Annotated in this window: 55 protein-coding genes (2 of these 55 cut by a window edge); 33 read left to right on the top strand and 22 right to left on the bottom strand. The window is 70.7% G+C overall.

Going from position 1 to position 56,508, the window contains the following annotated elements; all coding sequences use genetic code 11:
• The 4 genes in view from GVL03_RS04070 to GVL03_RS04055 are tightly spaced (at most 4 nt apart) and all read left to right on the top strand, a layout consistent with a single transcriptional unit that may run on beyond the window.
• Positions 1-2,974: the 3' portion of a serine hydrolase gene (locus GVL03_RS04070; RefSeq protein WP_159499704.1), read on the top strand. Its footprint begins 413 nt before the window's first position; only the last 2,974 of its 3,387 coding nucleotides appear in the window; the start codon falls outside the window, past its left edge; it ends in the stop codon at positions 2,972-2,974.
• Entirely contained in the window at positions 2,971-4,461 is a 1,491-nt protein-coding gene (locus GVL03_RS04065; RefSeq protein WP_200847054.1) for an amidohydrolase family protein, read from the top strand. The genes GVL03_RS04070 and GVL03_RS04065 overlap by 4 nt, the downstream gene beginning before the upstream one ends.
• Entirely contained in the window at positions 4,458-5,657 is a 1,200-nt protein-coding gene (locus tag GVL03_RS04060; protein ID WP_235038009.1) for a M20 family metallopeptidase, read from the top strand. The genes GVL03_RS04065 and GVL03_RS04060 overlap by 4 nt, the downstream gene beginning before the upstream one ends.
• 4 nt (positions 5,658-5,661) lie before the next feature.
• Positions 5,662-5,952 carry a hypothetical protein gene (locus GVL03_RS04055; protein ID WP_159499703.1) on the top strand — a complete coding sequence of 97 codons (291 nt, stop codon included), beginning with the start codon at positions 5,662-5,664 and terminating at the stop codon, positions 5,950-5,952.
• Here the strand turns inward: GVL03_RS04055 and GVL03_RS04050 are convergent.
• The gene (locus GVL03_RS04050) at positions 5,913-6,377 is read right to left on the bottom strand and encodes an Lrp/AsnC family transcriptional regulator (RefSeq protein WP_200847053.1); all 465 of its coding nucleotides are present in this window, start codon (positions 6,375-6,377) and stop codon (positions 5,913-5,915) included. The genes GVL03_RS04055 and GVL03_RS04050 overlap by 40 nt on opposite strands.
• Before the next feature lie 94 nt (positions 6,378-6,471).
• Here GVL03_RS04050 and GVL03_RS04045 point away from each other — a divergent pair, with 94 nt between their 5' ends.
• Both GVL03_RS04045 and GVL03_RS22250 read left to right on the top strand, forming a co-directional pair.
• A complete protein-coding gene (locus tag GVL03_RS04045; protein WP_159499702.1) occupies positions 6,472-8,208 on the top strand; it encodes an alpha-keto acid decarboxylase family protein in 1,737 nt (578 codons plus the stop codon).
• A 15-nt stretch (positions 8,209-8,223) separates the two neighbouring features.
• On the top strand, positions 8,224-8,637 hold the full coding sequence (locus tag GVL03_RS22250; RefSeq protein ID WP_235038008.1) for an NAD(P)-binding protein: 414 nt from the start codon (positions 8,224-8,226) through the stop codon (positions 8,635-8,637).
• 63 nt (positions 8,638-8,700) lie between these two features.
• Here the strand turns inward: GVL03_RS22250 and GVL03_RS04035 are convergent, their stop codons facing one another.
• The 3 genes from GVL03_RS04035 to GVL03_RS04025 all read right to left on the bottom strand — a co-directional run bounded on the left by GVL03_RS04035 (position 8,701) and on the right by GVL03_RS04025 (position 11,688).
• The gene (locus GVL03_RS04035; RefSeq protein ID WP_159499701.1) at positions 8,701-9,585 is read right to left on the bottom strand and encodes an ATP-binding cassette domain-containing protein; all 885 of its coding nucleotides are present in this window, start codon (positions 9,583-9,585) and stop codon (positions 8,701-8,703) included.
• Positions 9,582-10,628, bottom strand: coding sequence for an ABC transporter permease (locus tag GVL03_RS04030; RefSeq protein ID WP_159499700.1), 1,047 nt, complete (start codon positions 10,626-10,628; stop codon positions 9,582-9,584). The genes GVL03_RS04035 and GVL03_RS04030 overlap by 4 nt, the downstream gene beginning before the upstream one ends.
• Before the next feature lie 73 nt (positions 10,629-10,701).
• Entirely contained in the window at positions 10,702-11,688 is a 987-nt protein-coding gene (locus GVL03_RS04025; protein WP_159499699.1) for a sugar ABC transporter substrate-binding protein, read from the bottom strand.
• Positions 11,689-11,847: 159 nt separating this feature from the next.
• Between GVL03_RS04025 and GVL03_RS04020 the strand changes: the two genes are divergently transcribed.
• Positions 11,848-13,032 carry a Gfo/Idh/MocA family protein gene (locus GVL03_RS04020; RefSeq protein ID WP_159499698.1) on the top strand — a complete coding sequence of 395 codons (1,185 nt, stop codon included), beginning with the start codon at positions 11,848-11,850 and terminating at the stop codon, positions 13,030-13,032.
• 45 nt (positions 13,033-13,077) lie between these two features.
• On the opposite strand, the gene GVL03_RS04015 is transcribed toward GVL03_RS04020, so the two are convergent.
• The 8 genes from GVL03_RS04015 to iolC all read right to left on the bottom strand — a co-directional run bounded on the left by GVL03_RS04015 (position 13,078) and on the right by iolC (position 22,208).
• Complete coding sequence (locus GVL03_RS04015) at positions 13,078-13,866, bottom strand: TIM barrel protein (protein ID WP_159499697.1); 789 nt, start codon at positions 13,864-13,866, stop codon at positions 13,078-13,080.
• A 13-nt stretch (positions 13,867-13,879) separates the two neighbouring features.
• Positions 13,880-14,890, bottom strand: a complete 1,011-nt coding sequence (iolG, locus tag GVL03_RS04010; RefSeq protein ID WP_159499696.1) for an inositol 2-dehydrogenase — start codon at positions 14,888-14,890, stop codon at positions 13,880-13,882.
• Positions 14,891-14,923: 33 nt separating this feature from the next.
• Positions 14,924-15,841 (bottom strand): sugar phosphate isomerase/epimerase, encoded by a 918-nt coding sequence (locus tag GVL03_RS04005; protein WP_159499695.1) that lies wholly within the window; start codon positions 15,839-15,841, stop codon positions 14,924-14,926.
• A complete protein-coding gene (gene iolD, locus GVL03_RS04000) occupies positions 15,838-17,766 on the bottom strand; it encodes a 3D-(3,5/4)-trihydroxycyclohexane-1,2-dione acylhydrolase (decyclizing) (protein WP_159499694.1) in 1,929 nt (642 codons plus the stop codon). Before iolD ends, GVL03_RS04005 begins: the two co-directional genes overlap by 4 nt.
• Positions 17,763-18,692, bottom strand: a complete 930-nt coding sequence (gene iolB / locus GVL03_RS03995) for a 5-deoxy-glucuronate isomerase (RefSeq protein ID WP_159499693.1) — start codon at positions 18,690-18,692, stop codon at positions 17,763-17,765. Before iolB ends, iolD begins: the two co-directional genes overlap by 4 nt.
• A 71-nt stretch (positions 18,693-18,763) precedes the next feature.
• Positions 18,764-20,332 (bottom strand): CoA-acylating methylmalonate-semialdehyde dehydrogenase, encoded by a 1,569-nt coding sequence (locus tag GVL03_RS03990; RefSeq protein ID WP_159499692.1) that lies wholly within the window; start codon positions 20,330-20,332, stop codon positions 18,764-18,766.
• Positions 20,333-20,350: 18 nt separating this feature from the next.
• A complete protein-coding gene (locus tag GVL03_RS03985) occupies positions 20,351-21,250 on the bottom strand; it encodes a class I fructose-bisphosphate aldolase (RefSeq protein ID WP_200847051.1) in 900 nt (299 codons plus the stop codon).
• A 1-nt stretch (position 21,251) separates the two neighbouring features.
• Positions 21,252-22,208: a 5-dehydro-2-deoxygluconokinase gene (iolC, locus tag GVL03_RS03980; protein ID WP_159499691.1), complete on the bottom strand. Its 957-nt coding sequence runs from the start codon at positions 22,206-22,208 to the stop codon at positions 21,252-21,254.
• 163 nt (positions 22,209-22,371) lie between these two features.
• Between iolC and GVL03_RS03975 the strand changes: the two genes are divergently transcribed.
• The 5 genes from GVL03_RS03975 (at position 22,372) to GVL03_RS03955 (ending at position 27,131) form a co-directional block, all read left to right on the top strand.
• Positions 22,372-23,133 carry a GntR family transcriptional regulator gene (locus GVL03_RS03975; RefSeq protein WP_159499690.1) on the top strand — a complete coding sequence of 254 codons (762 nt, stop codon included), beginning with the start codon at positions 22,372-22,374 and terminating at the stop codon, positions 23,131-23,133.
• 234 nt (positions 23,134-23,367) lie between these two features.
• A complete protein-coding gene (locus GVL03_RS03970) occupies positions 23,368-24,681 on the top strand; it encodes an MFS transporter (RefSeq protein WP_159499689.1) in 1,314 nt (437 codons plus the stop codon).
• A complete protein-coding gene (locus GVL03_RS03965; RefSeq protein WP_159499688.1) occupies positions 24,678-25,922 on the top strand; it encodes an amidohydrolase family protein in 1,245 nt (414 codons plus the stop codon). The genes GVL03_RS03970 and GVL03_RS03965 overlap by 4 nt, the downstream gene beginning before the upstream one ends.
• 2 nt (positions 25,923-25,924) lie before the next feature.
• Entirely contained in the window at positions 25,925-26,302 is a 378-nt protein-coding gene (locus GVL03_RS03960; RefSeq protein WP_159499687.1) for an antibiotic biosynthesis monooxygenase, read from the top strand.
• A 133-nt stretch (positions 26,303-26,435) separates the two neighbouring features.
• Positions 26,436-27,131: a GntR family transcriptional regulator gene (locus GVL03_RS03955; protein WP_159499686.1), complete on the top strand. Its 696-nt coding sequence runs from the start codon at positions 26,436-26,438 to the stop codon at positions 27,129-27,131.
• A gap of 4 nt (positions 27,132-27,135) precedes the next feature.
• Here the strand turns inward: GVL03_RS03955 and GVL03_RS03950 are convergent, their stop codons facing one another.
• The 3 genes from GVL03_RS03950 to GVL03_RS03940 all read right to left on the bottom strand — a co-directional run bounded on the left by GVL03_RS03950 (position 27,136) and on the right by GVL03_RS03940 (position 30,170).
• On the bottom strand, positions 27,136-28,125 hold the full coding sequence (locus tag GVL03_RS03950; protein ID WP_159499685.1) for a proline racemase family protein: 990 nt from the start codon (positions 28,123-28,125) through the stop codon (positions 27,136-27,138).
• Entirely contained in the window at positions 28,122-29,069 is a 948-nt protein-coding gene (locus GVL03_RS03945; protein ID WP_159499684.1) for an ornithine cyclodeaminase family protein, read from the bottom strand. Before GVL03_RS03945 ends, GVL03_RS03950 begins: the two co-directional genes overlap by 4 nt.
• Positions 29,070-29,135: 66 nt before the next feature.
• The gene (locus tag GVL03_RS03940; RefSeq protein ID WP_159499683.1) at positions 29,136-30,170 is read right to left on the bottom strand and encodes a zinc-binding dehydrogenase; all 1,035 of its coding nucleotides are present in this window, start codon (positions 30,168-30,170) and stop codon (positions 29,136-29,138) included.
• A 132-nt stretch (positions 30,171-30,302) separates the two neighbouring features.
• Between GVL03_RS03940 and GVL03_RS03935 the strand changes: the two genes are divergently transcribed.
• From GVL03_RS03935 to GVL03_RS03915, 5 genes are all read left to right on the top strand, one after another.
• A complete protein-coding gene (locus GVL03_RS03935; RefSeq protein ID WP_200847050.1) occupies positions 30,303-30,851 on the top strand; it encodes a TetR family transcriptional regulator in 549 nt (182 codons plus the stop codon).
• A 133-nt stretch (positions 30,852-30,984) separates the two neighbouring features.
• Entirely contained in the window at positions 30,985-31,719 is a 735-nt protein-coding gene (locus tag GVL03_RS03930; RefSeq protein ID WP_159499682.1) for an ABC transporter ATP-binding protein, read from the top strand.
• Positions 31,716-33,011, top strand: coding sequence for an ABC transporter permease (locus tag GVL03_RS03925; RefSeq protein WP_159499681.1), 1,296 nt, complete (start codon positions 31,716-31,718; stop codon positions 33,009-33,011). Before GVL03_RS03930 ends, GVL03_RS03925 begins: the two co-directional genes overlap by 4 nt.
• Positions 33,004-33,645 (top strand): TetR/AcrR family transcriptional regulator, encoded by a 642-nt coding sequence (locus GVL03_RS03920; protein WP_159499680.1) that lies wholly within the window; start codon positions 33,004-33,006, stop codon positions 33,643-33,645. The genes GVL03_RS03925 and GVL03_RS03920 overlap by 8 nt, the downstream gene beginning before the upstream one ends.
• Positions 33,646-33,758: 113 nt before the next feature.
• Positions 33,759-34,469 (top strand): GTP pyrophosphokinase family protein, encoded by a 711-nt coding sequence (locus GVL03_RS03915; protein WP_159499679.1) that lies wholly within the window; start codon positions 33,759-33,761, stop codon positions 34,467-34,469.
• Between the two features lie 257 nt (positions 34,470-34,726).
• On the opposite strand, the gene GVL03_RS03910 is transcribed toward GVL03_RS03915, so the two are convergent.
• On the bottom strand, positions 34,727-35,068 hold the full coding sequence (locus tag GVL03_RS03910; RefSeq protein ID WP_159499678.1) for a hypothetical protein: 342 nt from the start codon (positions 35,066-35,068) through the stop codon (positions 34,727-34,729).
• Positions 35,061-36,305 carry a cation:proton antiporter gene (locus tag GVL03_RS03905; RefSeq protein WP_159499677.1) on the bottom strand — a complete coding sequence of 415 codons (1,245 nt, stop codon included), beginning with the start codon at positions 36,303-36,305 and terminating at the stop codon, positions 35,061-35,063. Before GVL03_RS03905 ends, GVL03_RS03910 begins: the two co-directional genes overlap by 8 nt.
• A gap of 83 nt (positions 36,306-36,388) precedes the next feature.
• Here GVL03_RS03905 and GVL03_RS03900 point away from each other — a divergent pair, with 83 nt between their 5' ends.
• Entirely contained in the window at positions 36,389-36,844 is a 456-nt protein-coding gene (locus tag GVL03_RS03900; protein WP_159499676.1) for a MarR family transcriptional regulator, read from the top strand.
• Between the two features lie 73 nt (positions 36,845-36,917).
• Complete coding sequence (locus GVL03_RS03895) at positions 36,918-37,502, top strand: hypothetical protein (protein ID WP_159499675.1); 585 nt, start codon at positions 36,918-36,920, stop codon at positions 37,500-37,502.
• A gap of 151 nt (positions 37,503-37,653) precedes the next feature.
• On the opposite strand, the gene GVL03_RS03890 is transcribed toward GVL03_RS03895, so the two are convergent.
• The gene (locus tag GVL03_RS03890; protein ID WP_159499674.1) at positions 37,654-39,396 is read right to left on the bottom strand and encodes a DEAD/DEAH box helicase; all 1,743 of its coding nucleotides are present in this window, start codon (positions 39,394-39,396) and stop codon (positions 37,654-37,656) included.
• 182 nt (positions 39,397-39,578) lie between these two features.
• Between GVL03_RS03890 and GVL03_RS03885 the strand changes: the two genes are divergently transcribed.
• The 7 genes from GVL03_RS03885 (at position 39,579) to GVL03_RS03855 (ending at position 45,968) form a co-directional block, all read left to right on the top strand.
• On the top strand, positions 39,579-40,568 hold the full coding sequence (locus GVL03_RS03885; protein WP_159499673.1) for an aldo/keto reductase: 990 nt from the start codon (positions 39,579-39,581) through the stop codon (positions 40,566-40,568).
• Positions 40,565-40,972, top strand: coding sequence for a DUF2809 domain-containing protein (locus GVL03_RS03880; protein WP_159499672.1), 408 nt, complete (start codon positions 40,565-40,567; stop codon positions 40,970-40,972). The genes GVL03_RS03885 and GVL03_RS03880 overlap by 4 nt, the downstream gene beginning before the upstream one ends.
• A 111-nt stretch (positions 40,973-41,083) precedes the next feature.
• Positions 41,084-41,989, top strand: coding sequence for a L,D-transpeptidase family protein (locus tag GVL03_RS03875; protein ID WP_159499671.1), 906 nt, complete (start codon positions 41,084-41,086; stop codon positions 41,987-41,989).
• Positions 41,990-42,047: 58 nt separating this feature from the next.
• Positions 42,048-43,619 (top strand): cellulase family glycosylhydrolase, encoded by a 1,572-nt coding sequence (locus tag GVL03_RS22570; RefSeq protein WP_159499670.1) that lies wholly within the window; start codon positions 42,048-42,050, stop codon positions 43,617-43,619.
• 432 nt (positions 43,620-44,051) lie between these two features.
• Positions 44,052-44,351 carry a DUF1905 domain-containing protein gene (locus tag GVL03_RS03865; RefSeq protein ID WP_159499669.1) on the top strand — a complete coding sequence of 100 codons (300 nt, stop codon included), beginning with the start codon at positions 44,052-44,054 and terminating at the stop codon, positions 44,349-44,351.
• A gap of 4 nt (positions 44,352-44,355) precedes the next feature.
• Complete coding sequence (locus GVL03_RS03860; RefSeq protein ID WP_235038007.1) at positions 44,356-44,859, top strand: A24 family peptidase; 504 nt, start codon at positions 44,356-44,358, stop codon at positions 44,857-44,859.
• 62 nt (positions 44,860-44,921) lie between these two features.
• Positions 44,922-45,968, top strand: a complete 1,047-nt coding sequence (locus GVL03_RS03855; protein ID WP_159499668.1) for a YhjD/YihY/BrkB family envelope integrity protein — start codon at positions 44,922-44,924, stop codon at positions 45,966-45,968.
• A gap of 6 nt (positions 45,969-45,974) precedes the next feature.
• Here the strand turns inward: GVL03_RS03855 and GVL03_RS03850 are convergent, their stop codons facing one another.
• Positions 45,975-46,706, bottom strand: coding sequence for a glutamine amidotransferase (locus GVL03_RS03850; protein WP_159499667.1), 732 nt, complete (start codon positions 46,704-46,706; stop codon positions 45,975-45,977).
• 113 nt (positions 46,707-46,819) lie between these two features.
• Here GVL03_RS03850 and GVL03_RS03845 point away from each other — a divergent pair, with 113 nt between their 5' ends.
• Together GVL03_RS03845 and GVL03_RS03840 are read left to right on the top strand one after the other, a co-directional pair.
• Positions 46,820-47,047: a response regulator gene (locus GVL03_RS03845; protein WP_159499666.1), complete on the top strand. Its 228-nt coding sequence runs from the start codon at positions 46,820-46,822 to the stop codon at positions 47,045-47,047.
• A 3-nt stretch (positions 47,048-47,050) separates the two neighbouring features.
• A complete protein-coding gene (locus GVL03_RS03840) occupies positions 47,051-47,671 on the top strand; it encodes a CYTH domain-containing protein (protein WP_159499665.1) in 621 nt (206 codons plus the stop codon).
• 278 nt (positions 47,672-47,949) lie between these two features.
• Here the strand turns inward: GVL03_RS03840 and lpdA are convergent, their stop codons facing one another.
• Both lpdA and GVL03_RS03830 read right to left on the bottom strand, forming a co-directional pair.
• A complete protein-coding gene (gene lpdA, locus GVL03_RS03835) occupies positions 47,950-49,350 on the bottom strand; it encodes a dihydrolipoyl dehydrogenase (protein WP_159499664.1) in 1,401 nt (466 codons plus the stop codon).
• A gap of 9 nt (positions 49,351-49,359) precedes the next feature.
• The gene (locus tag GVL03_RS03830) at positions 49,360-50,025 is read right to left on the bottom strand and encodes a copper resistance CopC family protein (protein ID WP_159499663.1); all 666 of its coding nucleotides are present in this window, start codon (positions 50,023-50,025) and stop codon (positions 49,360-49,362) included.
• 126 nt (positions 50,026-50,151) lie between these two features.
• Between GVL03_RS03830 and GVL03_RS03825 the strand changes: the two genes are divergently transcribed.
• The 3 genes from GVL03_RS03825 to GVL03_RS03815 all read left to right on the top strand — a co-directional run bounded on the left by GVL03_RS03825 (position 50,152) and on the right by GVL03_RS03815 (position 51,979).
• Positions 50,152-50,643: an FHA domain-containing protein gene (locus GVL03_RS03825; protein WP_159499662.1), complete on the top strand. Its 492-nt coding sequence runs from the start codon at positions 50,152-50,154 to the stop codon at positions 50,641-50,643.
• Entirely contained in the window at positions 50,643-51,335 is a 693-nt protein-coding gene (locus tag GVL03_RS03820; RefSeq protein ID WP_159499661.1) for a MerR family transcriptional regulator, read from the top strand. Before GVL03_RS03825 ends, GVL03_RS03820 begins: the two co-directional genes overlap by 1 nt.
• Positions 51,336-51,433: 98 nt before the next feature.
• The gene (locus GVL03_RS03815; RefSeq protein WP_159499660.1) at positions 51,434-51,979 is read left to right on the top strand and encodes a MerR family transcriptional regulator; all 546 of its coding nucleotides are present in this window, start codon (positions 51,434-51,436) and stop codon (positions 51,977-51,979) included.
• A 123-nt stretch (positions 51,980-52,102) separates the two neighbouring features.
• Here the strand turns inward: GVL03_RS03815 and GVL03_RS03810 are convergent, their stop codons facing one another.
• Positions 52,103-52,915 (bottom strand): ParA family protein, encoded by an 813-nt coding sequence (locus GVL03_RS03810; protein ID WP_159499659.1) that lies wholly within the window; start codon positions 52,913-52,915, stop codon positions 52,103-52,105.
• 102 nt (positions 52,916-53,017) lie between these two features.
• Between GVL03_RS03810 and GVL03_RS03805 the strand changes: the two genes are divergently transcribed.
• Entirely contained in the window at positions 53,018-56,425 is a 3,408-nt protein-coding gene (locus tag GVL03_RS03805; protein ID WP_159499658.1) for a pyruvate carboxylase, read from the top strand.
• 49 nt (positions 56,426-56,474) lie between these two features.
• Positions 56,475-56,508, top strand: the beginning of a protein-coding gene (locus GVL03_RS03800; protein ID WP_159499657.1) for a MinD/ParA family protein. It continues 1,514 nt past the right edge of the window; 34 of the gene's 1,548 nt are visible here — the first part of the coding sequence; its start codon is at positions 56,475-56,477; its stop codon lies beyond the right edge, outside the window.

The raw sequence follows: 56,508 nt of genomic DNA, 5'->3' as shown, positions 1-56,508 counted from the left end.
CATCGCCGGGACCCGCACGGCGAACGAACCGTACGTGACGCGCCGCACGGACTACCTCCTCGACGGCGGGGACTTCCTCGGAACCGTGCGCACGCATGTCCACGTCGTGGAGGCGGCCACCGGCCGGGTGCGTCGTGTCACCGGGGGCGACGCCCACGCCGGCATGCCCGCGTGGTCGCCGGACGGTGCGACGCTCGCGTTCCCGTGGCATGTCGGACCCGGAAACGACCTGACCTTCCGGACACCCGTGGCCACCGTCGACGTCGAGGACGAGCGCGCGCGAGTACACGTGGTCGGACTCGCCGAGGGGTCCGCCTCCGCCGTGGCGTGGATCCCCTCCGGGGACGAGCTCGTCGTCGCGGGCATCGCCTCGGGAGGACTGGCGAGCCACACGCGGCTGTACCGGCTGTCGCTCGCCGACGGCTCAGCGGTCGAGCTCGACCCGGGCCTCGACCGCAACGTCATGGTCGGCGGTCCCGGCTACCCCGGGGCAGAGCCCACGATCGTCGGCGACGACGTGTTCTTCGCCATCCGCGACGGCGGGTGCACGCATCTCTACGCCGCGCCGATCGCCGGCGGGAGCGCGCGAGCGGTGATCACCGGCGCGGGCCGAGTCGTCTCCGGCCTGTCGATCAGCGCGGGCATGGCCGTCGTGACACTCGCGACACCCGCCTCCTACGGCGAGATCGCCCGCGTCGACCTCGACGAGGGATCGCCGGAGGCCGGCGCGACCGACCTCACCGCGCACGGGCGCGGGCACCTCACGCCGTTCCCACGGATCGCCCGCCGCTTCACGATCGGCGACGGCACCGTCGTCGAGGGATGGCTCCTGCGCGACCCGGACGCCGAAGGCGCCGCTCCGCTGCTCCTCGACGTGCATGGCGGCCCGCACAACGCGTGGAACGGTGCGGCCGACGACGTGCACCTCTACCATCAGGAGCTCGTCGCCCGCGGCTGGACGGTGCTGCTGCTCAACCCCCGCGGCAGCGACGGGTACGGCGAGGCCTTCTACACCGCGGTCGCGGGCGGATGGGGGGTCAGCGACCGCGCCGACCTCCTCGAGCCGATCGACGAGCTCGTGGCGGAGGGCATCGCCGATCCGGAGCGGCTGGCGATCACCGGCTACTCCTACGGCGGCTTCGCCACCTGTTACCTCACCGGTCGCGACCGGCGGTTCGCGGCCGCCGTCGCCGGCGGCGCGGTCGCCGACCTGACCTCGCTCGCGGGCACCTCCGACAGTGGGCCGCTGCTCGCCCGGTGGGAGCTGGAGCACGCGCCGTGGCGGGACGCCGTCGCCGTGTCGCCGCAGAATCCCTGGACCGGCATCGGCGACGTGGAGACGCCGACGCTCCTGCTGCACGGGGCGCAGGACCAGACCTGCCCGGCCGGGCAGGCGCAACAGTGGTTCACCGCCCTGCGCGAGCGGGAGATCCCCACCGAGCTCGTGCTCTACCCCGGCGCCGGACACCTCTTCGTCCTCGACGGGCCGCCCTCCCAGCGCATCGACTACAACCGCCGGGTCGTCGATTGGGTCGAGCGCTTCGCGGGCACCGCCGGACTCGTGCGCCGGCCGGCGATCGACGACGAGCACTGGCAGCGCCGTCTGTCCGAGCTCGCCGCCAAGCACGGCGTGCCGGGCGCGCAGCTCGGCATTCTCCGCGTCGGCGGGGCCGGGCTCGGCAACGGCCCACGCGACGAGCGTGCGGTCGCCGTGCACGGCTTTCTCAACGCGCCCGCGAAGCTCCCGGCGTCGCGGGAGTCGGTGTTCCAGATCGGCTCCATCTCGAAGGTGTGGACGGCCACGCTGGTCATGCAGCTGGTCGACGAGGGGGTCGTCGGCCTCGACACGCCGATCATCGAGGTGCTGCCAGACTTCGTGCTGGCCGACATGGATGCCGCACGTCAGGTGACGCTTCGCCACCTCCTCGTGCACACGAGCGGCATCGACGGCGACGTGTTCACCGACACCGGACGCGGCGACGACAACATCGAGAAGTACGTCGCCCTCCTGCGCGACCAGACGCAGAACCACCCGATCGGTGCGACCTGGTCGTACTGCAACGCCGGATTCACGCTCGCGGGCCGGGTGATCGAGGTCCTCACCGGCATGACGTGGGACCAGGCGCTCCGCGAACGCCTGGTCACCCCGCTCGGGCTGACGGCGACCGTCACGCTGCCGGAGGAGGCCCTTCTCCATCCGGCCGCCGTCGGGCACGTCGACGGGCCCGACGGACCGGCGGTGGCGCCGGTCTGGGGCCTGCCGCGACCGCTCGGACCGGCCGGGCTCATCACCTGCACGGCGGACGACCTGCTCTCGTTCGCGCGGATGCATCTCGTGGGCGGTGTGGCGGAGGACGGCATGCGCGTGCTCTCCGCCGACGCGGCCGCCGAGATGGCCTCGCTGCAGGCCGAGCTGCCCGACGTGCACTCGCTCGGCGACTCGTGGGGCGTCGGGTGGATCCGGTACGGCTGGGACGGCCATCGCCTCCTCGGCCACGACGGCAACACCATCGGACAGGCCGGATTCCTGCGTCTGCTCCCCGAGCAGGGGCTCATCGTGTCGCTGCTGACCAACGGAGGTCACGCCCGCGACCTCTACGAGGACCTCTACCGCGAGATCTTCGCCGACCTCGCCGGCGTCGAGATGCAGCATCCGCTCGTGCCCCCTGCGGACGCCGACGCCGACGTGACGCCCTATCTCGGCACCTACGAGCGGGCATCGGTGCGGATGGAGGTGCTGCCGCCCGCGTCCGAGGGGGCGCGTGCGGTGCTGCGCACGACCGCGACCGGGATCATCGCCGACATGGTGGAGGACCCGATCGAGGAGTACGAGCTGCACCCCGTCTCGGAGGGGCTCTTCGCGACCCGCGCCCCCGGGACCGAGACGTGGATGGCCGCCACCTTCTACCGGCTGGAAACGGGGGAGGAGTACGTGCACTTCGGCGCGCGCGCCACCCCCAAGAAGGCCTCGTGACCGCCGTGCGGACCGTGCTGCTCGCCGGAGGCCGGGTCATCGATCCCGGGACGGGGCACGACGGCGTCGCCGACGTGCTGATCCGCGGCGATCGCATCGCCAAGGTGCGCCAGGCCGGCTCGGCCGCTCCCGACGGCGCACTGGTCATCGACGCGACCGGTCGCATCGTCGGCCCCGGCTTCGTCGATCTGCACAGCCACGTGCACTCCATCGCGGGTCAGCGGCTGCAGGCGCTCGACGGGGTGACCACCGCCCTCGACCTGGAGTCGGGACTGCTCCCGATCGAGCGGGCCTATGAGCGGGCGGCGGCCGAGGGACGCCCGCTCAACTACGGCTTCTCGGCGTCCTGGACCATGGCGCGGGGTGAGACGCTGTCCGGTCGCGTCTTCGACGGCGATCCGTTCGGCTCCCTCGACCTTCTCGGCGATCCGGCGTGGCAGGCGGACTCCTCTGCGACGCAGCTGCGCTCATGGCTCGGCAGGCTCGAGACGGAGCTGGCCGGGGGAGCGCTCGGCATCGGCGTGCTGATGGGCTACGCGCCCCGCACGGATCCCGCCGAGTACCGTGCCGTCGCCCGGCTCGCGGCCGCGGCGGGCGCGCCGACCTTCACGCACGTGCGCGAGATCATCGAGTCCGACCCCACGACCCCCGTCGACGGCACCGTCGAGGTGGCTCAGGCGGCGATGGACTTCGGCGGACGAGTCCACCACTGCCACGTCAACAGCAGCTCCCGGCGGCACGTCGACCGCACCCTCGCGACGATCGAGCGGGCACGTGCGGGCGGCGCCGCCATCACGGTGGAGGCGTACCCGTACGGTGCCGGCAGCACGGCCGTCGGGGCGGCGTTCCTCGCCCCCGAGGCACTGCCGGCGTGGGACCTCCGGCCAGGGAACATCGTGCTCGTCGCCACGGGGGAGCGTCTGCGCGACGACGCGCATCTGCGCCAGGTGCGCCGTGCCGATCCGGGTGCACTGTGCATCGTGGAGTTCCTCGACGAGCGCGACGAGTCCGACGCCGCCCTCCTGCGGCGCCCCCTCGCGCACCCCGACGGGATCGTCGCCTCCGACGCGATGCACATCGAATGGCCGGACGGCCGCGTGGACACCCGCCAGTGGCCGCTGCCGCCCGGCGGACGCACACATCCGCGCACGGCGGGGACGTTCGCCCGTTCGTTGCGGGTCATGGTGCGCGAGCGTGCACTGTGGACGTGGTCCGAGGCGTTCCGCCGCTGCAGCTGGCTGCCCGCGCGCGTTCTCGACGACATCGCGCCGGCGGCGAGCCGCAAAGGCCATCTGGCGCCGGGATCCGACGCGGACGTCGTCGTCATCGACCCGGGACGTGTCACGGATCAGGCGACCTATCTCGACCCCACCCGGCCGTCGTCGGGCGTCGAGCAGCTGCTCGTGAGCGGTCAGCTCGTCGTCCGCGACGGCGAGATCGTCGCGGACGCCTACCCGGGTCGGGGTCTGCGAGGAGAGGCCGGATGACGATGCCGTCCCGGCCCGGCGACGCCCTCCTGACGTGGTCCGAGTCGATCCTCCCCGCGATGATCGACGACATCCGCACGCTCGTCGAGTGCGAGTCGCCCTCCTCCGACCTCGCAGCGGTCGCACGGTCGGCCGACGCGGTCGCGGCGGTCGGCGCCCACCGGCTGGGGATCGCGCCCGAGCGCATCGTGATCGATGGCTGCACGCATCTGCGGTGGCGTGTCGGATCCCCCTCGACCGGTACTCGATTGCTGCTCCTGGCCCACCACGACACCGTCTGGCCGGTCGGATCGCTCGTGACCCGCCCCTTCCGCCTCGAGGCGGATGTGCTGCGCGGGCCGGGATGCTTCGACATGATCACCGGTCTCGTCATGGGCGTCCATGCGCTCTCGACCGTCGATCCCCTCGGCGAGGCGTCGGTCACCCTGCTGGTGACCGGCGACGAGGAGATCGGCTCGCCCTCCTCGCGCGCGTTGATCGAGAGGGAGGCCCGCGGGTGCGCGGCCGCGTTCGTGCTCGAGGCCGCCGCCGACGGCGGCGCGCTGAAGCTCGAGAGGAAGGGTGTCTCCCGCTACCGTGTGGAGGTCACCGGCCGCGCCGCCCATGCCGGGCTGGAACCGGAACGGGGCATCAACGCCACCGTCGAGATGGCCAGGCAGATCGAGGCCGTGTCGGCGTTCGCGGATCCCGCCGTGGGCACGACGGTGACACCGACGATCGCGCGGGCGGGGACGAGCGAGAACACGGTCGCCGCGAGCGCGAGCGTCGCCGTCGACGTGCGGGCGCGCACGGTCGCCGAACAGAGCCGCGTCGACGCCGCGATCCGTGGCCTGACCCCCACCACGGGTGCGGAGATCGTCGTGCACGGCGGGATCAACCGGCTCCCGCTGGAGCGCGTGGCCTCCGCGGCGCTCTGGCGGATCGCAGGCGCAGAGGCGAGCGGCCTCGGAATCGGTCCGCTCCACGGCGTGGCCGTCGGCGGCGCATCCGACGGGAACTTCACCGCCGGCGCCGGCGTGCCGACCCTCGACGGTCTCGGCGCGGTCGGCGGAGGCGCCCACGCCGACGACGAGCACGTCGTCGTCTCGCAGATCCCGCCCCGCACGGCGCTGTTGGTCGCGCTCCTGCGGGCGGGGGGAGCAGGCGTGTCCGTCCCGCGGGCAGACGGGTGCCCCGCCCCCGCCCGGACCCGGTGAGGAGGTGGACGGGCGTCGGGCCGTCGCGAGACTGCGGCTGATCGTCGATGGCGACGACGGGATCGGCCGCGTCTTCACCGTCCTGCGTCAGCGTCGCGTCCGGCTGATCAGCGCCCGCCTCCACGGAGTAGACCGCGCCGGGTCACATCGACTCGAGGTCCGCATAGAACTGACCGCCCCGGGACCACTCACGGTCGACACGGTGATCGAGGCCCTCGACCGCATCGTCTCGGTGCGCCGGATCGCCGCGCGCGTTCAGCGAATGCCGCTCTCGATGAGGGGTCGCGTGCGGTAGGGGACGAGATCGCGCAGCAGCAGGTTGGTGGCCGTGCGTCGAATGCCGGGGCACGCCAGAATCCGCTGGCCCACCTCGTACAGGCCGTCCGCGTCGGGGGCGGCCACCTCGCACAACAGGTCCCAGTCGCCGGCGACGCCCGCCACCTGCAGCACCTGTGGGATGGCCGCGAGCGCCCGTACCGTGCTGTCGAGCTGTGACTGGTGCACCTCGGCGTTCACAACGGCGCGCAACGGCTGACCCAATGCCCGCGGGGCGACGCGAGTCGAGTTCGGTGCGTACACCTCCGTCTCGAGACGGGCGAGTCGCAGCTGCACCGTGCGCCGTGCGAGTCGCAGCTTCTCCGCGATCGCCGCGGTCGGCAGCCGCGGATCGGAATCCAACGCCAAGAGCAGCCGGGCGTCCACGGCGTCGATGGTGTCCAATGTGTGACCTTTCCTCGGGGGCGAACAGCGCTGTCGGATCAGAATGATAATCATCATGGTGATGTGCTTGCCTGATTGTTCGTAACAGTGTCGCATGAGTGTCGTGATTGAGAACTTTCCCTCGCCCTCTGCTGCGTCCACGGTGACCGTCGGGGAGTACCTGGCGATCAGACTTCGCCAGTGCGGCGTCGAGCACCTGTTCGGACTGCCGGGAGACTTCAACCTCGCCCTGCTCGATGAGCTGCTCGCCGGAGCCGATCTCACCTGGGTCAACTCCACCAACGAGCTCAACGCCGCCTATGCCGCCGACGGCTACGCCCGCGCGCGGGGGTTCGGGGCTCTGGTGACCACGTACGGGGTGGGCGAACTGTCCGCGGTGAACGGCATCGCCGGCGCGGCGGCGGAGCGCGTGCCCGTGCTGCAGATCACGGGCGCCCCGGCGACGCCGGTCGCCGAAGCGGGCATGGCGACGCACCACACGCTCGCCGACGGCGACTTCGACCGATTCGGACGCATGTACAGCGAGGTGACCGTCGCCGCCGCCACGGTGACGGGTGCGGGCGCCGGGGCGACGATCGACCGGGTGATCACCGCGATGCTGACCGCACGACGCCCCGGGTATCTCCGCATCCCGACCGACGCCGTGGGGCAGGAGGTGTCGGCCGAGCCGCTGTCGACGCCGCTCACCGCCGAGCCTCGAAGCGACGCCGCCCGGCGATCCCGCTTCGCGACCGTGCTCCGTGAGTCCCTGCAGGAGGAGGAGCCCGTCATCCTGCTCGGCCACCTCGCCGACCGATTCGGGCTCGCCGGTGACATGCGTCGGCTCGCCGACACCGGCCGGGTTCGCATCGTGACGTTCGTCGACGCGAAAGGGCTGGTGCCGGAGACGCATCCGGCCCACGCGGGGGTCTACGTGGGCGCGTTCACCCCCGATCCCCGGACGCGGAGCCTCGTGGAGAACGCCTCCCTCGTCATCACCGTGGGGGTGGTCCTCGGCGACCTCCTCACCGGGATGTACAGCCACCGGCTCGGCTCGGGCTCCCTCATCACGCTCGGCCCCGACGCGGCCACGGTCGACGGCGAGATCCTCGACGGCGTCTCCATCGCAGACAGCGTCGGCGAGCTGCTCGAGCAGGTGGAGGCGGCTCCGCGCCGCGTCGTCGAGGCGCGTCCCGCGGTGCTCCGAGGGACCGCGCCGACGCCCGACGCCTGGTCGGGCGATCCCGTCACGCAGGAGTCGTTCTGGTCGGGCGTCGAGCGATGGCTTCCGGCGGGCACACCGGTCTTCGCCGAAGCCGGCACCGCGTTCTACGGGGCCGCCGCGATCCGATTCCCGGACGGGGCGCGCCTCATCGGACAGCCCATCTGGTCATCGATCGGCTACACCCTGCCCGCAGCCGTGGCGCACGGCTTCGCCTGTGACGACCGCCCGGTGCTGTTCATCGGCGACGGAGCCGCCCAGTTGTCCATCCAGGACCTCGCGACTGCGCGACTGTCCCCGGTGCAGCCGATCGTCTTCCTCCTCGACAACGGCGGATACTCCGTCGAGCGAGCCATTCGCAGTCCCGACGCGGTCTACCAGGACATCACGCGCTGGGATTGGCGGACGGTCGTTCGCGGACTCCTGCCGGACTCGGCGGTGAGCACCTGGCGGGTCCGCAACGAAGGAGAGCTTCGCGACGCGATGGCGGGGGCAGAGGCGACCGCCGACTCCGCTCTCGCCTTCATCGAGGTGGTTCTCGAACCCGGCGACGTCCCTCCGCTGCTGCACGCCATCGCGAACGGACTCGGGTCCGCGGCTGCGCACGAGCTCATGGGGCAGGGAGGCTGATCAGGCGGTGTCGTCGTGACCGAGCCTCTGCAACTCGCGGCTGATCGCGCGCATCCCCCTCTCCAGGGCCTCGAGCTCTTCGATGGCGAGCCCCTGAAGGATCCGAAGGCCGACGGTGTCGAGGTGCTCGTGATCGGGGCCGGCTTCGGCGGTCTCCTGACCGCGGCGTTCCTCCGTGACGCGGGCGTCGACTCGCTGCGGCTGATGGACGAGGCGGGCGATGTGGGCGGCACGTGGTACTGGAACCGCTATCCGGGCATCCACTGCGACATCGAGTCCTACGTCTACATGCCGCTCCTCGAGGAGACCGGTGTGGAGTTCCACCGGCTTCTGCGGGAATGGCGCGGTGGCGACATGAGCGATGTGCTCGTGCTCGACGAGGACGACGTCGCACGACGGCAGATCGCGCTCGCCGGAACGATGTCGTGAAGCGCGCGCCGATGAGCTCGTCGAGGTGTCGTCGCACCGGTCGCACCGTGACGCGCGCGTCGACTACGTCGGCTTCGCGGTCTCGTCGCGGAGCACCTCGACCAGCTCGTCGGCGTCGTGCTCCATCTCCTTGACGATGGACGAGTCCATGCCCAGCGACTGCTCCAGCTCGTGAGCGAGCGAGTCGAGCTCCGCTCCTCCCGCCATGAGGCTCGTCAACTCGGCGAGTGAGATATCGGCCTTCTCGTAGTCTCCGAGGCTCGTGCCGCGGTTGAGCAGCAGGAACCGGTCGCCGACGGGATAGGCGTGGTGGGGGTTGTGCGTGATGAAGACGACACCGAGTCCCTTGTCCCTCGACCGGGCGATGTACTTGAGCACCACGCCCGACTGCTTGACGCCGAGCGCGGCGGTCGGCTCGTCGAGGATCAACACCCGTGCGCCGAAGTACACGGCACGGGCGATCGCGACGCACTGGCGTTCACCGCCCGAGAGCGTCCCGATGGGCTGGTCGACGTCGCGCAGATCGATGCCCATGTTCGCCAGCTCGAGGTAGGTGATCTCCTTCATCCGCTTGACGTCGAGGCGCCGGAGGGGCCCGCGTCCCTTGGTGAGCTCGGACCCGAGGAAGAAGTTGCGCCAGACCGGCATCAGCGGAACCACGGCGAGGTCCTGATAGACCGTCGCGATCCCTGCGTCGAGAGCCGCACGCGGCGAGGAGAACGTCACCGGCTTGCCGTCGAGGAGCAGCTCGCCCTCGCTCGGCGAGTGGGCCCCGGCCAGCATCTTGATGAAGGTGGACTTCCCGGCGCCGTTGTCGCCCAGGACGCAGGTGACCCGTCCGGCGCTCACGGTCGTCGAGACGCCGGACAGCGCGTTGATCGCCCCGTAGCTCTTGCCGATGTTCCTCACCTCGACGATCGGCGCCGTGGTTCCCGTCGTGGAGCTCATTTCTTGCTTCCTCCCGCTCGCAGCCGCACCCAGTGGTTCAGGAACACCGCGAGCAGCAGCATCGCACCAAGGAAGGTGCGCAGCCAGTTCGTGTCCCACTGCGCGAAGGTGATGCCCTGGAACACCATGCCGTAGATCAGCGCGCCGAGCGCGGCGCCGATCGCCGAGCCGAACCCGCCCGTCATCAGGCAGCCTCCGACGACCGCGCAGATGATGTAGATGAACTCCTGGCCGACGCCCGTGTTCGCCTGGACGGTCGAGGTGCGAAAGAGCGAGATCATGCCGACCAGCCACGCCGCACCGGCCGTCGTCATGAACAGGCCCAGCTTGGTCTTGATGATGGGGACGCCGACCTGGCGCGAGGAGTTCAGCGCCCCGCCCACCGCGAAGATCCAGTTGCCGGCGCGGGTGCGCAGGAGGATCCAGGTCGCTGCCGCCGTGACGAGGAACCACCACAGCACCGAGACGTAGAACGTTCCGCCGCCGATCTGGACGGAGGACCCGAAAAGGGGCTGGATGCTGTCGTAGAACGGGACCTTCGTCATGCCCTGGATGGCGACCTGTCCGGTGATGAGCTTGGTGACGGCGAGGTCGATCCCCGCGAGGACGAAGAACGTCCCGAGCGTGATGATGAAGCTCGGAAGCCCGGTCTTCATCACGAGGATGCCGTTGAGCGCGCCGACCGACAGGGCGAGCGCCAGCGAGACGAGCACCGCGACCCAGATGTTCAGCCCGTAGTGCGTGGTGAGGACACCCACCACCAGCGCCGTGAACCCGGTGAGCACGCCGGCGGAGAGGTCGAACTCGCCGCCGATCATCAGCAGCGCCACGGCGACCGCCATGATGCCGAACGTGGACGCCGACTCCAGCCAGACGCCGGCGCCGGCGAGCGTCATGAAGTTCTGCGTGTACACGGAGAAGAAGATCATGACCGCGAGGGCGGCGACGAGCGCGCCCATCTCGGGTCTCGCGAGAAGGCGGCGGATCGGCTGACGCTCCAGCCGCGGCCTCGTCGCGATCGTCACAATGTCCGTCGTGGTCACGGCGGTCCCTTTCTGTGGAGCGGGTCTCTGGAGTGGGGGGCCGGGTGGATGTCCACCCGGCCCCATCGGTTCGCTAGCGCGTGCCGTTCTTCGCGAACTCCGCAACCGCGGCCGCGTTGTCCAGGGTGACGAACGCCGGACCGGAGTAGACCGGCTGACCTCCGCCGATGTCGTTGCCGTTGGTGCTCTTGAGGTAGAGCGCCGTGATGCCGAGGAAGCCCTGCACGTACGGCTGCTGGTCGACCGCGAACAGGATCTGTCCGGCCTCGATCGCACTCACCACGTCCTCGGAGAGGTCGAACGTCGCGACCTTCGCCGAGCTGCCGGACTCCTCCACGGCGCCGACGGCGTCGATCGCGTACTGGCCGCCCAGCGTGAGAACGGCGTCGATCGAGGAGTCGGCCTGGAGCTTGGACTTGATCGTGGCCTTGACCTCGGCGTCGTTCGTGCCGTCGACCTGGAGGTTCTCCATCGACCCGCCGAACGCGCCCGCGGCCGCCTTGCAGCGCTCTTCGAGGCCGACGTTCCCGGCCTCCTGGATCACGCAGAGCGCCTTGGTGAGACCTTCCTCGCCGAGGCGCTCGCCGACGGCGGCACCGGCGATGGACTCGCTCTGGCCGATGTGGGTGATGGCACCGAACTCCTTGAAGCGCTCGAGGCCGGAGTTGATCGTGACGACGGGGATGCCGGCTGCGACGGCGCGCTCGACGCTCGCCTGCACGCCGTCGGGGTTGGCCATCGACACCACGATGCCGTCGACCCCCTGCGCGACCGCGTTGTCGATCAGCTGGGACTGCTTGGCCGGGTCGGGGTCCGAATTGTACGTGACGGCGGCTCCGTAGTCCGCTCCGGCCTGTTCGGCGCCGGACTTGACGCGATCCCAGAAGGCGTCGCCGGGGGAGGAGTGGGTGACGACGGCGTAGGTGAGGTCCTTCGACGCGGTGGTGCTGCCGCTGTCCCCTCCGTCATCCGTCGAGTCCTGTCCGGTCCCGGAGCAAGCGCTGAGCAGCAGTGCGGCCGCTGCGGCAAGGGCGAGGCCGCCGAGGATGCGCTTCTTCATGTGAGTTCCCTTTCGGTGAGGACGCTGTCGACATCGAGCTATCGCGTCCATCTGACGTCGGTGTCGGGATCGAGTGTGACATCGGGCTCAATCTTTGTCAATACATTCTGTCAACGCACCTAAGATGGGGCACACGTACGACCGCCGAAGGGAATCGTCATGAGCAGCAGAGCGCACATCGGTGTGGGCCTGGTCTCCGTGGGATGGATGGGGCGACTGCACTCCCGGGCCTACCTCGCCGCCCCCGTGCACTACCCGGATCTGCCGGCGACCGCGGAACTGGTCATCGCCGCCGATCCGGATGCGGCAGGCCGGTCCCACGCGGCCGAGACCCTGGGCTACCGCGAGACGACTGCCGACTACCGGGACGTGCTCTCGCACCCGGCGGTCGACGTCGTGTCGATCTGCTCGCCGAACTTCCTCCATCACGAGATCGCGATGGCGGCCGTCGCGGCCGGCAAGCCGTTCTGGATCGAGAAGCCCATGGGCCGAAGCGTCTCCGAGTCGAGCGAGATCGCGCGGAGCGCCGAGGCGGCCGGACTCATGACGTCGGTGGGGTTCAACTACCGTCACGCCCCGGCCGTGGCACACGCACGCCGGCTGGTGCGCGAGGGCGCCCTCGGGACGATCACGAACGTGCGCGTCGCCCTGCTGGCCGACTACTCGGCCGATCCCGAGGGGGCGCTGACGTGGCGGTTCAGCCGGGATCGCGCGGGAACCGGGGTCCTCGGCGACCTGCTCTCGCACGGCGCCGACCTCGCGCAGTACGTCGTCGGCCGGATCGGGTCGGTCAGCGGACTGACCGAGACCTTCATCCGGACCCGGCCGTTGCCGTCGGGCGACTCGACGAGCCACTTCAGCAAGGGCGCCCGCGGCGGCCCGACCGGGCACGTCGAGAACGAGGACTACGCCGCCGTCCTTGCCAGATTCGACTCCGGTGCCGTCGGGGTGCTCGAGTCCAGTCGCGTCGCGATCGGCCCGCGCGCCGAGTACCGCCTCGAGGTGTACGGTACCGGGGGCTCGCTGCGGTGGGACTTCCAGCGTCTGAACGAGCTGCAGCTGGCCGATGACACCGCGGGCTACCGCACGATCATGGTCGGCCCCGGGCACGGGGACTTCGCCCGGTTCCAGCCCGGCGCGGGCACGAGCATGGGATTCGACGACCTGAAGACGATCGAGGCCTCGTTGTTCCTGCGCTCGGTGGTCGAGGGCCGCCAGCTCGCCCCTTCGGCCGCGGACGCCTGGTCGGCCGCGGAGATCGTGGCGGCATCGTTGCGCAGCGCCGGGTCCGGGGTGTGGACCTCCGTTCCCGCCATCGAGGGCGGCACGACCTACGACGCCTGAGCAGGACGAGAGGGGGCCGACCGGGAATCGGCACCCTCTCGCCGTTCAGCCGGCGAAGGCGGTCCGGAAAGCGTCGAGCGCAGCGTCGGAGTCGGTCTTCGCCCACGACTCGAGCCCGACGACCCCGTCGTACCCGAGCTCGCCCAGTGCGGCTGCGATCGCCTCGTAGCGGATCTCGCCGGTGCCCGGCTCGCAGCGGCCGGGGACGTCGGCGACCTGGATCTCGCCGATCCACGGCATCGCCCGACCGACGAGGTCGGTCAGGTTCCCCTCGCCGATCTGCGCGTGATACAGATCGAGGTTCAGCCGGAGCCCCGGTGAATCGACCGTCTGCACGAGCGCGAGGGTGTCGGCGGCGCGCGCGAACGGCGTGCCCGGGTGATCCACCGCGGTGTTGAGGTTCTCGAGCGTGAAGACGCGTCCCGACCTCTCGCCGAGATCCGCGAGTCTGCTCAAGGTGTCGGCCGCAATGAGCCAGTCGCCGCTGCTGACGTCGTGACGAGGCCGCACGGGCAGCCCGTCGGCGTCGAGCCCGGTTCCGTGCAGGTTCAGCCGCGGTGAGTCGATCACATCGGCCATCCGCAACGACTCCGCCGCGGTGGACAGCAGCTCGGCGATTCCGTCGTCGGTGGTCAGGTCGCCGCGGAGGTACCCGGTCATCGAGGAGAAGGTCGCACCGGTCGCGGCGAGCTCCGGGAGGTCCTTCGAGCTCCAGTCCCAGATCTCGACCTCGAAGCCGCGCTCGTGGATGCGCTGGACGCGCTCGACGAACGGCAGGTCGCGGTAGAGCATCTCGGCCGACGCGGCGAGGCGGTAGGAGGCGGACGCGCTCATATCGACGAATCCCTCAGCCGAGGTCCACGGCGACGACGACGCGCTCGGTCGCGGCGCGCTGCGCGGCATCTGCGAGCACGAGCGCCGCGCGGCCGTCCTCGAACGTCGGGCTCGTCGACGCCTCGCCTCGGGCGAGCTTGATGAACTCGCGCAGCTCGGCCGCGTAGGCGACGGCGTACCGCTCCAGGAAGAACTGCTCGTACGGCGGCTTGGCCTCCACCGCCGCGGCGGTCGAGAGGCTCACCAGGCTCGAGGGCGCGTTGGCCACCTGGAGCATGCCGGTGCCGCCGAAGGCCTCGAGGCGCTGGTCGTACCCGACCGCGCTGTGCCGCGAGTTGATGATGGTCACGACGGCGCCGGATGCGGCGCGCAGCGTCGTCACGGCGGTGTCGAAGTCGCCGTGCTCGCGCGCCCCGGGGTCGAACGTCGTCGTGCCGACCGCCGACACCTCGACGATCTCGGGGAGGAAGAACCGCGCCATGTCGACGTCGTGGATCGTCATGTCGCGGAAGATGCCGCCGGAGACGGCGACGTACGCGGACGGGGGCGCAGAGGGATCGCGGCTGATGATCGTCAGCTGCTCGAGCGCGCCGATCTCCCCCGCGGCCACGCGGGCGCGCGCCGCAGCGAACGCGGGGTCGAACCGGCGATTGAAGCCCAGTGCCACAGGGACGCCGGCCGCGGCCACCTTCGCGCGCAGCGCGTCGACCCGCGCGATGTCGAGATCGATCGGCTTCTCGCACAGCACCGGGATCCCGGCATCCACCGCCTGCGCGATGAGGTCGACGTGGGTCGCGGTGGGCGACGCGACGAGGATCGCGTCGACCTCGCCCGACGCGAAGAGCTCGTCGGAGCTGTCGGTCGCGGTCCCGCCGTAGGCGGCAGCCACCGTGCGGGCGCCGTCGACGAACGGGTCTGCGATCCAGGCGAGCTCCGCGTCGGGATCGGCGGCGATGCTCGCGGCGTGGACCTGGCCGATGCGGCCGGTCCCGATGAGGCCGAAGCGGAGTGGGGCGTGTGACATCGTGCGTTCCTTCGTCGGTGGGGGTGTTCGGTTCTATGCCCAGGGTCGGAGCGATTCGCGGTTGCGCACCTGGTCCGCGCCCCGGGCGGCGCGGAAGTCGGCGATCGCGACGTCGGGGCCGTTCAGCACGTCCTGCTCGACCACGACCCACCCGTCGAAGCCGCGTTCGTCGACGGCGTCCATGACCGCGACGAGATCGATGTCGCCCTCGCCGAAGGCGACGAACGAGCCGGAGGTCCACACCTCCGGCATCCCGCCGCCGGTGGCGAGCACGCGTCGCAGCTCCGCGAGATCGACGTCCTTGAGGTGCAGGTGGTTGATGCGGTCGCCCCAGCGGCGCACCGCGTCGAGCGGGTCACCGCCCGCGATGAACAGATGACCGGTGTCGAGCGTCAGGCCGATGTCGACGTTCGCCAGGAACCGATCGATCTCGGACGGCGACTCGACGAAGGTTCCCGCGTGGTGGTGGAAGGTCGGCTCGAACCCGGCGGCGCGCACGAGGGCGGCCGCGCGCTCGGTGTTGGCCAGCAGCCGTCCCCAGGCCGCTTCCCCGAGCGGGTCGACCGTCGCGCCGCGCCCCGGGGCGGCACGACGCCGGGCGGAGCCGTCGTCAGCCAGGGTCGGCAGCGGCAGCCGCGCCGGCCCCCGTTCGGCCGCCTCGGCGAAGACCCGGAGCGCGTCGTGCAGACCGGGCAGGGAGTTCTCGAAGGCGTCGTCGTCCGAGAACGGCAGCTGCACCCAGCCGCCGGCGAGGTCGAGGCCGTGCCGGCCGAGGCGCTCCCGCAGCTCGGACGATCGTCCGAGGTAGCCGAGCGGGCCGAGGTCGACCCCGGCGTACCCCGCCTCGGCGAGCACGTCGAGCAGGTCGTCGGGTCCGACCGTCTCGGCACCCTCCGGCGTCATCTCGAAGACTCCGAAGCTCACGGGCGCCCCGGCGACACTCGCCCTCATCCCGACACCTCCTCGCCGAGCAGCGGACGCTGGGCGACGCGCTGTCGTTCGTACTCGCTCCGGGCGCGCCGGGTCGACGCGAGCGTCGCCGCCTCGGGCACCGGGACGTCCCACCATCCCTCGCCGCTGGGGGAATAGAGCAACGGATCGCTCTCGATGTGGATGAGTGTGGAGCGGTCGGATGCCTTGGCCGCCGCCATCGCGGCTCTCAAGTCGTCGATCGCCGTCGCCGTGGGGGCGATCTCGATGACGTCGAGCCCGTAGCTGCGGGCGTTCATGGCGAGGTCCACGGGCAGCACGCGATCGCCCTGGAAGTTGCGTGCGACCTCGTCGTAGACGCGGTACTTCGTGCCGAAGCGCTCCGAGCCGACGGTCTCGGAGAGGTGCCCGATCGAGGCGAAGCCGTGGTTCTGGACGAGCACGACGATGATCTTGATGCCCTCGGCGACCGCGGTGACCAGTTCGGAGTTGAGCATCAGGTACGAGCCGTCCCCGACCATCACGACGACGTCGCGGTCGGAGCCGCCGGCCAGGGCTCCGCGCTTCGCGCCGAGCCCGCCGGCGATCTCGTACCCCATGCACGAGAACGCATACTCGACGTGATAGCCGAGCGGGTCGCGCACGCGCCACAGCTTGTGCAGATCGCCGGGCAGCGAGCCCGCCGCCTGCACGATGACGTCGTCGGGCGCGGTCGAGGACTGCACCGCGCCGATGATCTCGGTCTGACCGGGACGGGCGGCGCCCGAGGGCAGGAAGGCCTCGTCGACGACGGCGTCCCACGCCCTCTTCTCGTCCGCGGCGCGCTGTGCGTACTCCGCCGACACCTCGAAGCCCTCGAGCTCGATCGCGAGCTCGGCGAGGGCCTCGCGGGCGTCGGCGATCACCGGCAGCTGCGTGCCGTGCTTGTAGGCGTCGAACGCGGCGACGTTGATGTTGACGAACCGCACACCGGGGTCCTGGAACGCCGTGCGCGATGCCGTCGTGAAGTCGCTGTAGCGGGTGCCGATCCCGATGACGACGTCGGCGTCGGCCGCGAGGCGGTTGGCCGCGGCGGTGCCGGTCGCGCCGACGGCGCCCAGATACTGCGGATGGTCCCATACGAGCGAGCCGCCGCCGGCCTGAGTCGTCCCGACCGGGATGCCGGTCGCCTCGACCAGGGCGCGGAGCCCATCCTCTGCGCCCGAGTACAGCACGCCGCCGCCCGCGACGACGAACGGCCGCTTCGCCGAACGGATCGCGGCGACGGCACGGGCGAGGGCGGCCCGCTCGGGCCGCGGGCGCCGGAGGTGCCATTCGCGGTCCCGGAGGAAGGCGAGCGGCACGTCGATCGTCTCAGCCTGCACGTCCTCGGGAAGGGCGATCGTCACGGCACCGGTCTCGGCGGGGTCGGTGAGCACACGCATCGCGCCCAGCGCGATCGAGTACAGCTGTTCGGGGCGCTGCACGCGGTCGAAGAACCTCGAGAGCGGGCGGAAGGCGTCGTTGACGGTGAGGCCGATGTCCCACGGCTGCTCGAGCTGCTGCAGCACCGGATCCGCGACGCGGGTGGCGAACGTGTCGCTCGGCAGCAGCAGAGCGGGCAGCCGGTTGGTCGTGGCGAGGGCGGCGCCGGTGAGCATGTTGGTCGCGCCCGGTCCGACCGACGCCGCGGACGCGAAGGTCGCGCGGCGTCGGCGCATGCGCGCGTAGCCGACGGACTGGTGCACCATCGCCTGCTCGTTGCGGGCCTGGTGGTAGGGCATCAGGTCGGGCTGGTCGACGTTGAGCTGGCGCAGCGCCTGTCCGATGCCGGCGACGTTGCCGTGGCCGAAGATGCCGAACACGCCGGGGATCGTGCGCTCCCGGATGTCGCCGTCGACGGTCCACTGGTGGGCGAGGAACTCGATGAGCGCCTGGCTCACCGTCATCCGCTTCGTCGAGGTCATCGGTGATCGCCTTCCTTCGCGGTCGGATCGGTCGTGTACGGCAGGCGCGGGTCGATCGCGAGGCCGTCCCAGGTGTCGCGGACCCAGGCGTGCGCCGGATCGTCGCTGATCAGCCAGACCCGCTCTGCGTCGGGACCGGCCATGACGTTGAGGTAGTAGAGGTCGTATCCGGGCGCGGCCACGGCGGGGCCGTGGTAGCCGAACGGCACGAGGGCGATGTCCCCGGTGCGCACCAGCGCGTTGACGTCGATCTCGCCCGCGGGGGAGGAGTATGCGCTGAACATGCCGAAGGCGGCATCTTTCGGCGCCCCCGTCGATCCGCGCGCGGGCTCGGCCTCGAAGTAGTAGATCTCCTCGAGGCGCGACTCGTGCCCGGGCACGTGCTCGTCGTGCTTGTGCGGCGGGTACGACGACCAGTTCTCGGCCGGGGTGAGGACCTCGCAGACGATGAGCCGCGCGGCGTCCAGCGCCTGCGGTGTGCCGAAGTTGTGCACCTGCCTGCTCGATCCGCCCGCGCCGCGCAGCTCGACCGGGGTCTCGGACGCCGGGATGTGGCGCGTCGGACGGATCTCGGCCGTCGGCGAGGTCGCCACCGCGACGCGCCCGTCCCCGGCGATCGCCGCGGTGGACGCCGCCGAGAGATACAGCACGTCGGTCGGGCCGTCGAAGACGGAGGAGCGGCCGGCGAGAGACGTCCTCGTCGTGACGCCGTCCTCCGTGTGCGTCACGGTGAACGACCCGGCCAGCGGCACGATGATCCGCTCGACGCCCGTCTCCGACAGCTCGAGCGCGTCGCCCGCCTGCAGCACGGCCACGCGCAACCCCGTGTGCCGCCATCCGGGCGTCGTCGCGTCGACGACGCTCTCCCAGCCGTCGCGCGCGAGGTCGCCGCGTCGGTGGAACCAGCGCTGTCCGGTCATGCCCATGCTCTGCTCTCGTCGTCGAAGGCGATCGGCCGCAAAGACCCTGCCGTCCCGGGGGAGGGCGGGGCCGCGGCTCAGGTGTTCTGCGGGAATCCGAGGTTGATGCCGCCGTGCTCCGAACGGTGTCGGGTGGCGGGGTCGAGCCATCGGCTCGTGATGGCCTTCTCGCGGGTGAAGAAGTCGAATCCGTGGACGCCGTACGCCTTGGCATCGCCGAACAGGGACTGCTTCCAGCCGCCGAAGGAGTGGTAGGCGACCGGGACGGGGATGGGGACGTTGATGCCGATCATGCCGACCTGGACCTCGGTCTGGAAGCGTCGGGCCGCGCCTCCGTCGTTGGTGAAGATCGCGGTGCCGTTGCCGAACTGGCCGGAGTTGATCAGGTCGAGTCCCTCGTCGTAGGAGCCCACGCGGACGATCGAGAGGACGGGTCCGAAGATCTCCTCCCGATAGGCGCGGGAGCTCGTCGGGATGTCGTCGATGAGCGTGGGGCCGAAGAAGAAGCCGTCCTCGTGTCCGTCGACCGCGAACCCACGGCCGTCCACGACGATGGTCGCGCCGTCCTGCTCGGCGATGTCGACGTAGCCCGACACCTTGTCCCGGTGGACGTCGGTGATCAGCGGGCCCATGTCCGGCTCGCCGTCGGGGCCTCCCGCGCCGTCGCCGATCCGCAGCCGTCCGATGCGTTCGACGATCTTCTCGATGAGCCGGTCGGCGACCGGCTCGACCGCCAGCACGACCGAGATCGCCATGCAGCGTTCGCCGGCCGCCCCGTAGCCGGCGTTGACGGCCTGGTCGGCGACGAGGTCGAGATCGGCGTCGGGGAGCACCAGCATGTGGTTCTTCGCGCCGCCGAGGGCCTGCACGCGCTTGCCGTGCCGGGACGCGGTCTCGTAGATGTACTGCGCGATCGGCGTCGAGCCCACGAACGAGATCGACTGCACCACCGGGGAGGTCAGCAGACCGTCGACGGCGAGCTTGTCTCCCTGCAGCACGGTGAAGACGCCGTCCGGGAGACCGGCCTCCTGCCACAGCCGCGCGAGCCACAGCGCCGCCGACGGGTCCTTCTCGCTCGGCTTGAGGACCACCGCGTTGCCCGCGGCGATCGCGATCGGCGCGAACCACAGCGGCACCATCACCGGGAAGTTGAACGGCGAGATCACCCCGACGACGCCGAGCGGCTGCTTCAGCGAGTAGACGTCGATGCCCGTCGACGCGTTCTCCGAGAACGCGCCCTTGACCAGGTGCGGGAATCCGGTCGCGAGCTCCACGACCTCCTGACCACGCAGGATCTCGCCCAGAGCATCCGAGACGACCTTGCCGTGCTCGCGCGTGATGATCCGCGCGAGCTCGCCCTTGCGCGCGTTCAGCAGCTCGCGGAACGCGAACAGCACCGTCTGGCGCTTCGCGATCGAATAGCCGCCCCAGACCCGGTGGCCCCGCTCGGCCGAGGCGATCGCGGCGTCGATCTCGGCCTCATCGGCCAGGGCGACCCGGGCGATCACCGCACCCGTCGCCGGGTTGAACACCGGTGCCGTCCGTCCGCTCGTGGAGGCGTGCTCGGCGCCATCGATCCAGTGGCCGATCGTCGGGATGTCGGAGGTCGTCGTGCCGGCGGGAGCTGCGGCGTCGAGAGTGCTCATCGGGTGTTCCTTCGCGGATCAGAGGTTCGGGTGGACGAGGGCGGCGGCGACGTCGACCGCGGCGGCGACGTCGCCGCCGGGCGGATAGAGAAGCGTGCGCCCGACGGTCAGGCCCCGGACGCCGGGCAGTGCGAGGGCGTCCTCCCAGGCCGCGAACGTCTCGTCGGGATCGACGCCGGAGTCGCCTCCGAGCAGAACCGTCGGCATGGTCGTCGCAGCCATGACGCGTTCCATGTCCTCGACGACGGGCAGCTTCATCCAGGTGTACGCGCTGCTGCCGCCCAGGCCCGCGGCGATCGCGATCGAGAGGATGACGGCATCCGTCGACAGGTCGTTGACGACGCGGCCGTCCACCCAGCGGCTCATGAACGGCTCGAGCATGATCGGCAGGCGCGCCTCGGCCGCCTGGGTGACCGCGCGCGCGGTGGTCTCGAGCGTCGACACCGTCGCGGGATCCGTGAGCCCGATGCGCATGAGCGTCTTCGCGAAGTCCAGCCCGGAGGCCGCCATCGAGGGCACGTCGTAGCCGGTGAATCGGTCGTCCATCTCGAACGCCGAGCCGCGCAGCCCTCCGCGGTTCATCGAGCCCACCACGATCTTGTCGTCGAGAAGACCGAGCGCGGCCAGATCGTCGATGACGTCCGGGGTGCCCAGGACCCCGTCGACGCCCGGCCGGCTCAGCGCGATGGCGAGCCGCTCGAGGAGGACGTAGCGGTCGGCCATCGCGGTCGCCTCGGAGCCCACGGCGAGCGCGCCCCGGGCGGGGTGGTCGGCGGCGATGATGAACAGGCGGCCGTCGCCCCGCAGGAGCTCGCGGCGGGTGCGCCGCTGGAACGCCGCGCCGATCGCTTCGGGATGCGTGGCCCGCAGGTCGCGCAGGGCCGCGAACTCCGCGGCACCCGGTGTGCTCGATCCCATGTCAGATCGCCTTCTCGAGGATCTCGTCGACCTCGGCCGCCGTCGGCATCGCGGTGGAGCACTCGCGGCGGGACGCGACGATCGCGCCGGCGACGTTCGCGTACCGCAGGATGCGCTCGAGTCCCCAGCCCTCCAGCAGGCCGTGGCAGAGCGCGCCGCCGAAGGCGTCGCCGGCGCCGAGCCCGTTGACGACGTCGACGAGGTACGGTGGCACCTCGACGGTCTCCTCGCGCGTCTTGGCGAGCACGCCTCTGGGGCCCTGCTTGACGATCGCCAGCTCGATGCCGCGTTCGAGGAGCGCGTCGGCGGCCCGATCCGGCTCGGTCTCGCCGACGGCCACCTCGCACTCCTCGCGGTTGCCGACGGCGACGGTGACCCGATCGAGCACGCGGGCGATCTGATCGGTCGCCTCGTCGGGGCTCGCCCAGAACATCGGGCGGTAGTCCAGGTCTACGACGGTGTGCGTCCTGCGGTCGCGGGCGCCGAGCGCGGCATGGTGGGCGGCGCGGCTCGGCTCCTGGCTCAGGCCGGTCACGGTGAACCACAGGATGTCCGCTGCGCGGACGGCGTCGAGGTCGAGCTGCGCGGCGTCGATGTTGAGATCGGGCGCCTTCGGCTCTCGATAGAAGTAGAGCGGGAAGTCGTCGGGCGGAAAGATCTCGCAGAACGTGATCGGGGTCTTCAGCGTCGGGTCCGTCGCGACGTGGCGGCTGTCGACGCGGAGCCGTTCGAGCTCGCGGAGCAGGTAGCGCCCGAAGGGGTCGTCGCCGACCCGGGAGACGAGCGCGGTGCGGTGGCCGTATCGCGCCGCGGCGACCGAGACGTTCGCCGCGCTGCCGCCGAGATACTTGCCGAAGGTCGACACGTCTTCCAGGCCGACCCCGTCCTGCAGCGGGTACAGATCCACGCCGAGGCGGCCGAGGACCAGCACCTCGGGGAGGGAATGCGTCTGCGTCATACTTCGCCGTACAACCCTTCTGGAGCGGGAACCGGATCGAGATCCAATATTGTCCTAACAATAGCACATGTGCGCGTTCCTGCAAGAGGAGTTGACATGGAAGAGCGCTAGGTAAGATTGTCGGAACATGCGGCCACTAGACGGTCGATGTCGGGAGGGTGTCATGGCGGGGGTCGAGACCTATTGGCCCGACGAGCTGTTCGCCGACCTCGATCGCACGGGTCCGGTGCCGCTCTACTACCAGGTGTCGAGTCGGCTCGAGGCGGCGATCCACTCGGGCGCGATCCCCGCCGGTGCCCGCCTCGAGAACGAGATCGCCATCGCGCAGCGGCTGGGACTTTCCCGGCCGACCGTGAGGCGTGCCATCCAGGAGCTCGTGGACAAGGGGCTGCTGGTGCGCCGTCGCGGCATCGGGACCCAGGTCGTGCAGGGGCAGGTGACCCGGCAGGTCGAGCTGACGAGCCTCTACGAGGACCTCCAGAACACGCACCACTCGCCGGGGACGCGGGTGCTGGCGCATGAGACGGTCATCGCGACCGACGCCGTGGCCGCCGGTCTCGGCGTCGGCGTCGGCACGGACGTGGTCTATCTGCGTCGCCAGCGAAGCACGGACGGCGTGCCCGTGGCCATCCTCGAGAACTACCTTCCGCCGGAGTTCGGCGACATCACGACCGAGCAGTTGGAGGAGCGCGGGCTCTACCAGATCCTCCGCGCTCGAGGGGTGACGATCCGCATCGCCAAGCAGAGGATCGGCGCTCGGCGAGCCCACAATGACGAGAGCGAGCTGCTCGACATCGACCGCGGCGGACCCGTCCTCACCATGGACCGCATCGCGTTCGACAGCTCCGGTCGCGCGTTCGAGTACGGACATCACTGCTACCGCCCCGACATGTACAGCTTCGAGACGACGCTCGTCGCGAAGTAGCGCGCCGCCTGGCGGCTCTCCGCCGCCGGTGCGGGACTCGCCGTGAGCTCCGACCGCCGTCGGGCGGTCGGAGCGGCCTTGGGAAGGTCATGTCGCGGCGATGGTTCGAGCGCCCTTTGTCACGCGGACGAAACACGGGATCGGCATGATGACCTATACCAGTGCAATTGCACTGGTATAGCGTGCTCTTATCATCCGGCTGCACCACCGGCCCGCGAACAGAAATGAGGAGCGATGACCACGTCTACCGCGCGTCGCCGCACGTCCGCCTCCCCGCTCATCAGCGGATCGTTCGGCAACTTCGTCGAATGGTACGACTGGGGGATCTTCGCCGTCCTCGCGACGGTCTTCTCCGCGCAGATCTTCCATGCCGGGTCCGACATCGCGGCACTCCTCCAGACGCTGACGACCTTCGCCGTCGGGTTCGCGGCCAGGCCGCTCGGCGCCGTGCTGCTGTCGCCGCTGGGCGACCGGATCGGCCGCAAGCGCCTTCTCTCGCTCGCGATCCTGATGATGGCGGGAGGCAGCCTGGTCCTGGGCCTGACCCCGGGCTACGCGGTGATCGGGATCGTGTCCCCGGTGATCTTCGTCGCCGCGCGCATCGTGCAGGGTCTCTCCGCCGGCGCGGAGTTCCAGGCGGGCTCCAGCTACATCGTCGAGCACGCGCCGGAACACAAGCGGGGACTGTTCGGCTCGGTCACGCTCATGAGCAGCATCGCGGGAACGCTGGCCGCGACCGCCACCGGCGCGATCGTGACGACGGTGTTCGATGCCGAGACCTTGGCGCTGTGGGGATGGCGCATCCCCTTCATCATCGGAGCGCTCCTCGGGCTCATCGGACTGTACCTGCGCACCCGCGCGCCCGAGACCGAGGCCTTCCAGAAGATCGCGGGCACCGACGCGATCGTGCAGTCGCCGCTCAGGGAGGTCTTCACGCACCACAAGCTGACGATGCTGCGCATCTTCGCGATCTCCGTCTATACCGGCGCCTACTACTTGTGGACGGTGTTCCTCCCCACATATGCGCACCTGGCGAGCGGTCTCCCGTTGCAGCAGACGCTGCTGGGCGGCATCATCTCCCTCATCGTCATGTTCATCGCGCTCCCGTTCCTCGGCCGACTCTCCGACAAGATCGGACGCAAGCCCATGCTGCTCGCGCACTGCGTCGGCATGGCGCTGCTCGCCTACCCGATGCTGCGGCTCCTCGAGATCCCCAGCTTCGGCGTGTTCCTCGCGGTGGACATCGTGGGCTGCCTGATCGTGGGCTTCACCTCGGCCACCCAGTCGGCGACCTACTGCGAGCTGACGCCCGCGAACGTCCGCACGACCGCGATGGGGATCCCGTACAACCTCTCGTCGGCGCTGGTCGGCGGGACCATGCCGCTCATCGCCACCGCATTGGTGACCTCGGGGAACGGACAGGCGGTCGCCTTCATCATCATCGGCATCGCCGTCTTCGCGGGCATCGTGATCGCGTTCATGCCCGAGGTGCGAGGGCGCGACCTGAATGCCGTTGCCCTGCGCTCCCGCGATCGGGCCGTCGCATGACGCCCCGCCGTCTCGAGGTCCTGCGGGCCGCCGTGCTCGACCCGGTGGACGGCAGCCGGACCCCCGAGCGGCGCATCCTCGTCGAGGACGACCGCATCGTCGCCGTCCTCGGGCCAGGCGACCCCGCCCCCGAGGCGTTCGAGGCGGCCACCCGCGTCGACGCGGCCGGCCGTGTCGTGGTGCCGGGGTTCATCGACGCGCACGTGCATCTTCTCGGCTACGAGTCGGATCTCGGCGTGCCCGGCCGGGAGTCGCCGCTCTACGTGGCGGCCCGCGCGGGCGACCTCATGGGCGCGATGCTGCGACGCGGCTTCACGACGGTGCGCGACGTCGGCGGCGCGGACCACGGGCTGGTGCGTGCGGTCGAGGAGGGGTACCTCGCCGGTCCGCGTATCTTCCACGGCGGACCCGCCCTGTCCCAGACGGGCGGTCACGGCGACTTCCGCGGCGCGGGCGAGGTCTGTGCGCACAGCGCGTCCACGGCGCTGCCGACCATCGGGCTCGTGGCCGACGGCGTCCCCGCCGTGCGGGCGGCGGTGCGCAACGAGATCCGCCGCGGTGCGCGCCACATCAAGCTGATGCTCGGCGGCGGCATCGCCTCTCCCACCGACCGGATCGACTCCGCGCAGTTCGCCGAGGAGGAGATCCGGGCGGCGGTCGAGGAGGCGCGCAACGCCGGCATCTACGTCACCGGTCACGCCTACACCCCGGCCGCGATCGCTCGGGCGCTCCGTCTCGGCGTGCGATGCATCGAGCACGGGACGCTGCTCGACGACGAGACCGCCGGGCTGTTCGTCGAGAACGACGCGTTCCTCGTGCCGACCCTCGCGATCGGCACCCTGCTGGCGTCCGAGGAGAGCGCGGAGTTCGGCGTGCCGGAGGAGTCGCGCCGCAAGGCGGAGGGCATCCGTGCCGCGGGGACCGAGATGCTGCGCATCGCCCGCGACCGCGGCGTGCAGGTGGTGTTCGGCACCGATTTCATCGGGCCCATGCATCGGTTCCAGTCCCGCGAGTTCGCCGTGCGCGCCGAGGTTCTGCCCGCCCTCGACATCCTGCGCTCGGCGACGGTGACGGCGGCGAGACTGCTCGGCGAGGAGGGGGAGCTCGGCCGGATCGCCGAGGGGTACCTCGCCGACCTGCTGGTGCTCGACGTGGACCCCCTGGAGGACATCGCCGCGTTGGCCGAGCCCGAGCGCTCCGTCGCCACGGTGATCTCCCGCGGCCGCGTCGTGGAGGGATGAGGATGCTGCAGTCGGTGCTCGTCCTCCGCTCGGCGGGCGGGCGCATCGACGAGCTCGTGGAGCGCTATCGGAGCGTGGGGATCATCGAGGCGGCGATCCCGTTCGGCCTGCTCCGCGGCGAGGCGCTTCGCGACACGGCACGCCCCGACCTCCTCATCGTCACCTCGCTCTGGCACGATGGGGCCGCGTACGACTCGTGGCTCGCCTCCGAGGAGCGGGTTCGCGTGACGCGGGGCCTCGACGCGCTGCTCGATCCCGACGCCCCGCCCGAGATCCACAGGCTCCCGGTGCGCGAGGGCACGGATGCGGCAGCCGACCTGGAGCTGGACGGGATCGCCGTGGGGCGCACCGAGCGGCTCCATCTGGTCCGCCCCTCCTGATACGGGGATCCCGGAGGGGGCCTCCGAGTCGTGCAGGATGATCGTCGGTCAGGGTCGCTGACGCGAGAACGCGGGGCGGGTCAGTACGCTAGCCGGATACCGGTGGTTCGCGCGGGAGAGAGGGCGGGGAACGATGACGATCGCGCACGACGCGCAGGGTGCGATCGAGCCGCTGCCCCGCGCCGGCAGCGTGCGCCGCGCCGTGTCGGAGCGACTGCGCTCGGCGCTCATCAGCGGCCGGATGCGCGCGGGGGAGCTCTATTCGGCGCCGCAGCTGGCCGAGATGCTCGGGGTGTCGGCCACCCCGGTGCGCGAGGCGATGCTCGATCTGGTGCGTGAGCAGATGGTGGAGGTCGTCCCCAACAAGGGCTTCCGCGTGCGCACGCTGAGCGACCGCGAGCTGGACGAGCTGGTGGAGATCCGCCTGTTGATCGAGGTGCCCGTCATGGCCGAGATCGCGAGGACGTGCGAGGGCGCCGTCGCCGACGGCGTCCGTGCCCTCGAGCCGCTGGCTCTCGACCTCGAGGGCGCCGCCCGCGACGGCGACCTCGTGCGCTTCATCGTGCTGGACACCGAGTTCCACTCGACCTTCCTCGCGCTGCACGGCAACGAGACGCTCGTCGGCGTCATCCGCGAGTTCCGCGGGCGCAGTCGGCTCTACGGCCTTCAGAAGCTCGCCGACGCCGGAGCTCTCGAGGAGACGGCGGCCGAGCACCGGGAGATGGTCCGTCTCGCGCTCTCGCGCGACGGCGACGGCATGACGGCGCTCCTTCGGCAGCACATCGCCCACATCCGCGGCGAATGGGCGCGGGGCGAGGACGCGCCGTAGGCGATCAGCGCAGGCTGAAGCCGGACGGCAGCGGGTCGCCGTCGGCGAGGGTGAACGAGCAGGTGCCCACGGGGTACGCCTGACCGCTCACCTCGGGGATCACGGCGTCGCCGTCGTGCTCCGCCACGCGCGCGAGGAAGCGCGTGCCGATGATCGAGTCGTGTGTGAGCCACTCGCCGTCGGCGAGTCCGCCCGTCGCCGCGAGCAGCGCCACGCGCGAGGCGGTGCCCGACCCGCACGGGCTGCGATCGACCTCGCCGTCGGCGAACACGGTGATGTTGCGCTGCCACGGGCCGATGTCGGTGCGTCCCAGGTCGTCGACGAGGATCGTGCCGTACACCCCCGACAGCCGCGGGTCGGCGAGCTGGGCGGCGGGATGGGCGTTCAGCGCCCACTTGATCTCGCGGCCGATCTCGATGAGCTTCATCGTGTCGCCCGGCTCGACCGTCAAGCCGACCGAGGATGCGGCGAGGGTGGCGTACACCGCTCCTCCGAAGATCAGATCGACCGAGACCGTGCCCCGCGTCGTCTCGAGCTCGATCCCGCGCTGGAGCACCCGTGAGGGCACGTTGCGGAAGACCACGCCGGTCGTGCGGCCGGCTTCGCGCTGCACGCGCGCCTGGACGCGACCGCTGGGGACGTCGATGGTCACGATCGCCTCGCCGTCGTCGGGAGCGCCGACCCGGCCCGTCTCCACGGCCCACGCGCCCAGTGCCATCGTGCCGTGGCCGCACGCCGTCGAGAAGCCGTCCTTGTGCCAGAAGAGCACGCCGAAGTCGGCTCCGTCGTCGTCGGCCGGCGTCACGAATCCGCCGTACATGTCGTCGTGCCCGCGCGGCTCGAGGCACAGGAACCGGCGGACGCGATCGGGATCGCCCGCGATGGCGTTCATGCGGCGCTCCGCGACCGTCGCGCCGACCGTCTCGGTCGAGGTGACGATGCGGAACGGCTCGCCCGCCGTGTGCCAGTCCTCGGTGCGGATCGTCTCGTTCATCGGCCGGTGCCCCGTCTTCCCCCGTCGTCGATCCGTTCCATGGCCGCCACCGCCACCACGAGGTCCTGCCAGCCCATGCCGCAGGTCTTCACGACGCGCGAGCGGTCGAAGCCGGGGGAGACGGCGCCGGTGGCCACCTCCTGGAAGCTGATGAGGTCGTCGACGCGCAGATGGCCCTCGTCGATCGCCTGGATGACGTCGCCCGCCTCGGTGGTGGCCACGGTCAGGCTCTCCACGATGACGTGGCTCGAGCCGAGCAGCGCCCCCGGGAGCTCGCGCTTGGTCGGCTCGTGCGACCCGACGGCGGCCACCGTCGTGCGCGCGTCGACTCCGGTGCCGAAGAGCGGCTCGACCGCGGATGTCGCGCAGATCACGATGTCGGCATCCCGTCCCTCGGCCGCCGAGCCCGCGCGGATGTCGAGGTCCGCGTCCGACCACGCGTCCGCGGCCCGGCGCGAGCTCTCCTCGGTGCGGCCGACGACGCGGACGCGCTCGATGGGCCGGATCTCGCGCATGGCCCGGACGTGATGACGCGCCTGGGGTCCGGTGCCGAACACGGTGAGCGTGCGGGCGTCCGCGGGGGTCACGAGATCCACGATGGCGGCGGTCACCGCGGGGGTGCGCAGCGACGTCAGCTCGGCGCCGTCGATGATGGCGCGCGGCTCCAGCGTGTCGCCGTCGAAGAGGAGGAAGACGCCCTGGATGCGGTCGAGACCGCGGGAGGGGTTGCCCGGGGCGACGGTCAGCACCTTGCACCCGGCGTATCCGGAGAGCTCCGAGGGCATCAGGAGGAACTGGCCGTGGGCGGTGTCGACCGCCGACCGCTGGAACGCGTCCGTGCCGAGCGACGCCGCGTCCCGGATCGCGGCGATCGCCTCCGTCAGGGGGAGCGCAGCGCGCAGGGTCTGGGCATCGATGAGGGAGAGATCGGTAAGTGCCGGCACAGTGCAATTGTACTGTATGCCCGCACCGCCGGCGATCCCGGGCCGCCGGCCGTGTGGGCATCGTCGCTAGAGACGCGGATCGACCACCGTGCGGATCGACGCGAGAGGGTCGGTCATGTGCTCGAGGGCGTCCTGGAGACCGGACAGACCGATCCGCTCGCCGGTCAGCCACAGCTTGACGTCGGTCGTGCCCTCTGCGATCGACGTCAGCGACCGGCGCATGTCCTCGGGGCGCTCACCGGAGGCGAAGTAGATGCGCAGTCCCTTGTTCTGGGCGGTGAAGATGTAGATCTGCTCCGGCTGCATCGAGTAGCCGCCCATGACGATCCGGACCTCCCGCCCGACCGCGTCGATGATCTGGCTCAGCAGCCCCTTGACGCCGACGCACTCGTAGACGACGGTCGCGCTTCGGCCGTCGAGCTCGGCGAGCGGGCCGTAGGGCGACCGATCGCGGGGGTCGATCGCGAGGGTCGCTCCCATCTCGAGAGCGATCCCGCGTCGTGACTCCGACAGGTCGACGGCCACGATCGCCGCGACGCCGGCGAGTTTGAGCCCGGCGATCACGCCGAGCCCGATGGCGCCGCATCCGACGACCACGGCGACATCGTCGGCGGTGGGCTCTCCGACGCGGGCGTGCTCGAGTCCGACGGCCAGGGGCTCGACCAGTGCGGCCTCGTCGTCCGAGACGTGGTCGGGGATCTCGAGGAGGAAGTTCTCGTCGAGCACCACGTACTCGCCGAAGCCTCCCGGCAGCGTGTTGTCGAAGCCGATGACGGAGTGCGCCCCGCTTGTCGTGACGACGGGGATCGAGGTCACGCGCGCGCCGATCTCGACCGGTCGTCGGCTGTTCGGGCCGTACTCCACGACCTCGCCGACGAGCTCGTGGCCGAGCACGACGGGCTTGTCGAGGTCGAGGCCCGCGTACGGACCGCCGTGTTTCCGCGACATCTCCACCATCTCGTTCCCCCCGTGGAGGAAATGGAGGTCGGAGGCGCAGATCGCGCAGGCGAGCGTGCGCACGAGGACCTGCCCTTCGCCGGGGACAGGGGTGGCGATCTCGCCGACGTGGATCTCGCCGTCGAGGACGTATGCGGCCTTCATCTTTGATCCTTTCCGGGTGCCGTCGGTCGCGCATCTTTCCTGTGCGACCGAGGCATCAACACTGATGACCTCATTCTGTCCACAGTGTTGACGCAATGCAAAGGGTGACCGTGTGGGCCCTAGGATGGCGCCGTGACTGGATCCCGTCTCTCCACGCGTGACACGATCCGGGAGGTGGCCGGCGAGATGTTCCCCCGCGCCGGCTATGCCGCGACATCGGTGCGAGCGATCGCGCGCCGCGCGGGCATCGACGCCGCCCTCGTGGTGCGCTACTTCGGCTCGAAGGAGGGGCTCTTCCTCGAGGCGGTGGCGGCGCAGATCGACCGCTCTCCGTTCTTCGGCGGTCCGATCGAGACGCTCGGAAGGCGGGTCGTGCGCTTCGTCCTCGACGCCGACGACGAGGTGCGCGGGGTGTTCCTCGCTCTCGTGCGTGCCAGTGAGTCGCGCGACGTCGGCGCGCGACTGCAGGAGTTCCACGAGGCGACATTCGTCGCGCCGCTGCGGGAGCGTCTGCGAGGACCGAACATCGAGCTTCGGATACGCCTCGCGTCGTCGCTCGTGGGGGGACTCCTCTACGAGCTATGGATCCTCGGCGACGAGGACCTCGCGGCGATGGCCGTCGACGACATCGTGACCGAGTACGGGGCGCTCCTGCAGCGGCTCATCACCCCCGGGGACTGATCACCCTCGGCTGCGGATCCGTCCGGGCGACTCGGCTCGTCTCGGCATCGCTCAGGGTGCATTCCCAGAAATGTGCAGTTACTCTCTTTTTGCAGTGACTGCACATTCCATCCGGCGCGAGGAGACCGTTCCGATGAGCATCCCGATCCTGGAAGCCCGCGACATCCACAAGGCCTATGGGAGGGGGCAGGCGAGGTTCGAGGCGCTCAAGGGCGTCTCCCTGCAGGTCGTGGCGGGAGAGTCGATCGCGATCGTGGGAAAGAGCGGTTCGGGCAAGTCGACGCTGATGCATCTGCTGGCGCTGCTCGACGCGCCCGACGGCGGCGAGCTGCTCGTCGAAGGGCAGGATGCCGCCGGCATCGGTGCGCGGCAGGTGAGCCGGTTGCGCAACGAGGACTTCGGGTTCGTGTTCCAGCAGTTCTTCCTCATCCCGAATGCGTCGGTGCTGGAGAACGTCGTGCTGCCGTTGAAGATCGCCGGTGCGGGAGCGCGCGAGCGCAAGGAGCGCGGCATGGCGGCGCTGGAGCAGCTGGAGCTCGCGGACAAGGCCAAGAACAGGGCGACGAACCTCTCGGGTGGTCAGAAGCAGCGCGTCGTGATCGCGCGGGCGCTCGTGGCCGATCCGAAGGTGATCTTCGCCGACGAGCCCACGGGCAACCTCGACACGGCCACCGGGCTGCTGGTGGAGGACATCCTCTTCGATCTCAATCGTGAGCGCGGCATCACCCTCGTGATCGTCACGCACGATCCGGAGCTCGCTGCCCGCTGCGACCGGCAGGTGTTCGTCCGTGACGGACTGATCGAGTCGCTCTCGGAGCCGCACGCCGAGCCGGACTCGGCTCCCGGCGGGACGGAGGAGCGGTCATGAAGCTCCGCGACGTGCTGTCCTCGGCGGTCTCCAACAGCTTCCGCAGCAAGACGCGTACCGTGCTGACGGTCCTGGCGATCTTCATCGGCGCCTTCACGCTGACGATCACCAGCGCCATCGGGACGGGGATCTCGAACTACATCGAGACGCAGATATCGTCCATCGGCTCGACCGACGTGCTCACGGTGACGCACGCCGCCGAGGACGCCACGACCGACAGCGGGCCGGCGCCCTACGATCCGGATGCCGCCTCCAGCGGTTCCGGCGGGCTCCCGGGCGGTGCCGCGGCCCCGGCAGTGCTGAGCGAGAGCGATCTCGACGCGATCGCAGACGTCGAGGGGATCCTGACGGTCAGTCCGGTCGTGTCGGTGAGCACCGCGTTCATCCAGCACGCCGGCGGTGAGAGGTTCGAGCTGAGCGCGAACGCGAGCGCTGCGGTCTCGATCCCGGATCTGGCAGCGGGGTCGCCGTTGTCCGCGGACACGGAGACGAACGAGATCCTGTTGCCGACCTCCTACCTCGACGCCCTGGGATGGGACACCGCCGAGGACGCGGTCGGACAGGAGGTGACGATCGGGATCTCCGACTACCTGGGCGATCTGCACGAGGTCGACGCCATCGTCGCCGGGGTTCAGAACGAGTCGCTCTTCACCTCCGGCGCCGCGCTCGGCCAGCACCTGACCGATGAGCTCGTCGCGGTGCAGAACACCGGCCGGCCCGACAGCCTGCAGCAGGGCTACGTCGCGGCGACCGCCACGTTCGACCCGGATGCGACCGCTGACCAGGTCGCGGCGATCAAGGCGGACCTGACAGAGGAGGGCTTCTCGGCGCTGACCGTGGCCGATCAGATCGGCGCCGTGCAGACCGTGATCAACGGCATCATCGGCGTGCTGAACGCGTTCGCGGTGATCGCGCTGATAGCCGCCGGCTTCGGAATCGTGAACACGCTGCTGATGAGCGTGCAGGAACGTACCCGGGAGATCGGCCTGATGAAGGCGATGGGCATGGGCAGCGGCAAGGTCTTCGCCCTGTTCAGCGCCGAGGCCGTGTTCATCGGCTTCCTCGGCAGCGCACTCGGGGCGCTCGCTGCGATCGGCGCGGGCACCCTGATCAGCTCCGTGCTCTCCGACACCGTCCTGGCCGATCTCGAAGGGCTCCAGGTGATGCAGTTCGCCCCCGCATCGGTCGCGACGATCATCCTGGTCGTGATGGGCATCGCGTTCCTCGCGGGCACCCTGCCCGCCCGCCGCGCCGCGCGGCAGAACCCGATCGACGCGTTGCGGTATGAGTGACACCGTCCAACCCGGGGGACTGCGCGAGCGCAAGCGCGCCGCCACCCGGGCCGCGATCGAGCAGGCCGGCCTCACCCTGGTCGTCGAGCACGGCTACGAGCACGTCACGGTCGACATGATCTGCGAGGCCGCCATGGTCTCCCCGCGCACCTTCTTCAACTACTTCGGCTCGAAGGAGGGCGTCATCCTCGGGGTCCTGCCCCCTTTCCCGCAGGGCGAGGCGGTCGACGCGTTCGTGCACGCCGGCGGCCCGAGCGTGCTCGAGGACTTCCTCGAGATGGTCACGACGGCCCTGTCGATACGGGAGCCCCATCCCGAGCATGCACGGCTGCGACGGCAGGTGATCCAGCGCAGCCCGGAGCTCGCCGCCCGCATGATCGCTCGGCTGAGCGATCGCGAGGACCAGTACGCGGCGATGCTCCTGGAGCGCTTCGCGGCCGACGGTCGCACGCCGGAGCGGGAGCCCGGCCTGGAGGACGAGGCCCGCATGGTCGTGGGGCTGGCGATGACCGTCTTGCACTACGTCATGCGCAAACGGAGGGGCGGCTCGCTGGATGCGGCAGGGACCCGCGCGACGATCCACGATGCGATCGGCTTGATCCGGCGCGCGACGGGCGACGCGGGAGAGGAGTAGCGATGGCGACGGACCGGCTCGTGTCCCCTGACCCGGATGCTCATCGACCAGGGGGCGCTGACGCCCACGAGCAGCAGATCGTTCGGACTCTGCGCGCCCGTGCCGGAACGTTCATGAGCACACCGGACGATGCGGAGGGCATGGCCGCGGAGCTGCGCGAGGTGCACGACGAGTTCGCCCGCTTCCGGCTGTACTACCAGTTCGGCATCGAGGAGGTGCTGACGAAGATCAACATCCTTCGGCAGGAGTTCGAGCAGTCGCACGCGTACAGCCCCATCGAGCACGTTCGGTCCCGGCTGAAGTCCGTCGAGAGTCTGCTGGAGAAGGTCGTGCGTGTCGAGTGCGACCTGGCCATCCCCGCGATCCGGGATCGGGTCCGGGACATCGCCGGCATCCGCATCACGTGCAGCTTCGTCTCCGATGTGTACGCGATCGCCGGGATGCTCGCGCGGCAGCCGGATCTGACAGTGGTGCAGACCAAGGACTACATCGAGAACCCCAAGGACAACGGCTACCAGTCCCTGCACCTCATCGTGCAGGTCCCTGTGTTCCTCTCCGACCACACCGAGAACGTGTTCGTGGAACTGCAGATCCGCACGATCGCGATGGACTTCTGGGCCAGCATCGAGCACAAGCTCTCCTACAAGTACCGCAACGAGCTTCCTCGGCATCTCGTCGCCGAGCTCGATGCCGCGGCGCGATCCGCCGCGGATCTGGACGCCCGGATGGGACGCCTGCGCGACGAGATCCTCACGTTGGGCGCCGAGTCCGAAGCCGGACCGGGAATCGGCGCACCCGCGCCACGCCGAGAGCGCGAGACCTGACATGACGACCTTCCGGACACCCGTGACCGAGCTGCCCGAGCGCGATCCCGGCGCGGGGGAGATCGTGTCCTCGCGACGACCAGCGAGCACCGCGCGCCTCGCGTGAGGGAGCTCGGTGCGGAGCCCGTTCCCTACGGCGAGGGACTCCTCGATCGGGTGCGGTCAGCGGCCCCGGACGGTGTCACGGTGCTCGCTGCGTCGCGAGGCGCTCCCCGTCGCGCTCGCGCTGGCGGCGGCCGGTGCGTACGCGGTCGAGCTCATCCCGAGAGATCGACGACGACGGCGTCCGGCCAGCGGTGCATCATCGCACCGATCGCGTCGGCGAGCGGCGTGTGCTCGGCCTCGATCGAGGTGACGAGGATCACGCCGACGATGGCGTCGTTCTCCTCGATGGCCGAGACCGCGCGGCTCGACGGCTGTCCCTCGACGGCACCGACCTCGATGGGCAGGAAGGCGTCGCCATGAGCGTTGACGAGCATCGCGAAGGGCGCCACGTCGGTCGTGACCACCGCGACCCGCTGGCCGTCGTCGAGAAGGACTTCGGCGAGCCGGCACCCCGTCGCGTCGGCGTCCCCGGCGATGCACCAGAGGTCAGGCATGACTCGCCTCCGTCGTGGCCGCCTCGGGCTCGAGTCGTGTCGTCGGGCTCGGTCCGATCGGAACGTCGTCCGTCGTCGGGGATCCGACGACGCGTCCGCTCCAGAGTCGCGGGAGATAGGTGACCATGAGCGGCCCGAGGATGGCGAGGATGAGGACGTAGAGTCCGGCGAAGGGAGCGATCCGGTCGTCGAGGCCGGCGGCGGCGGCGATCGTGGCGAGGATGAGTGCGAACTCGCCGCGGCTCACCAGGGTGAGGCCCACCTCGATGCCGGTGAGCACCGTCATCTTCTGCAGCCGCGCCGCGATGACGCCGGCGGCGAGGTTGGCGATGATCGTGATCGCGACCGCGACGAGGACGGGCACCAGCACGATGGCGAAGCGCGACGGGTCCAGGGTCAGTCCGAAGCCGATGAAGAACACCGCGGCGAACGTGTCGCGCAGGGGAGCGGTCGTCTTCTCGGCCTTGTGACGGGCATTCGTCCCGGCCACGATCAGGCCGACCATGAACGCGCCGATCGCGTCGGAGACGCCGAGCTCCTCGGAGGCACCGGCGATGAACAGGGCGATGCCGACGAGGCCGACGACGAACAGCTCGGCGGACTTCTCGTTCACGATCCTGCTGATGATGCGGCTGCCGCGGCGAGCGACCGTGAACAGGAACACCAGGAAGCCGACGGACACCACGAGCCGCAGGACGGATCCCCAGATGTTCGAGTCGGGGTTGATCAGAACCCCCAGCACCGCGAGGTAGACGGCGAGGAAGACGTCCTCGATCACGATGATGCCGAGGATGAGCGGCGCTTCGGGGCTTCCCATCTTCTTCAGGTCCACCATGAGCTTCGTCACGATCGCCGAGGACGAGATGCCCGTGATGCCCGCGACCACGAGCGCCTCCGCGACGCCCCAGCCGAGAGCGATTCCGAGGATCAGGCCGGCGCCGAAGTTCAGGGCGATGTACACGATCCCGGCGATGATGAGGGTGCGAGCGTTCTTGGCGAACGCCGCGGTGTCGAACTCGAGCCCGAGGTTGAACAGCAGCAGCACCAGGCCGATGGTCGCGATGATGTGGATCTCGTCGTAGGGCAGCTCGATCGGGATCAGATGCACGGCGGGGCTGGCGGCCAGGCCGACCAGGATGTAGACCGGCACGGGAGGCAGACCGATGAGGCGTGCGGCCCGGCCGAGGAAGGTTGCCACGACCAGAAGCAGCCCCAGGATCATGATCGTCTCGCCCACGAAAACTCCTTCACTATCGATCAATAGTTAACTATTACCTAATTAGTAGACGGTGGTAAAATTTCTGCGGGAGGTTGAAGGAGATGCACAGGTTGACCGCCGCCGAGCTCATCGCGCGGATCGGCGATGACCGGCGTGAGATCTCCCGGCGGCTCTCGGGCAGCCGCCTGGAGCCGTTCCTCGGGGTGGAGCTCACCCTGCACCAGCTACGGATCGTGCTGCTCGTCGCGACCGGAACCGCGACGACCGGACGCGAGGTCGCGGAATGCCTGCACGTGAGCGCGTCCGCCGTGTCCAGCAGCGTCGACAAGCTCGTCGAGCTCGGGTACCTGTCCCGGGACGCGTCCGATCCGGACCGGCGGGTCAAGCATCTGTCCGTCACGACGGCGGGCACGCGGATCTACGATCAGTTCCTCGGCTTCCGCGATGAGGCGGACGAGTACCTCGCGGCGCTCGATCCCGCGGATCTGGCGGCGTTGGCGCAGGGTACCGCCGCGCTCCGGCGCGCCATCCACCACCGGATGGACGGCGTAGCCTGATGCGAAAGTCTCCCCGGAGGGGTGAGATTTCACCTCCTTCGTCGCTCGTCAGTGACCCAGGCCGCTGATCGGCATGCCGTACGCGCCCGGGTTCCCCACGGACTTCACCGAGTATGTGCTCGTCTGGTGCGCCGACCTGCTCGAGCCTCTCGACGTCGGTGAGCGGAGGCTGCTCCTGGACGGGCTCACGCTCATGTACACCGGTGGTCCCTGGCCGGACCGGCTCCAGATCCAGCGGCTCGTCGAGCAGATGGACGGCCGCTACGACCCGGAGTCCTTCATCGGAGAGCTTGAGATCCGCTCCGGCGGGGGGATCGCCGGAGCCGTGGATCGTCTGCGCGATCCCCGGTTGCGGGAATATGCGCTCTCCGAGCTCCGCAGGTATCCCGGGACCCCGGGGCTCGTCGTCGCGGTCAACGCGCAGGTCGACGCCGGTGTCCTCAGCGAGCAGGAGCGGAACGACATCCTCACCAGCGCGATCAACGCCCCCGTGCTCCCCGGACCGATCCCGGCGCCGGAGGGGTGTCCGCCGCTGCCCGAGGACCACCCGGAGTCCTTCGAGGATCTGAGGGCACGGCGGATGCGGATGCGTCCGGACCGGGGGAGACCCGTCGCCGGCGCGTCCGGGGCGAGGGACCGGGAGGGACGAGAGCGATGAGGGTGCTCGTGCCGGGCGCGACAGGACGGATCGGCTCGCGCGTGGTGCGTGCGGCCCGCCTCGCCGGCAACGAGGCGGTCGCCTATGTGCGCCGTCCCGACGCCGTCGAGAAGGACGACTCCGTCGTCGTCGTCCCGGGCGCCCTCGACGTTCAGCGGTGGCGCGGCTTGCGCTCGCGGTCGGGGCGGCCGCCGGGTGCGCCCTGGTCGAGACGCATCTCGATCAGCTTGCCGCCGATCCGCGTTCCGCTCAGCTTGTCGAGCACGCTCGCGGGCAGGTCCGCGGGCAGCTCCACCAGCGAGAATTCCGGACGGATGTCGATCTGTCCGAAGTCCTCGCGCTTCAGGCCGCCCTCGTTGGCGAGGGCACCCACGATCTGGCGCGGCTGCACCTTGTGGCGTCGGCCGACCGCGAGGCGGTACTTCGCGAACGACGAGTTCGACGGTCGTCGCCGGCGCTCGGGCCCTTCGTCGCCTGCGCGGTCGCGTCCGGGCCGGTCGTCCCGGTCGAACGTGCGCGCCGGGCGCTCGTCCTCGGGGGAGAGCAGCAGCGGCGTGTCGCCCTGGGCGACGACGGCCAGCGCCGCGGCGACGTCCGCCTCGGGCACGTCGTAGTGCTCGACGTAGTGGGCGACGATGTCGCGGAACCGCTCGATGCGGTCGGTCTGCTCGAGGGCCGCGGTGATCGCGTCGTCGAAGCGGGTGAGGCGGGTGGCGTTGACGTCCTCCACGCTCGGCAACGACATCTGGGTGAGCGGCTGTCGCGTCGCCTTCTCGATGGCGGCCAGCATCCGGCGTTCGCGCGGAGTGACGAAGCTGATGGCCTCGCCCGAGCGGCCGGCTCGCCCGGTGCGGCCGATGCGGTGCACGTAGGACTCGGTGTCGATCGGCAGGTCGAAGTTCACGACGTGGCTGATGCGGTCGACGTCGAGGCCGCGCGCGGCGACGTCGGTGGCCACGAGGATGTCGAGCTTGCCGGACTTCAGCTGGTTGACGGTCTTCTCGCGCTGGGCCTGAGCGACGTCGCCGCTGATCGCCGCCGCGGTGTAGCCGCGGGCGCGCAGCTTCTCGGCGAGGGTCTCCGTCTCGTTCTTCGTGCGGACGAACACGATCATGCCCTCGAAGTTCTCGACCTCGAGGATGCGGGTGAGGGCGTCGACCTTCTGGGCGTACGACACGACGAGGTAGCGCTGGGTGATGTTCGACGAGGTCGCGGTCTTGTTCTTGACCGTGATCTCCTCGGGGTCCCGCAGGTACTGCTGCGAGATCCGCCGGATCTGGGCGGGCATGGTGGCCGAGAACAGGGCCACCTGCTTGTCGACCGGGGTGTCCGCGAGGATCGTCTCGACGTCCTCGGCGAAGCCCATCTTGAGCATCTCGTCGGCCTCGTCGAGCACGAGGAACCGCAGCTCCGACAGGTCGAGCGTGCGCTTCTCGAGGTGGTCCATGATCCGGCCCGGGGTGCCGACGACCACGTGCACGCCGCGGCGGAGGGCGGAGAGCTGGGTGCCGTAGCCCTGGCCGCCGTAGATGGGCAGCACGTGCACGCCGCGGAGGTGGGCGGCGTAGCGCTCGAACGCCTCGCAGACTTGGAGGGCGAGCTCGCGGGTCGGGGCGAGGACGAGAGCCTGCGGCGTGGCCTGCGAGAGATCGAGCTGCGACAGGATCGGCAGCGCGAACGCCGCCGTCTTCCCGGTGCCCGTCTGCGCCATGCCGATCACGTCGCGCCCGCGCAGGAGGGGAGGGATGGTCGCCGCCTGGATCGCCGACGGCGTCTCGTAGCCGACGTCCTTCAGTGCCTTGAGCACCGAGGCGTCGAGCCCGAGGTCGGAAAAGGACTGCGACTCGTCGACCGTCTCGGCTCCGGTGGACGCGGCGGACTCAGGTGTGCTCATCCGTCAACGGTAGTACGCGCACCGCGGAACCTCCCCATCCCGGAGCGTCGGGGATCCGCCCGCCGATCTCGGCGGGCTCGCGCGGGGGCCCCGATCGCGTGGAACGCCTTCGCGATGGCCCTCATCGGGATCCCGATCGCCGTCGTCTAGGCTGAGCCGGTCACCCGTCGACAGGAGCCCGCATGCAGACCCGTCCCCTCGGCGCGACCGGCCGCCTCGTCTCCGCCGTGGGCCTCGGCACCTGGCAGCTCGGCGCCGACTGGGGCGCCGTCGACGACGCCGACGCCCTCCGGGTGCTCGGGGCGTCGGCCGACGCCGGGGTCACTCTCTTCGACACGGCCGACGTGTACGGCGACGGGCGCAGCGAACAGACCATCGGCCGCTTCCTCGCCGAGCGCGGCGACGACATCACCGTCGCCACCAAGATGGGACGCCGCCTCGCCCAGGAGCCCGCGAACTACACACCGGAGAACTTCCGGATCTGGACCGAGCGCTCCCGGCAGAACCTCGGCGTGGAGACGCTCGACCTCGTGCAGCTGCACTGCCCGCCGAGCGCCGTCATCGCGGATGCGGCGACCTACGACGCCCTGGACGAGCTCGTCGCCGAGGGCGTCATCGCCGCCTACGGGGTCTCCGTCGAGACGTGCGCGCAGGCGCTCGCGGCGATCGCCCGGCCGAACGTGACGAACGTGCAGATCATCCTGAACCCGTTCCGGCTGAAGCCGCTCGACGAGGTGCTGCCGGCCGCGGCGGACGCCGGCGTGGCGATCCTCGCGCGGGTCCCGCTCGCCTCGGGCCTGCTGTCCGGCCGCTACACCGCGGCGACGATCTTCGCCGCCGACGACCACCGCGCCTTCAACCGGCACGGCGAGGCGTTCGACCGCGGGGAGACCTTCTCCGGCGTCGATTTCGAGACGGGCATCGCCGCGGCCGCAGAGCTCGCGTCGGTGCTTCCGGACGGCGTGTCGCTGCCCGCGGCGACGCTCGCCTGGATCGCGGCGCTGCCGGGGGTCTCCAGCGTCATCCCCGGAGCGCGGACGCCCGCTCAGGCGCGGTCCAACGCGGACGCGGCGGCGCTCCTGGACGGAGGCCTCGACCTCGACGCGTTCGACGTCTTCGTGCGCGAGGTGTACGACCGGACCCTGCGCACGGACATCCACCCGCACTGGTGACCGGCACGGCGCGGCGACGCGCGACGGCACTCGCGTTCGCGGTCGGGCTCGTCGCCGCAGGAGTCGGGGTGCACGCGTTCGCTCCCGACACGGCGGTGAGCGACATCGCCGGCGATCTGCTCTACGCGCTGCTGATCTACGCGCTGGTCGTCGTCCTCGTGCCGAGGCTGCCCGCACTGGGCGCCGGTGCGATCATGCTCGTGTGGTGCGTGGGCGTCGAGGCGTTCCAGCTCACCGGTCTGCCCGTGGCGTGGGCGGCCGCGTTCCCGCCGATCGTGCTGGTGCTCGGCACGGTCTTCGACGCCCGCGACCTGGCCGTGTACGCGGTCGCTGCGGTGGGCGCGGCGTGCGTCGACGCGTTCGCGTGCGGTCGATCGACGCCTCGGCGGGGCCGTACGCCGTAGCCGCGACAGGCGAGGCAGGCCCGCACGTCCGGTCCGTGCCCGGCACCGGCGCCTCCGGGCGGGCGCGAGAGCCGCGTTGCGCCATGCCCGTGGGCGGGCGACCATGGACTCATGCCCTCCGCATCCGCCCGTCGTCGCGTCCTTCCGCTCGCGATCGCTGCCGCCGTGGTCCTGATCGCGGCACTCGTCTTCGCCCTCGCGACGGGGCTCGGGCGCGTCCCCGAGCCCGTCGCGGCCTCGCCCGCGCCGTCCGTCACCCCGCAGCCGACCGCGACACCGTCACCGACGCCCACCGAGATCGGGTTCCCCGCCGACACCGCGGCGTACGACGTGACGGGGCTCCCGGCCGCCGAGGTGTACGCGGTGATCCCGGCCCTCCCCGTCGACGCCGATCCGAGCGGCCCGCTGCCGGGCTTCTCGGCGACGCCGGCCGCCGCCGAGATCCCCGTGTTCGCCGAGCCGGGTCAGGCGCCGGTCGCCCGGCTGCTCCAGTCCCAGACGTACGGCGGAACCACGGTGCCCGTCGTCGAGCGCCAGACGAACTGGGTGCGGGTGCTGCTCGCGGGCCGGCAGGGCACGCCGCCGGAGGGGAATCCCGCGCAGCTGTCCGGGTGGGTGCGCGCCGCGGACGTCACCCTCGCCGACGATGCCACCCGCGTCGAGGTCAGCCTCTCCGCCCGCACCGTGTCGATCGTGAGCCCGGCGGGGGTCGAGACGGTGGCCGGCGACTTCGGCTGGGGGACCGATGCCACTCCGACGCCACTCGGTCGCACCTTCATCATGCACACCGAGGTCGTTCCGGCCTTCGGGTACACACGCGGCCATCCGCTGGTCTACCTCGGCGTGCAGTCGCCCACGCTCGCCGGGTTCTCCGGCGCTCCCGTCGCGGTGACCGCCTTCCACTACCACGACGCGCGATCCGGGCCGATCTCGAACGGATGCCTCCGGCTCGACGGTCCCGCGATCGACCGGCTCGCACAGCTGCCGCTGGGCACCGCCGTCGTGGTGACCGGCTGAGCGCCGACCACCGTCTACACTGAGCCGACAGCCCGCCGACGACCGAGGAGTCCGGCCCGTGATCCGCTCCTCCCGTGCGCTCACCCGGATCGGCGCCGCGCTCGTCGCCGTCCTGCTGACCGCGCTGATCGGAGTCCTCGTGCCGAATCGAGCGGATGCCGCCGCACCCGGATGGCTGCACACCTCCGGCGGCGACATCGTCACCGCGGACGGCACGCCGTACACGATCAAGGCGGTGTCTTGGTTCGGTCTCGAGACCTCGAACTGCGCCCCCCACGGTCTCTGGACGATCCCGCTCGACGAGGGCCTGCGGCAGATCGCGGCGATGGGCTTCACCACCGTCCGCCTGCCGTACTCGAACGAGTGCCTGGCGGCGTCCGCGAGCACCTCGATCGACGCGAACGTCAATCCGGATCTCGTGGGGCTCAGCCCGCTGGAGCTGCTGGACGCCGTCGTCTCCCGGGCGGACGCCGCCGGGCTCACCGTGATCCTCGACCGTCACCGGCCCGACTCCGCGGCGCAGTCCGCGCTCTGGTACACGGATCGGTACAGCGAAGAAGCATGGATCGCCGACTGGCGGATGCTCGCCGAGCGATACCGAGACGACCCGACGGTCATCGGCGTCGACCTGCACAACGAGCCGCACGGCGAGGCGTGCTGGGGATGCGGCGACCCTGCCCGCGACTGGCGCGCGGCCGCCACGCGCGCGGGCGACGCCGTGCTCGCGGTGAACCCGAGGCTGCTGATCATCGTGGAAGGCGTCGAACGCCAGCCGGACGGTTCCTCGACGTGGTGGGGCGGCGGCCTCGCCGGCGTGGCAGCCTCGCCGGTCGAGCTCGCGGTGCCGGACCGTGTCGTCTATTCGCCGCACGACTATCCGGCGTCCGTCTACGCGCAGCCCTGGTTCGCCGATCCCGCCTACCCGGCCAATCTCGAGGAGCGGTGGGAACGGGACTGGGGGTACATCGCCACCGAGGGCATCGCGCCGGTGCTCCTCGGCGAGTTCGGCACCACTTATCTCAGCGAGAGCGACCGGCAGTGGCTGGCGAGCCTGGTGAGCTACCTCGAGCGCACGGGCATCAGCTTCGCGTACTGGTCGTTCAACCCGAACAGCGGCGATACCGGCGGTCTCGTCGCCGACGACTGGCGCACCCCCGAGCAGGACAAGCTCGACGCGCTGCGGCCGATCCTCGAGCCGGTGCCCCCGGCGCCGACCGCCGTGCCGAGTCCCACCTCCACGCCGTCGCCCTCGCGTCCGGCGACTCCCGGACCGAGCCGCACGCCCGAGCCGACGCCGGTTCCTGAGCCGAGCGCGCCCGCGCCGTCCGGCGACACCGCGGCCGAGTGGATCCTGCAGAGCGCGTGGGGCGAGGGCTACGTCGCGGAGTTCGTCGTCACCGCCGGTGCCGCGCCCGCGCGGTCGTGGACGATCTCCTGGGTATCGCCCGGCGCGACCGAGGTCGTGAACAGCTGGGGCATGGACTGCACCGTCGTGGAGTCACGGATCACCTGCACCGGAGCGGGGTGGGCGACGACGCTCGCGGCCGGTCAGTCGGTGCGTGCCGGACTGCAGGTGTCCGCTCCTTCCGCGCCCTCTGCGCCGCAGATCGAGGTCCGCTCGTCCTCCTGACCCGAGAGTCTCCCCGCCCCGGTTCTGGTTGAACAGGCGCATTGCCTGGACTTTCCCCACCCCACGGAGCGCCCCGCAGGGGCGCTGAGCAGCTGATGCGGAAGTCTCATCTTCTCGATCCCTGAGCGAGGAGCACAGCTCCGAGACGAAGGGTCGCGGTGCCCGCCGTTCCGCTGGGTGCGTTTCGTCTCCCTGTGCTCAGGTCGAGCCCCCCGCCGGTGCCCCCTCGTCCGCGAGACTGCAGCGGGGCGCCGAGACCATGGGGTTACCCCACGGTCTCGGCGCCCACGTGCAGTCTCGCGGTCCCGACCCCGGCCACGAGCCCGAGCCTGACCCGGGTCCCGACCACGAGCCGAGCACCGAACGTCCCGGGTCATCCCCAGGTCGCGCTCCCGCCCCACGCGACGCGGGTGCTCGCCCTACTCTGGTCAGATGCAGTTCGTCTTCGACGCCGTGTTGTTCCGCTGGGACGCCCGCACGGACGCGTCCTGGTACTTCGTCGCCGTGCCCGCGGAGGCCGGTGAGGACATCCGTGAGATCCCCCGGATGCCGCGCGGGTTCGGCGCCGTACGCGTCGAAGCCGAGGTCGCCGGCCTCCGCTGGCGCACCTCGATCTTCCCCGACGCGGCGAGTGGAACGTACCACCTGCCGGTCAAGCGCGCGGTCCGTGACGCCGCATCCGCCGGAGAAGGCGACAGCATCCACGTCGGGCTGACGGTCCTGGACGCCTGAGTCCGTGGCCGATGCGAGCGCGCTCGACGCGCTGTCCCACGGCGCGCGCGTCCTCGCGTACGCCGGGTTCGCCGCCCTGAGCCTCGTTCTGACCGTGATCGACGTGCGCACCCACCGGCTGCCGAACCGTATCGTGCTCCCCGCGTATCCGGCGGCACTCGTGCTGCTCGGCGTCGCCGCCGCGACGTCGGGGGAGTGGGCGGCGTTCGGGCGGTCGCTTGTCGCCGGCGTCCTGTCGTTCGGCTTCTATCTGCTGCTGCGTCTCGCACAACCGCGCGGGATGGGCGGCGGCGACGTCAAGCTCGCCGGCCTCGTCGGGGTCCTCCTCGGCTTCGCGGGGTGGGACGCGGTCGTCGTCGGCGTGTTCGCCGGCTTCCTCGCGGGCGGGATCTACAGCGTGGGGCTCATCGCGGCGCGCCGCGCCGACCGCCGGACCGCGATCCCGTTCGGACCCTGGATGCTGCTCGGCGCGTGGCTCGGACTCGCCTTCCACGCCGTGGCGGGGTAGTCCGGGCGCGGGGCTTGTCAAGGTGGGGCGGATGCGGCCCGTCCGCCCGCTAGCCTGGCTCAATGTCCGAGCCTTCCGATGCCTCGAATCCGAGCCCCCGGGGGCTCGTGCCGCGCGTGATCTCCTGGGCGCTGGAGCGCACGCTCGTACGCGCCTTCCTGCTCTACAGCGAACATCGCGGTGCCCAGCTCGCCGACAGCATCACCTATCGCACGCTGTTCAGCGTCTTCGCCGGCGTCCTGCTCGGGTTCTCGTTCGCCGCGCTCTGGCTGTCGGGAAATCCGGCCGCGTGGCAGGCGTTGATCACTGCGGTCGACGCCGCGATCCCGGGGCTCGTGGGGGAGGACGGGATCATCGATCCGTCGGCGATCGAGGCGCCCGTCGGGCTCACGATCGCCGGGGTCGTCTCACTCGTCGGTCTCGTGGGAGCGGCGATCGGCGCGGTCGGCTCCCTCCGGACCGCGCTGCGCATCCTGGCCGACGAGGTCTCGGACGACATGTTCTTCCTCTGGGTGATGCTGCGCAACCTCGGACTCGCGATCGGGCTGGGGCTGCTGCTCGTCGTCTCCGCGGCCGCCACGTTCCTGGGCTCCGCGTCCGTCACGACGGTGACCGGCTGGCTCGGTCTTCCCGCGGACTCCGTGCTCGTGACGGTCGCGACCCGGGTCGTCTCCCTCGTGGTGGTCCTCGCCCTCGACACGGTCGTGGTCGTCCTGATGTTCGTCATCCTGTCGGGCGTCCGCGCTCCGGCCCGCGCGCTGTGGGGCGGAGCGCTCCTCGGCGGCGCGGGTCTCCTGGTGCTGCAGGAGCTCTCCGGGCTCTTTGTCGGCGGTGCGTCGTCCAATCCGCTCCTGGCCTCCTTCGCCTCCCTCATCGCATTGCTGCTGTGGTTCAACCTGTCCGCACAGGTCATCCTGATCGCGAGCGCGGTGATCATCACCATCACCCGGGAGCATGACGACAGGGTGCGCTCCCGCTTCGGCGCGGGCACCTTCGCCCAGCGCCGGGTACGCCGGGCGGAGGACGCCGTCTCGGCCGCCGTCACCGAGCTCGACCGGGCGCGCGCCGCCGAGGAGAAGGAACGCGCGAAAGCCGCTCAGCCGGCGTAGCTCGACTCAGCGTGTGTAGCGCTCGACGAAGGTGCGGAGGATCCGCGCGGGCTCGGTCACCGCAGCGGCCCGCACGGCGCTCAGGGTGAGATCCAGTTCCCCGTCGGCGAAATACCCGTACCCGGCGTACGCCCGGATGCGGGTGGAGATGCCGGCGACGTCGAGCTCCGGATGGAACTGGGTGGCGTACACGTTGCGCCCGGCCCGGAACGCCTGCACCGGGCAGGTGGGGGAGCCGGCGAGCAGCGCCAGGTGCGGCGGCAGCACGCGGACGGCCTCCTTGTGCCCGACGAAGGCGCCGAAGGTGCGCGGCAACCCGGCGAAGAGCGGGTCGTCGGCGCCGACGTCGGTCAGCGTCACCGGGACGACGGAGATCGGCTCGGCATAGGTCCGGTCGATGATCGCACCCTGGTGCGCACCGAGTGTGCCCACGCCGTAGCAGGCACCGAGGAACGGGAAGTCCCGTGCGACGACCTCGTCGAGCAGGGTCGCCATCTCGCGTTCCACCCGCAGCTGGGCGGGCGATTTGGATTCCACGGGGTCGGACGCGTTGAAGGGGCCGCCGCCGACGATGACCCCCGACAGGGCATCGAGATCGAGCGCCGGGAGAGGACCGGCCTCGAGCCGGATGCGGCGGAGCATCCGCTCGTCCAACCCGGTGTAGCGCCGGAAGAGCGCATACTCCTCGTCGGCGGGAAGGTCCTCCGCGCGGGTCGCGAGGAGCACGAACGGCTTCATCGGGAACCGCCGGCGCGACGCGGGCGGACGCTCTCCATCCGGCCGATTCTAGAGCAGACGGACGGTGCTCGTCGCGGGGCCCGGGTTCCGCCGCCCGGAGATAGGCTGGGGTCATGGCTCTTGCACGACTCTCCGGTGGCCCGCTCGACGGACAGGTCCTCCCGCTCGAAGACGGCGTCGACGACTCGCTCATCGTGCCCTACGGCGAAGGGCAGGTCGTCTACCGGCGCGACGGTGAGTTCGAGAACACCGGCGATGACGACGGTCCCACCCAGGCACGGTTCCGCTACATCGAGGCGACCGAGCCGATCGATCCGAATCCCGACGGCCGGGACGACTGAGGCGTGAGCACCGCGAGCGAGCCGACCCGCTCGATCGAGGTGGAACGCGCCTACGACGTCGACGACGACACCGCCCTGCCCGACTGGGAGCGCCTGCCGGCGATCGCGCGCGTGGACGCACCCGAGCACCGCGCCCTCGACGCCCGGTACTTCGACACGGCCGACCTCGCGCTGGCGCGGGCGCGGGTCGCCGTGCGCCGGCGCACGGGCGGGTCGGATGCCGGATGGCACGTGAAGTCCTCCGCCCCGGAGGGACGACACGAATGGGGCTGGCCCCTCGGTGCCGACGACGACATGCCGCAGGCGATCATCGACGCGGTGGCCCGCTGGGCGTCGCCGCCCTTCGCGCAGATCGCCCGCATCCGCAACGATCGCACCGCCTACGCGCTCCGCGACGCCGACGGCGGTCTCGTCGCCGAGATGGTCGACGACCGGGTGAGCGCCGTCGCCGGCACCGGCCGGGAGACCCTCTGGCGCGAGTGGGAGGTGGAGCTCGGCCCCGCCGCGTCCGCGGACGCCGACTGGCGCGCCGCGTTCTTCACCGCCGTCGACGCGCTGGTCGAGGCGGCCGGCGGTCGCATCGCCTCGTCCGCCTCGAAGCTCGGTCGCGCGCTCGGCGCCTGAAGCGAAAGTTCCTCACGCTTCGTCTCGCTGCGCTCGCTCAGCGACCGGGCTTTCACCACCCCACGGAACGCCCCGCCAGGGGCACGGAGAAGCTGACTCGAGAGTCTCCGCTCACAGTCCCTGAGCGAGGAGCAGCGCTCCGAGACGAAGGGCAGCGACCGGGCTTTCGCCTCCTTCCTCGTCCGTCAGCGACCCGGGCCGCCGGCCCGGAACGTGAAACGGCGAGGCCGCCCCGATCGTGCCGGGACGGCCTCGCCGTTTCGCGTGCGCGAGGGCGGTCAGAAGTTGATCATGTGCCCCGCGAGACCGTGGATGGCCTCCTGCAGCGCCTCCGACAGCGTCGGGTGGGTGTGCACATTGCGGGCGAGCTCGACGGCCGTGAGATCCCACTTCTGCGCCAGGGTCAGCTCGGGGAGCAGCTCCGAGACGTCGGGGCCGATCATGTGGGCGCCGAGCAGCTCGAGGTGCTCGGTGTCGGCGATCAGCTTGACGAAGCCGACGGGCTCGCCGAGGCCGTGCGCCTTGCCGTTCGCCATGAACGGGAACGTCGCGACCTTGATGTCGTGCCCGGCGTCCTTCGCCTGCTGCTCGGTGAGCCCGAACGAGGCCACCTGCGGGGAGCAGAAGGTCGCGCGCGGCATGAAGCGGTAGTCGCCGAGGGTCTGGGTCTCGGCCTTGCCGATGGTCTCCGCTGCGACGACGCCCTGGGCTTCGGCCACGTGCGCGAGCTGCAGCTTCGCCGTGACGTCGCCGATCGCGTAGATGTGCGGGACGTTGGTGCGCATGTGGTCGTCGATGCCGATGGCGCCGCGCTCGGTCAGCTGCACGCCGGTCTTGTCGAGGCCGAAGCCCTCGACCCGCGGCGCGAAGCCGATCGACATGAGCACCTTGTCGGCCTCGATGGAGCCCTGCGCGCCCGACTTGTTGTCGGTGTACGTCACGGTGACCGACGATCCGTCGTCGACGACCGACTCGACCTTGGTCGAGGTGAGGATGTCGATGCCGTAGTTGCGGTACTGCTTCTGGATCTCCTTCGACACGTCGGCGTCCTCGTTGGGGAGAGCCCGGTCGAGGAACTCGACGATCGTGACCTTCACGCCGTAGTTCGACAGCACGTAGGCGAACTCCATGCCGATGGCGCCGGCGCCGACGATCACGATCGAGCCGGGAAGATCGCGCGCGAGGATCTGCTCCTCGTACGTCACGACGTTCTCGCTCAGCGTGACGCCCGGCAGCAGACGCACGGTCGAGCCCGTCGCGATGATGGCGTTGTCGAAGGTGACGCGCTCGACCGAGCCGTCGGACTTCGTGACGTCCACCGAGTGGTCGTCGGCGAAAGCGCCGCGGCCCTGATACTCGGTGACCTTGTTCTTCTTCATCAGGTAGTGGATGCCCTTGACGCGGCCATCGGCCACCTCGCGGCTGCGATCCCAGGCCACTCCGTAGTCGAACGACACGTCGCCCGAGATGCCGAAGAGCTCTGCCTTGTGGGCGAAGGTGTGCGCGAGCTCGGCGTTCTTCAGGAGGGCCTTGGAGGGGATGCAGCCCACGTTCAGGCAGACACCGCCCCAGTACTTCTCCTCGATGATCGCGGTGGACAGGCCGAGCTGGGCGCTCCGGACGGCCGCGACGTACCCGCCGGGGCCGGCGCCGAGAATGACGACGTCGTAGTGAGGCATGCTCTCAGCCTATCGCTCGCCGACGTCGTCCCGGCCGGCCGTACGGTCGCGCACGATCTCCTTCTGCTGGCGTGCCCGTGCGCCCAGCAGCCAGACGACGAGGGCGATGACGATCAGCAGGGCGGCGGCGCCGACGATCCACGGCAGCGGGTTCGCGCCGTCGCCGTCCTCGGGTGTCGCCGTGGCCGTCGCCATCGCATCCGGGGAGGCGGTGTCGGTGGCCGGGGTGCTCGCGGACTCGGTCGGTGTGGGCTGGGCGGTGGGGCTCGGGGCGCCGGCGACCTCGAACGCGAGCTCGCCGGCGATCGGGTGCCCGTCGCTCGAGACCACGCGCCAGGCGACCGACACGGTCCCGGAGGGCTCGCCCTCGAGCGCCTGGGTGACGACGTTTCCTGTGACAACCGGATCGCCGTCGGTGAGGGAGGTGCCGGCGCCATCCGTCACCTGCACCACGGTCGACGAGCCGTCCGAGAGCAGGTCTGCGCTGTAGGTCAGGGTGATCGCGTCGGGGAGAGCGTCGACGGCGGTGCCGGCGGCGGGATCGGTCGAGACCAGTTCGTCGTGGGCGGATGCGGGCGCCGCGGTCACGAGGACAGCGGACAGGGCCAGGGCGAACCCGGCCAGCGCGGCGATGAGGGCACGCCGCGAGCGGGTGGGAGAACCGAATGCGATCACCCGACCGAGCCTAATGCGGCAGGACCGTGCACGGGATGAGCGGTCCCGGACGCGGGCCTCATCGGGAGGGGTCGGGATGTCGGACGGCCTTCGCGATCCGTTAGGCTGAACCACGAGGAGGACGACGTGGACGAGCAGCACACACATCGACCGGGCGACATCCGGCGCCAGGGCGACGCGCCCGCGCCGACCCACGACACGACCCAGACCTTCGGGCACGATTCCGACCTGTCTTTCGTGCCGTTCGGCAGCGAGCTGAGCGACGCCGAGATGGAGGCGATCGAGGCGCTCCCGGGTAGCGCCGCCCTGTTCATCGTCCGCTCCGGCCCGACCGCCGGCGCCCGCTATCTCCTCGACACCGACGTCACGACCGTCGGTCGGCATCCCGACGCCGACATCTTCTTCGACGACGTGACCGTCTCGCGACGCCACGCCGAGATCACCCGCGTCGACGGCGGTTTCGAGATCGTCGACCAGCGCTCGCTCAACGGCACCTACGTGAACGGCGAGCGCGTCGACCGTGCGACGCTGTCGAACGGTGCCGAGGTGCGCATCGGCAAGTTCCGCCTGAACTTCTTCGTCTCGCCCGCCGATCTCGTGTCGGTGGCGGACGCCTGATGGCGGCTGTCTCCGCCCGCGGCCGCAACGAGGCTGTGGGCCTGCTGAGCATCGGTCAGGTGCTCGCCCGGCTCACCCCTGACTTTCCCGCACTGACCTCCAGCAAGCTGCGTTTCCTCGAGGTGCAGGGCATCGTCAGTCCGCGCCGTACCGAGTCCGGCTACCGCAAGTTCACGCCCGCCGACCTCGAGCGACTGCGTCTCGCGCTCACCCTGCAGCGCGACCACTATCTGCCGCTGAGCGTCATCCGCGACTATCTCGACGACGTGGATGCGGGGCGAGACCCCGCGCCGCCCGCCGAGACCGTGCCGCGCTCGATCGTGCCGACCGCGCGCCGCTACCGTCGCGACGAGCTGCTGCGCACCGCGGGAGCGGGTGCGCAGCTGCTCAACGACGCGCTGAGCACGGGCCTGATCACCGGCGGTGAGACCTACGACGAGCAGGCGCTGGCGATGCTGCGCGCCCTGGTCGCGCTCGACCGTCACGGGATCGAACCGCGTCACCTGAGGTCGATGAAGCAGAGCGCGGAGCGCGACGTCGCGCTGGTCGAGTCGGCGCTCGCACCCCTGCGCCGCCGGGTCGACGCGAACTCCCGGGGGAGGGCTGCCGATCTCGCGCCGGAGCTCGCCCGCCGGATCGGCGATGTCCGTGAGGCCCTCATCCGCGCGGCGCTCGACCGGCTCGACATCTGATCGTCCGACACGCCGGGCGCCGGGAGCGGATGTCGTTGCCCGGGACCGCTCGCTCATCTAGCGTGGAATCACACAGCAAATGGAAGGGAGGCGCCCGCATGAACGCAGGCGATCCGATCGGCGAGGTCCCTCTCGACGCCGACCTCCTCTTCACGGATGGCCTGCCCCAGATGGACGACGAGGTCGGCTACCGCGGTGCGGTGGCGGCTCGTGCAGCGGGCATCACCTACCGTCAGCTGGACTACTGGGCGCGCACCGAGCTCGTCGAGCCCACCGTGCGGGGTGCGAGCGGGTCGGGATCGCAGCGGCTGTACGGCTTCCGCGACATCCTCGTCCTCAAGCTCGTGAAGCGTCTGCTCGACACCGGCATCTCGCTGCAGCAGATCCGCACCGCGGTCGAGCAGCTGCGGGTGGCGGGCATCCGCGACCTCACCGGCACGACGCTCATGAGCGACGGCGCCTCGGTCTACCTCTGCACCTCGAACGACGAGGTCATCGATCTCGTGAGTCGCGGCCAGGGCGTCTTCGGCATCGCCGTCGGCAAGGTCCTGCGCGAGGTCGAGTCGACGCTCGTCGAGTTCGACCCTCAGGTTCCGCATCCCGCCGACGAGCTCGCCGTACGTCGCGTCCGCCGCACCGCCTGACCCGCGCCGCTTTTCTGTCGCGCCGCTCGCGGCGCGCTGGTTCCGACGACGGCCGGGCCGCGCGCTCAGGGCACGGCAGAGCGCTCCAACGCGCGGCAGGGTGCTCCGGTACGGGGACGGTGCTCAGGCGGCGGGGGTGCCCTCGGGCGCCGTGATGCGGCCGGTTCGGACGATCCGGTCGAGCAGCGCGTCGAAGTCGGCCGCGAGCTCCTGGGCGGAGTCGCCCGGCCAGATGTGCAGGGGCTTCGCCGCGCCCTGCGCCTGCTGCAGCGATGTGCGCTCGGGCAGCTGCGGCGAGAGCACCAACGGACCGAACATGTCACGCAGCTCCTTGATGCGGAACTGGTGCTCGATCGACTGCGGACGCACGCGGTTCACGACGATCCCGAGTGGCTGCAGGCGGGGCGAGAGACCGCGCCGGATCTCCTCGATCGCGCGCAGCGCGCGGTCGGCCGCGGCCACCGAGAACAGCCCGGGCTCGGTGATCACGACGACCCGGTCGCTGGCCGCCCACGCCGTGCGGGTGAGCGCGTTGAGCGAGGGCGCGCAGTCGATCAGCACGAGGTCGTAGTCGGCCTCGACAGTGGCGAGTGCCTCCTCGAGCTTCCAGACGTCGCGCACGCTCGGGTGCGGACCGTCGAAGTTGATGGCGGAGGGACTGCCGATCAGCACGTCGATCGTGCCGGCGTGCACCTTGGTCCAGCCGCTCGAGGTGATCGCCTGACGGACGACCTTCTCCTTCGGGTTGGCCAGGACGTCGGCGACGTTCAGCCGCCCGGCCACCTGGATGTCCATCCCGGTCGACACATCGGACTGCGGGTCGAGGTCGACGACGAGCGTACGAACACCTCGGGCGAACGCGGCGGACGCGAGCCCCAGAGTGACGGTCGTCTTGCCGACCCCGCCCTTGAGCGAGCTGACGGAAAGGACATGCACGTCCCCCACGTTACCGTCCCCTAGGCTGTGAGCACACTCAGGCCCGCGCATCGCCGCCGTCGAGTGCGATGTGCCACCGCCACATGACGGATACGAGGTCCCATGTTCCGGAAGATCCTGGTCGCCAACCGCGGCGAGATCGCGATCCGCGCCTTTCGCGCGGCGTACGAGGTCGGCGCGCGCACGGTCGCCGTCTATCCGTACGAGGACCGCTTCTCCCTGCATCGGCTGAAGGCGGACGAGGCGTACCGGATCGGCGAGAAGGGCCACCCGGTCCGTGCATACCTCGACGTCGACGAGATCATCCGGGTCGCGAAAGACAGCGGTGCGGACGCGATCTACCCCGGCTACGGATTCCTCTCCGAGAACCCCGAGCTCGCCGCGAAGGCCGCCGCGAACGGGATCGCGTTCATCGGGCCGCCCGCCGCCGTCCTCGAGATGGCCGGCAACAAGGTGACGGCCAAGGAGCACGCGATCGCGGCCGGGGTCCCCGTCCTGCGTTCCACGCCCGCATCCGACGACGTCGAGACGCTCCTCGGACAGGCCGACGGGATCGGCTTCCCCATCTTCGCAAAGGCCGTCGCCGGCGGCGGCGGCCGCGGGATGCGGCGCGTCGAGACGAAGGAGGAGCTCGCTCCCGCCCTCGCCGAGGCGATGCGGGAGGCGCAGAGCGCCTTCGGCGACCCGCGGATGTTCCTCGAGCAGGCGGTGCGGCGTCCGCGGCACATCGAGGTGCAGATCCTCGCCGACACGCAGGGCGCGACGGTGCACCTGTTCGAGCGCGACTGCTCGGTGCAGCGCCGTCACCAGAAGGTCATCGAGATCGCCCCGGCGCCGAACCTCGACGAGCACGTGCGACAGGCCCTGCACCGGCACGCCGTCGCATTCGCCGAGTCGATCGGCTACCAGAACGCCGGGACGGTCGAGTTCCTGCTCGAGACGGCCGGACCCCGCACGGGCGAGGCGGTCTTCATCGAGATGAACCCCCGCATCCAGGTCGAGCACACGGTGACCGAGGAGGTCACCGACGTCGACCTCGTGCAGTCGCAGATGCGCATCGCGGCCGGCGAGAGCCTGGCCGAGCTGGGGCTCACCCAGCCGGAGCTGCGCCTGCGCGGGGCGGCGCTGCAGTGCCGCATCACCACGGAGGACCCGACGCAGGGGTTCCGCCCCGACACCGGAAAGATCACGACCTACCGCTCGCCCGGCGGTGCCGGCATCCGTCTCGACGGCGGGACGACGGCGGCCGGATCCCAGATCAGCCCGCACTTCGACTCGATGCTCGCCAAGCTCACCTGTCGCGGGCGTGACTTCGACGCCGCGGTCGCGCGCGCCCGTCGCGCCCTGGCCGAGTTCCGCATCCGCGGGGTCTCCACGAACATCCCGTTCCTGCAGGCGGTGCTGGACGATCCGTCGTTCACCGTCGGTGACATCAGCACGGCCTTCATCGACGAGCGTCCGGAGCTCCTGCGCGGGCGCGAGTCGAAGGATCGCGGCTCGAAGATCCTGAACTGGCTCGTCGACGTCACGGTCAACAAGCCGAACGGGGAGAACCCGCTCACGATCGATCCTCGACTGAAGCTGCCCGCGGTCGACCTGTCGGTGCCGGCCGTCCCGGGGTCGCGGCAGCGGCTGCAGGAGCTCGGGCCGGCCGGTTTCGCCGCCGACCTGCGTGCGCAGACGGCGCTCGCGGTCACCGAGACGACCTTCCGCGACGCCCACCAGTCGCTGCTCGCGACGCGCGTGCGGACGAAGGACCTCCTGACCGTCGCGCCGTACGTGGCGCGCCTCACGCCGCAGCTCCTGTCGGTCGAGGCGTGGGGCGGTGCGACCTACGACGTCGCGCTCCGGTTCCTCGGCGAGGACCCGTGGGAACGACTCGACGCACTCCGCGAGGCGCTGCCGAACGTCGCCATCCAGATGCTGCTGCGCGGCCGGAACACGGTGGGCTACACCCCGTATCCGACCGCGGTGACCGACGCGTTCGTGCGCGAGGCGGCTGCATCCGGGGTCGACGTCTTCCGGATCTTCGACGCCCTGAACGACGTCTCGCAGATGAGGCCCGCGATCGACGCGGTGCTCGAGACCGGCACCGCGGTCGCCGAGGCGGCGCTGTGCTACACCGGCGATCTGCTCGACCCCGCCGAGACGCTCTACACGCTCGACTACTACCTGCGTCTGGCCGAGCAGATGGTCGAGGCGGGTGCCCATGTGCTCGCCGTCAAGGACATGGCGGGGCTGCTCCGGCCCGCCGCGGGCGCCCGGCTCGTCGGCGCGCTGCGCGAACGGTTCGACCAGCCCGTGCACGTGCACACGCACGACACCGCCGGCGGCCAGCTGGCAACGCTGCTCGCCGTCAGCGCGGCGGGGGCGGATGCGGTCGATGCGGCCGCCGCGCCCATGTCCGGCACGACCAGCCAGCCGTCGTTGTCGGCCCTCATCGCCGCGCTCGCGCACACCGAGCGCGAGACCGGTATCGCGCTGCAGGCGGCCGCGGATCTGGAGCCGTACTGGGAGGCCGTGCGGCACCAGTACCGTCCCTTCGAGTCGGGCCTGCCCGGCCCCACCGGGCGCGTCTACCACCACGAGATCCCGGGCGGGCAGCTGTCGAACCTGCGTCAGCAGGCGATCGCGTTGGGACTCGCGGAGGACTTCGAGCTCATCGAGGACATGTACGCCGCGGCGAACGAGATCCTCGGCCGCGTGCCCAAGGTGACCCCGTCGTCGAAGGTGGTGGGCGACCTCGCCCTCGCCCTCGCGGCCGCGAATGCAGACCCGGCCGACTTCGCCGAGAACCCGCAGAACTACGACATCCCCGACTCGGTCGTGGGGTTCATGGCGGGGGAGCTGGGCGATCTGCCGGGCGGATGGCCGGAGCCCTTCCGCAGCAAGGTTCTCGCCGGTCGTACGCTCAAGCCTCCGGTCGTGGACCTGTCTGAAGAGGACGCGGCATCCCTCGACGCGGACTCCACCACGAGACGCGACGCCCTGAACCGGCTGCTCTTCCCCGGACCGACGCGGTCGTTCCAGGAGACGCGCGACGCCTACGGCGACCTGTCGGCGCTCGACACCGACGACTACCTCTACGGCCTGACGCCCGGGGTGGAGCACGTGGTCGAGATCGAGCGCGGCGTGCAGCTGTGGCTCGGTCTCGAGGCGATCGGTGCGGCCGACGAGAAGGGCATGCGCACCGTCATGACGACGCTCAACGGGCAGCTGCGCCCGGTCTTCGTGCGCGACCGGAGCATCGCCGTGGAGGCCCGGCAGGCGGAGAAGGCCGACACGTCGAAGCCCGGTCAGGTGGCCGCTCCCTTCTCGGGCGTCGTGACGCTCAAGGCCGAGGTCGGCGACACCGTGCGCGCCGGTCAGCCGCTGGCGTCGATCGAGGCGATGAAGATGGAGGCGGCCATCACGAGCCCGGTCGACGGCGTCGTTGAGCGTCTCGCGATCGGGGCCACGCAGCAGGTGGAGGCGGGCGACCTTTTGGTCGTCGTCCGGCCTGCGCACTAGCCTGGGGTGGGCGCCGACGGTTCGGCGATCCGTTGGGAGTTCTCTGAGTATGGCTGATCGCGACGATCAGAACCCGGTTGACG

It is taken from the genome of Microbacterium sp. 18062 (assembly GCF_902706225.1).
Lineage (GTDB): Bacteria > Actinomycetota > Actinomycetes > Actinomycetales > Microbacteriaceae > Microbacterium.
This window is presented reverse-complemented; position numbering and strand designations above follow the sequence as displayed.

Bases quoted from the DNA above. Each gene is read 5' to 3' on its own strand.
- GVL03_RS04060 (WP_235038009.1), top strand. From the start codon at position 4,458: ATGACGATGCCGTCCCGGCCCGGCGACGCCCTCCTGACGTGGTCCGAG.
- GVL03_RS04045 (WP_159499702.1), top strand. From the start codon at position 6,472: ATGAGTGTCGTGATTGAGAACTTTCCCTCGCCCTCTGCTGCGTCCACG.
- GVL03_RS04035 (WP_159499701.1), bottom strand. From the start codon at position 9,585: ATGAGCTCCACGACGGGAACCACGGCGCCGATCGTCGAGGTGAGGAAC.
- GVL03_RS04025 (WP_159499699.1), bottom strand. From the start codon at position 11,688: ATGAAGAAGCGCATCCTCGGCGGCCTCGCCCTTGCCGCAGCGGCCGCA.
- GVL03_RS04020 (WP_159499698.1), top strand. From the start codon at position 11,848: ATGAGCAGCAGAGCGCACATCGGTGTGGGCCTGGTCTCCGTGGGATGG.
- GVL03_RS04015 (WP_159499697.1), bottom strand. From the start codon at position 13,866: ATGAGCGCGTCCGCCTCCTACCGCCTCGCCGCGTCGGCCGAGATGCTC.
- iolG (WP_159499696.1), bottom strand. From the start codon at position 14,890: ATGTCACACGCCCCACTCCGCTTCGGCCTCATCGGGACCGGCCGCATC.
- GVL03_RS04005 (WP_159499695.1), bottom strand. From the start codon at position 15,841: ATGAGGGCGAGTGTCGCCGGGGCGCCCGTGAGCTTCGGAGTCTTCGAG.
- iolD (WP_159499694.1), bottom strand. From the start codon at position 17,766: ATGACCTCGACGAAGCGGATGACGGTGAGCCAGGCGCTCATCGAGTTC.
- iolB (WP_159499693.1), bottom strand. From the start codon at position 18,692: ATGGGCATGACCGGACAGCGCTGGTTCCACCGACGCGGCGACCTCGCG.
- GVL03_RS03990 (WP_159499692.1), bottom strand. From the start codon at position 20,332: ATGAGCACTCTCGACGCCGCAGCTCCCGCCGGCACGACGACCTCCGAC.
- GVL03_RS03985 (WP_200847051.1), bottom strand. From the start codon at position 21,250: ATGGGATCGAGCACACCGGGTGCCGCGGAGTTCGCGGCCCTGCGCGAC.
- iolC (WP_159499691.1), bottom strand. From the start codon at position 22,208: ATGACGCAGACGCATTCCCTCCCCGAGGTGCTGGTCCTCGGCCGCCTC.
- GVL03_RS03975 (WP_159499690.1), top strand. From the start codon at position 22,372: ATGGCGGGGGTCGAGACCTATTGGCCCGACGAGCTGTTCGCCGACCTC.
- GVL03_RS03970 (WP_159499689.1), top strand. From the start codon at position 23,368: ATGACCACGTCTACCGCGCGTCGCCGCACGTCCGCCTCCCCGCTCATC.
- GVL03_RS03965 (WP_159499688.1), top strand. From the start codon at position 24,678: ATGACGCCCCGCCGTCTCGAGGTCCTGCGGGCCGCCGTGCTCGACCCG.
- GVL03_RS03960 (WP_159499687.1), top strand. From the start codon at position 25,925: ATGCTGCAGTCGGTGCTCGTCCTCCGCTCGGCGGGCGGGCGCATCGAC.
- GVL03_RS03955 (WP_159499686.1), top strand. From the start codon at position 26,436: ATGACGATCGCGCACGACGCGCAGGGTGCGATCGAGCCGCTGCCCCGC.
- GVL03_RS03950 (WP_159499685.1), bottom strand. From the start codon at position 28,125: ATGAACGAGACGATCCGCACCGAGGACTGGCACACGGCGGGCGAGCCG.
- GVL03_RS03940 (WP_159499683.1), bottom strand. From the start codon at position 30,170: ATGAAGGCCGCATACGTCCTCGACGGCGAGATCCACGTCGGCGAGATC.
- GVL03_RS03930 (WP_159499682.1), top strand. From the start codon at position 30,985: ATGAGCATCCCGATCCTGGAAGCCCGCGACATCCACAAGGCCTATGGG.
- GVL03_RS03925 (WP_159499681.1), top strand. From the start codon at position 31,716: ATGAAGCTCCGCGACGTGCTGTCCTCGGCGGTCTCCAACAGCTTCCGC.
- GVL03_RS03920 (WP_159499680.1), top strand. From the start codon at position 33,004: ATGAGTGACACCGTCCAACCCGGGGGACTGCGCGAGCGCAAGCGCGCC.
- GVL03_RS03915 (WP_159499679.1), top strand. From the start codon at position 33,759: ATGAGCACACCGGACGATGCGGAGGGCATGGCCGCGGAGCTGCGCGAG.
- GVL03_RS03910 (WP_159499678.1), bottom strand. From the start codon at position 35,068: ATGCCTGACCTCTGGTGCATCGCCGGGGACGCCGACGCGACGGGGTGC.
- GVL03_RS03900 (WP_159499676.1), top strand. From the start codon at position 36,389: ATGCACAGGTTGACCGCCGCCGAGCTCATCGCGCGGATCGGCGATGAC.
- GVL03_RS03895 (WP_159499675.1), top strand. From the start codon at position 36,918: ATGCCGTACGCGCCCGGGTTCCCCACGGACTTCACCGAGTATGTGCTC.
- GVL03_RS03890 (WP_159499674.1), bottom strand. From the start codon at position 39,396: ATGAGCACACCTGAGTCCGCCGCGTCCACCGGAGCCGAGACGGTCGAC.
- GVL03_RS03885 (WP_159499673.1), top strand. From the start codon at position 39,579: ATGCAGACCCGTCCCCTCGGCGCGACCGGCCGCCTCGTCTCCGCCGTG.
- GVL03_RS03875 (WP_159499671.1), top strand. From the start codon at position 41,084: ATGCCCTCCGCATCCGCCCGTCGTCGCGTCCTTCCGCTCGCGATCGCT.
- GVL03_RS03865 (WP_159499669.1), top strand. From the start codon at position 44,052: ATGCAGTTCGTCTTCGACGCCGTGTTGTTCCGCTGGGACGCCCGCACG.
- GVL03_RS03855 (WP_159499668.1), top strand. From the start codon at position 44,922: ATGTCCGAGCCTTCCGATGCCTCGAATCCGAGCCCCCGGGGGCTCGTG.
- GVL03_RS03850 (WP_159499667.1), bottom strand. From the start codon at position 46,706: ATGAAGCCGTTCGTGCTCCTCGCGACCCGCGCGGAGGACCTTCCCGCC.
- GVL03_RS03845 (WP_159499666.1), top strand. From the start codon at position 46,820: ATGGCTCTTGCACGACTCTCCGGTGGCCCGCTCGACGGACAGGTCCTC.
- lpdA (WP_159499664.1), bottom strand. From the start codon at position 49,350: ATGCCTCACTACGACGTCGTCATTCTCGGCGCCGGCCCCGGCGGGTAC.
- GVL03_RS03820 (WP_159499661.1), top strand. From the start codon at position 50,643: ATGGCGGCTGTCTCCGCCCGCGGCCGCAACGAGGCTGTGGGCCTGCTG.
- GVL03_RS03815 (WP_159499660.1), top strand. From the start codon at position 51,434: ATGAACGCAGGCGATCCGATCGGCGAGGTCCCTCTCGACGCCGACCTC.
- GVL03_RS03805 (WP_159499658.1), top strand. From the start codon at position 53,018: ATGTTCCGGAAGATCCTGGTCGCCAACCGCGGCGAGATCGCGATCCGC.